At 61.0% G+C, this 49,966-nt stretch carries 42 protein-coding genes and 1 other RNA gene (1 of these 43 only partly in view); 22 read left to right on the top strand and 21 right to left on the bottom strand.

The genetic code is table 11. The features are described from left to right. Positions 1-160 precede the first annotated feature (160 nt). From AC3WN7_RS04895 to AC3WN7_RS04880, 4 genes are all read right to left on the bottom strand, one after another. Positions 161-739 (bottom strand): BON domain-containing protein, encoded by a 579-nt coding sequence (locus tag AC3WN7_RS04895; protein ID WP_095965539.1) that lies wholly within the window; start codon positions 737-739, stop codon positions 161-163. Next, on the bottom strand, positions 736-1,329 hold the full coding sequence (locus tag AC3WN7_RS04890) for a phosphoheptose isomerase (protein WP_007972584.1): 594 nt from the start codon (positions 1,327-1,329) through the stop codon (positions 736-738). The genes AC3WN7_RS04895 and AC3WN7_RS04890 overlap by 4 nt, the downstream gene beginning before the upstream one ends. A gap of 104 nt (positions 1,330-1,433) precedes the next feature. Beyond that, positions 1,434-1,796: a YraN family protein gene (locus AC3WN7_RS04885; protein ID WP_095965538.1), complete on the bottom strand. Its 363-nt coding sequence runs from the start codon at positions 1,794-1,796 to the stop codon at positions 1,434-1,436. Further along, positions 1,796-3,607 (bottom strand): penicillin-binding protein activator, encoded by a 1,812-nt coding sequence (locus AC3WN7_RS04880; protein WP_095965537.1) that lies wholly within the window; start codon positions 3,605-3,607, stop codon positions 1,796-1,798. Before AC3WN7_RS04880 ends, AC3WN7_RS04885 begins: the two co-directional genes overlap by 1 nt. 177 nt (positions 3,608-3,784) lie before the next feature. Here AC3WN7_RS04880 and rsmI point away from each other — a divergent pair, with 177 nt between their 5' ends. The 18 genes from rsmI to lpxC all read left to right on the top strand — a co-directional run bounded on the left by rsmI (position 3,785) and on the right by lpxC (position 23,401). Further along, positions 3,785-4,690, top strand: coding sequence for a 16S rRNA (cytidine(1402)-2'-O)-methyltransferase (gene rsmI, locus AC3WN7_RS04875; protein WP_173862045.1), 906 nt, complete (start codon positions 3,785-3,787; stop codon positions 4,688-4,690). Positions 4,691-4,765: 75 nt separating this feature from the next. Then, an RNA gene (rnpB, locus tag AC3WN7_RS04870) (RNase P RNA component class A) lies at positions 4,766-5,119 on the top strand. Between the two features lie 448 nt (positions 5,120-5,567). Next, positions 5,568-6,023, top strand: a complete 456-nt coding sequence (mraZ, locus tag AC3WN7_RS04865; protein ID WP_007917012.1) for a division/cell wall cluster transcriptional repressor MraZ — start codon at positions 5,568-5,570, stop codon at positions 6,021-6,023. Beyond that, complete coding sequence (gene rsmH / locus AC3WN7_RS04860; RefSeq protein WP_007972589.1) at positions 6,020-6,967, top strand: 16S rRNA (cytosine(1402)-N(4))-methyltransferase RsmH; 948 nt, start codon at positions 6,020-6,022, stop codon at positions 6,965-6,967. The genes mraZ and rsmH overlap by 4 nt, the downstream gene beginning before the upstream one ends. Continuing rightward, a complete protein-coding gene (gene ftsL, locus AC3WN7_RS04855) occupies positions 6,964-7,257 on the top strand; it encodes a cell division protein FtsL (RefSeq protein WP_007998257.1) in 294 nt (97 codons plus the stop codon). Before rsmH ends, ftsL begins: the two co-directional genes overlap by 4 nt. After that, positions 7,257-8,996 (top strand): peptidoglycan D,D-transpeptidase FtsI family protein, encoded by a 1,740-nt coding sequence (locus AC3WN7_RS04850; RefSeq protein ID WP_172435711.1) that lies wholly within the window; start codon positions 7,257-7,259, stop codon positions 8,994-8,996. Before ftsL ends, AC3WN7_RS04850 begins: the two co-directional genes overlap by 1 nt. Continuing rightward, positions 8,996-10,459: a UDP-N-acetylmuramoyl-L-alanyl-D-glutamate--2,6-diaminopimelate ligase gene (locus AC3WN7_RS04845; protein ID WP_095965535.1), complete on the top strand. Its 1,464-nt coding sequence runs from the start codon at positions 8,996-8,998 to the stop codon at positions 10,457-10,459. Before AC3WN7_RS04850 ends, AC3WN7_RS04845 begins: the two co-directional genes overlap by 1 nt. After that, positions 10,452-11,819 (top strand): UDP-N-acetylmuramoyl-tripeptide--D-alanyl-D-alanine ligase, encoded by a 1,368-nt coding sequence (locus AC3WN7_RS04840; RefSeq protein ID WP_102673398.1) that lies wholly within the window; start codon positions 10,452-10,454, stop codon positions 11,817-11,819. Before AC3WN7_RS04845 ends, AC3WN7_RS04840 begins: the two co-directional genes overlap by 8 nt. Next, positions 11,819-12,901, top strand: coding sequence for a phospho-N-acetylmuramoyl-pentapeptide-transferase (gene mraY, locus AC3WN7_RS04835; RefSeq protein ID WP_015096766.1), 1,083 nt, complete (start codon positions 11,819-11,821; stop codon positions 12,899-12,901). Before AC3WN7_RS04840 ends, mraY begins: the two co-directional genes overlap by 1 nt. A gap of 6 nt (positions 12,902-12,907) precedes the next feature. Further along, positions 12,908-14,254: a UDP-N-acetylmuramoyl-L-alanine--D-glutamate ligase gene (gene murD, locus AC3WN7_RS04830; protein ID WP_102673397.1), complete on the top strand. Its 1,347-nt coding sequence runs from the start codon at positions 12,908-12,910 to the stop codon at positions 14,252-14,254. Continuing rightward, a complete protein-coding gene (gene ftsW / locus AC3WN7_RS04825) occupies positions 14,251-15,468 on the top strand; it encodes a putative lipid II flippase FtsW (protein ID WP_095965532.1) in 1,218 nt (405 codons plus the stop codon). The genes murD and ftsW overlap by 4 nt, the downstream gene beginning before the upstream one ends. After that, entirely contained in the window at positions 15,458-16,528 is a 1,071-nt protein-coding gene (murG, locus tag AC3WN7_RS04820; RefSeq protein WP_095965531.1) for an undecaprenyldiphospho-muramoylpentapeptide beta-N-acetylglucosaminyltransferase, read from the top strand. The genes ftsW and murG overlap by 11 nt, the downstream gene beginning before the upstream one ends. After that, positions 16,521-17,981 (top strand): UDP-N-acetylmuramate--L-alanine ligase, encoded by a 1,461-nt coding sequence (murC, locus tag AC3WN7_RS04815; protein ID WP_007989894.1) that lies wholly within the window; start codon positions 16,521-16,523, stop codon positions 17,979-17,981. The genes murG and murC overlap by 8 nt, the downstream gene beginning before the upstream one ends. Beyond that, positions 17,978-18,961 carry a D-alanine--D-alanine ligase gene (locus tag AC3WN7_RS04810; RefSeq protein ID WP_095965530.1) on the top strand — a complete coding sequence of 328 codons (984 nt, stop codon included), beginning with the start codon at positions 17,978-17,980 and terminating at the stop codon, positions 18,959-18,961. Before murC ends, AC3WN7_RS04810 begins: the two co-directional genes overlap by 4 nt. 4 nt (positions 18,962-18,965) lie before the next feature. After that, on the top strand, positions 18,966-19,835 hold the full coding sequence (locus AC3WN7_RS04805; RefSeq protein WP_095965529.1) for a cell division protein FtsQ/DivIB: 870 nt from the start codon (positions 18,966-18,968) through the stop codon (positions 19,833-19,835). Between the two features lie 15 nt (positions 19,836-19,850). After that, positions 19,851-21,110: a cell division protein FtsA gene (gene ftsA / locus AC3WN7_RS04800; protein WP_007972611.1), complete on the top strand. Its 1,260-nt coding sequence runs from the start codon at positions 19,851-19,853 to the stop codon at positions 21,108-21,110. Between the two features lie 73 nt (positions 21,111-21,183). Further along, positions 21,184-22,377 carry a cell division protein FtsZ gene (ftsZ, locus tag AC3WN7_RS04795; protein ID WP_007972612.1) on the top strand — a complete coding sequence of 398 codons (1,194 nt, stop codon included), beginning with the start codon at positions 21,184-21,186 and terminating at the stop codon, positions 22,375-22,377. Positions 22,378-22,489: 112 nt separating this feature from the next. Continuing rightward, positions 22,490-23,401, top strand: a complete 912-nt coding sequence (gene lpxC, locus AC3WN7_RS04790) for a UDP-3-O-acyl-N-acetylglucosamine deacetylase (RefSeq protein WP_007939852.1) — start codon at positions 22,490-22,492, stop codon at positions 23,399-23,401. Between the two features lie 173 nt (positions 23,402-23,574). Here the strand turns inward: lpxC and AC3WN7_RS04785 are convergent, their stop codons facing one another. From AC3WN7_RS04785 to AC3WN7_RS04755, 7 genes are all read right to left on the bottom strand, one after another. Then, complete coding sequence (locus tag AC3WN7_RS04785) at positions 23,575-25,077, bottom strand: sensor domain-containing diguanylate cyclase (RefSeq protein WP_102673396.1); 1,503 nt, start codon at positions 25,075-25,077, stop codon at positions 23,575-23,577. A 247-nt stretch (positions 25,078-25,324) separates the two neighbouring features. Next, on the bottom strand, positions 25,325-25,549 hold the full coding sequence (locus tag AC3WN7_RS04780) for a hypothetical protein (RefSeq protein ID WP_102673395.1): 225 nt from the start codon (positions 25,547-25,549) through the stop codon (positions 25,325-25,327). A gap of 280 nt (positions 25,550-25,829) precedes the next feature. Continuing rightward, positions 25,830-27,194, bottom strand: coding sequence for a heavy metal sensor histidine kinase (locus AC3WN7_RS04775; RefSeq protein ID WP_095965527.1), 1,365 nt, complete (start codon positions 27,192-27,194; stop codon positions 25,830-25,832). After that, positions 27,184-27,861 (bottom strand): heavy metal response regulator transcription factor, encoded by a 678-nt coding sequence (locus AC3WN7_RS04770; RefSeq protein ID WP_095965526.1) that lies wholly within the window; start codon positions 27,859-27,861, stop codon positions 27,184-27,186. The genes AC3WN7_RS04775 and AC3WN7_RS04770 overlap by 11 nt, the downstream gene beginning before the upstream one ends. Positions 27,862-27,870: 9 nt before the next feature. After that, positions 27,871-30,972, bottom strand: a complete 3,102-nt coding sequence (locus AC3WN7_RS04765) for a multidrug efflux RND transporter permease subunit (RefSeq protein ID WP_095965525.1) — start codon at positions 30,970-30,972, stop codon at positions 27,871-27,873. After that, positions 30,969-32,129, bottom strand: coding sequence for an efflux RND transporter periplasmic adaptor subunit (locus tag AC3WN7_RS04760; RefSeq protein WP_102673393.1), 1,161 nt, complete (start codon positions 32,127-32,129; stop codon positions 30,969-30,971). Before AC3WN7_RS04760 ends, AC3WN7_RS04765 begins: the two co-directional genes overlap by 4 nt. Positions 32,130-32,703: 574 nt before the next feature. Then, positions 32,704-33,672 (bottom strand): LysR family transcriptional regulator, encoded by a 969-nt coding sequence (locus AC3WN7_RS04755; RefSeq protein WP_095965523.1) that lies wholly within the window; start codon positions 33,670-33,672, stop codon positions 32,704-32,706. Positions 33,673-34,013: 341 nt separating this feature from the next. Between AC3WN7_RS04755 and AC3WN7_RS04750 the strand changes: the two genes are divergently transcribed. The 4 genes from AC3WN7_RS04750 (at position 34,014) to AC3WN7_RS04735 (ending at position 38,935) form a co-directional block, all read left to right on the top strand. Next, positions 34,014-35,513 carry an efflux transporter outer membrane subunit gene (locus AC3WN7_RS04750; protein ID WP_102673392.1) on the top strand — a complete coding sequence of 500 codons (1,500 nt, stop codon included), beginning with the start codon at positions 34,014-34,016 and terminating at the stop codon, positions 35,511-35,513. 139 nt (positions 35,514-35,652) lie between these two features. Continuing rightward, positions 35,653-37,857, top strand: coding sequence for an FUSC family protein (locus AC3WN7_RS04745; protein ID WP_102673391.1), 2,205 nt, complete (start codon positions 35,653-35,655; stop codon positions 37,855-37,857). Continuing rightward, entirely contained in the window at positions 37,847-38,047 is a 201-nt protein-coding gene (locus AC3WN7_RS04740) for a DUF1656 domain-containing protein (RefSeq protein WP_015096751.1), read from the top strand. The genes AC3WN7_RS04745 and AC3WN7_RS04740 overlap by 11 nt, the downstream gene beginning before the upstream one ends. A 24-nt stretch (positions 38,048-38,071) precedes the next feature. Continuing rightward, positions 38,072-38,935 carry an efflux RND transporter periplasmic adaptor subunit gene (locus AC3WN7_RS04735; RefSeq protein WP_007989922.1) on the top strand — a complete coding sequence of 288 codons (864 nt, stop codon included), beginning with the start codon at positions 38,072-38,074 and terminating at the stop codon, positions 38,933-38,935. Between the two features lie 195 nt (positions 38,936-39,130). Here the strand turns inward: AC3WN7_RS04735 and AC3WN7_RS04730 are convergent, their stop codons facing one another. From AC3WN7_RS04730 to algG, 10 genes are all read right to left on the bottom strand, one after another. Next, positions 39,131-39,520, bottom strand: a complete 390-nt coding sequence (locus AC3WN7_RS04730; RefSeq protein ID WP_102673390.1) for a DUF4440 domain-containing protein — start codon at positions 39,518-39,520, stop codon at positions 39,131-39,133. Positions 39,521-39,657: 137 nt separating this feature from the next. Continuing rightward, positions 39,658-40,482: an SDR family oxidoreductase gene (locus tag AC3WN7_RS04725; protein WP_095965518.1), complete on the bottom strand. Its 825-nt coding sequence runs from the start codon at positions 40,480-40,482 to the stop codon at positions 39,658-39,660. A 33-nt stretch (positions 40,483-40,515) separates the two neighbouring features. Next, positions 40,516-40,980: a multidrug transporter gene (locus AC3WN7_RS04720; RefSeq protein ID WP_102673389.1), complete on the bottom strand. Its 465-nt coding sequence runs from the start codon at positions 40,978-40,980 to the stop codon at positions 40,516-40,518. 293 nt (positions 40,981-41,273) lie between these two features. Continuing rightward, the gene (locus AC3WN7_RS04715) at positions 41,274-42,725 is read right to left on the bottom strand and encodes a mannose-1-phosphate guanylyltransferase/mannose-6-phosphate isomerase (RefSeq protein ID WP_102673388.1); all 1,452 of its coding nucleotides are present in this window, start codon (positions 42,723-42,725) and stop codon (positions 41,274-41,276) included. 213 nt (positions 42,726-42,938) lie between these two features. Beyond that, the gene (locus AC3WN7_RS04710) at positions 42,939-43,595 is read right to left on the bottom strand and encodes an alginate O-acetyltransferase AlgF (protein WP_095965515.1); all 657 of its coding nucleotides are present in this window, start codon (positions 43,593-43,595) and stop codon (positions 42,939-42,941) included. Between the two features lie 14 nt (positions 43,596-43,609). Beyond that, positions 43,610-44,785, bottom strand: a complete 1,176-nt coding sequence (locus AC3WN7_RS04705) for an alginate O-acetyltransferase (protein ID WP_095965514.1) — start codon at positions 44,783-44,785, stop codon at positions 43,610-43,612. A gap of 11 nt (positions 44,786-44,796) precedes the next feature. Then, complete coding sequence (locus tag AC3WN7_RS04700; protein ID WP_015096743.1) at positions 44,797-46,362, bottom strand: MBOAT family O-acyltransferase; 1,566 nt, start codon at positions 46,360-46,362, stop codon at positions 44,797-44,799. A gap of 213 nt (positions 46,363-46,575) precedes the next feature. Beyond that, on the bottom strand, positions 46,576-47,697 hold the full coding sequence (locus tag AC3WN7_RS04695) for a mannuronate-specific alginate lyase (protein ID WP_102673386.1): 1,122 nt from the start codon (positions 47,695-47,697) through the stop codon (positions 46,576-46,578). An 8-nt stretch (positions 47,698-47,705) separates the two neighbouring features. After that, complete coding sequence (locus AC3WN7_RS04690) at positions 47,706-49,154, bottom strand: alginate O-acetyltransferase (protein WP_102673385.1); 1,449 nt, start codon at positions 49,152-49,154, stop codon at positions 47,706-47,708. A 10-nt stretch (positions 49,155-49,164) separates the two neighbouring features. Then, positions 49,165-49,966, bottom strand: the 3' portion of a protein-coding gene (gene algG, locus AC3WN7_RS04685) for a mannuronan 5-epimerase AlgG (protein WP_095965605.1). It continues 776 nt past the right edge of the window; 802 of the gene's 1,578 nt are visible here — the last part of the coding sequence; the start codon falls outside the window, past its right edge — the gene reads right to left on this strand; the stop codon is at positions 49,165-49,167.

Below are 49,966 nucleotides of genomic sequence, written 5' to 3'. Positions count from 1 at the left end.
AGGCGATCCGGATGGATCGCCTTTTTTATTACTTCACCACCTTCAAACGATGTAGGGGGCGAGCCTGCTCGCGATGGGCGTGAACGATGACGCGGGCTGTCTGAATGAGCGCATTCACCGGACGTTTTTCGCGAGCAAGCTCGCTCCTACAAGATGTGGATCAGTCGATGTACTCGAACAGCTTCACAATCTTCTGCACGCCGGAGACGCCTTGCACCAGGTTGGTCGCCTGCGCAGCTTCCTGTTTGGTCAGCAGGCCCAGCAAGTAGACGATGCCGTTTTCAGTGACGACCTTGATGCGCGAACCAGGGATGTTCGCGTCAGCGAGCATCTGGGTCTTGATCTTGGTGGTCAGCCAGGTGTCATTCTGGCGCGCCAGCAGCGAGGAAGGGGGCATGACTTGCAGCTCGTTGTGCACCTGCTTCACGCGCTGGACCGCGGCGGCAGCCTGTTCAGCCTTGGCCTTGAGGTCTGCGCGTGGCGTTTGCCCGGCGAGCAGCACGACACCATTGTAGCTGGTGACGACGATGTGCGAGTCCTTGTCCAGGGCCGGGTCGGCCTTGGCGATGTTCACGCCAACTTTGGTGTCGATCAGGGAGTCGTCGATCTTGCTGCCCAGTGTGCGAGTGCCGCGGTCATCTTCAATGGGTGCTTCACGGCTGGCAGTCACCACCGAGGTGCAACCGCTGATGCCGAGGCACAGAGTCAAGGCCAGTAGGCCAAGGCGATTAGGGGTCATTCTTCACTCCCGAACAATTGGCTGTCGATCAAGTCGCAAAGGCAATGGATCGCCAGCAGGTGGACTTCTTGAATACGAGCGGTGACGTTGGCCGGTACGCGAATCTCCACGTCCTCGGGCAACAGCAGCGACGCCATGCCGCCGCCATCACGTCCCGTCAATGCTACGACAATCATTTCGCGATCATGTGCGGCCTGGATCGCTTGAATTATGTTGGCCGAGTTGCCGCTGGTGGAGATAGCCAGCAACACATCGCCCGGTTGGCCCAGTGCGCGGATCTGTTTGGAGAAGATTTCGTTGTAGCTGTAGTCGTTGGCGATCGAGGTGATCGTCGAGCTGTCAGTCGTCAAGGCGATGGCCGGCAGGCTCGGGCGCTCGCGCTCAAAGCGATTGAGCAGCTCGGACGAAAAGTGCTGGGCGTCGCCGGCTGAGCCACCGTTGCCACAGGAAAGCATTTTGCCTTCGTTGAGCAGGGCGTTGACCATGACCTGGCTGGCTTGCTCGATGTGCGGTGCAAGAACTTCCATCGCCTGTTGCTTGGTGTCGATACTGGCCTGAAAAAGCTGGCGAATTCGGGATTGCATGTCCATCTGTGTGACCTTAATTAGCGCGGCTGTTCGGCACGTGAATGTGCAGCCCGCAAAGCAAAGAGCAAAAGTGTTGGGTGATAGTGTCCGGTTCGTGATGCCGGTGATCAGCCATCGAAGGCATTCTGTAGCCAGTTCAGCTGATCGAGATGGCTGTCGATGGCAATCACGTCGAAGCGGCAAGGGGAATTGGCCCAGCGCGACTCGCGCTGAAGAAAATATTGCGCGGCGAAAATCAGCTTTTGCCGTTTGCGCTCATCGATGCTATCGAGCGCGCCACCCCATTGAGTGTCTTTTCGGTAGCGGACTTCAACGAATACTACTGTATCGCCATCTAGCATGACCAGATCAAGCTCGCCGCGTTTGCACAACCAGTTCTGCGCCAGCAGGCGCAGACCCTGTTGTTGAAGATGCTCGAGCGCGTGGCGCTCGGCATCCATACCGCTTTGCTGGCGTGACCTGTCAGGCATCAGCGGGCGGTGTCCGGCAGGCGCTGGATCTGACCATTGGCGAACTGGGCCCATGGCAACTGGCGCACGACCCGCTGGCTCTGAGTCATGCCGAGGCTGCCCGACTCACCGTCGATGCGGCTGTCCGGCAGAGACTTCAGCTGGCCCAGGCGCGGCGCCAGTCGATAGGCGTCCACGCCCATGGCGTACAGACGCCCCAGGCTACCGGCGGCTTGTGGCCACTGGGCGGTGACCTGGCGGCGCAGTGGATCATTGGCGTCCAGCAGCCAGGGTGTTTCGCAGAAACGAATGCCGTTCATGTCGTTGTACTGGTTGACGTCGCCGCTGGCGCTGAACACGTGAGAGGTGGCGTAGACCGGTACATCGCCCGCGTACTGGAAGTTCAGGGTCGGCTTGATCTGTTGGGCCTGTTGCGGCGTGGCGGCGAGGAAGATGAATTCGATGTCCTGGCGGCGCGACGGCTGGGCTGCCACTTGCGAGCCAACAGTGCTTTGCAGGCTCTTGGCGCGACCTTCGCTCTGGCGCAGCTGGAACATGTCGGCAATCTGCTGGGCCAACTGGACCGGTTGGTCGACGCGTTCGGTGGCAACGATGGTACCGCCATTGGCTTGCCAATCCTGGCTGAACGCCTTGAGCACGCGGTCGCCCCATTCGCCTTTCGGCACCATGATGGCTGCGCGATGCAGGCCGTCGGCGCGAGCGCGGCGCGACACTTCACGGGCTTCGTCTTCAGCGGCAAGACCGAACTGGAACAACTGCGCCGGGCCCTGATCGCCTTCGCTGTAGTTCAGTGCCAGGGTGGTGATCGGGAGTTGTGGGCGAGTGCTCAGCTGTTTGACCAGCGGCTTCTCCAGCGGGCCGACGACCAGTTGCACGCCATCGGCCTGGGCCTTGCGGTAGAACTCGTCCATGGATGTCAGGCGCGAGCTGTCATAAAACTCGATGGCAGGTGGTTTCTGCCCGGCCTGTTGTGCCTGGTAGTGGGCAGCCATGAAACCGTCGCGCAATGCTTTGCCAACCGAGGCCAACTGGCCTTCCTGAGGCAGCAGCAGGGCAATCTTGCTCAGGGGCTGGCTGGCCAGTTCCTTGAGTTGGGTCAGTGGCTGCGGCAATTGAAGGGCGGCCGGGTGTTTCGGATTCTGCGCGCGCCAGTTGTCGATGGCGGCCTGTTGCTGCTCCAGGGTGCCGGCGGATTTCACGGCCAGGGCCAGGGCCATCCAGCCACCGAGATCGTCGCTGGCGTTCGGCTGCAACTGCTCGGTCGGCAGCGAGGCGATCAGGGTCCAGATCGCTTCATGGTTTTTGCTCGCGGCTTCACCTTCAAGCATCGGGGCAATGGAAATGCGCTCGCGAGCGGCGGCGAGGGTCTGGCCATCGGCCTCCAGGGCGCGGGCGTGAACAGTGCCGGTGCGGACCTGTTGTTCCTCGGGCAGTTCGCTCAAGTATTGCATGCTTGGGTGGCTCAAGGCGGCCAGTGCGGCCTTGGGCTGATTGCGGGTCATGGCCAGTTCAGCCGCCAGGGTGTTGGCGAAAATCTGCGGGCCCGGCTTGAGCTGCTCGACCGGGACCTGTTGCAGGATTTGCGCGGACTGGCCGGCATTGCCCTGGCGATAGGCCAGGTCGGCAGCGCTCAAGCGCAGAAGGGCGGCATCTTCCGCAGATTTGCTTTGGGCGGCCTTCTCAAGCAGTTGCTCGATACTGGCGTCCGGTGTCCGTGGTAGTTCGCCAAGGCTGGACGAGGGCGAGCTGGCGCAAGCTGCCAGCAAGGCAGCGAGGCAGAGGGCAGATAACAGCCGCAGGCAAGCGATCATGTAAGCGTTCCTGATACTCGATCAAATTAGCGTGGAATTGTACCCAAGCACTGGCCGGGGCGCGATGTTACTGGCGTGAATCGATCAATTTAGCTGGTGTAAATGTTGCGCCAGCGCACAAACGCTCGCCGATGGCGCGATTGCATGCGCGTAGCATGAGCGTCGCTACGCGCTACAATGGCGACTTTTACCGATCATGAGGTGTGCGCTTTGACTGCTCCAGGTGCTTTGAATTCCGCTGCTGGCTCGCTTTATGTGGTGGCGACGCCCATCGGCAACCTGGATGACATCAGTGCGCGGGCGCTGAAGATTCTGCGTGAAGTGGCCTTGATCGCCGCGGAAGACACCCGTCATTCGCAGCGCTTGATGCAACACTTCGGCATTTCGACGCCATTGGCCGCCTGTCATGAACACAACGAGCGGGATGAAGGTAGTCGCTTTATCACGCGTCTGCTTGCCGGTGACAACGTGGCATTGATCTCTGACGCCGGAACGCCGCTGATTTCCGATCCGGGGTATCACCTGGTGCGGCAGGCCCGGGCTGCGGGGATCAATGTGGTGCCGGTTCCGGGTGCCTGCGCCCTGATTGCGGCGTTGTCGGCGGCGGGGCTGCCTTCCGACCGTTTCATTTTCGAAGGTTTTCTGCCGGCCAAGGCTGTGGGCCGGCGAGCGCGCCTCGAACAGGTAAAGGAAGAGCCTCGCACATTGATCTTCTATGAGGCCCCGCATCGCATACTCGAATGCCTGCAAGATATGGAACTGGTGTTCGGCCCTGAGCGCCCGGCACTGCTTGCCCGTGAGCTGACCAAGACGTTTGAAACCCTCAAGGGGCTGCCTTTGGCCGAGCTGCGCGAGTTTGTCGAGTCGGACGGCAATCAGCAGCGCGGCGAGTGCGTAGTGTTGGTGGCGGGCTGGTCTGCCCCCGAGGAGGAGGGCGCTGTCAGCAGCGAGGCGATGCGTATCCTCAATTTGTTGCTCGAAGAAATGCCGCTCAAGCGTGCGGCGGCTTTGGCGGCGCAAATCACCGGTGAACGAAAGAATGTGCTGTACCAGATCGCGCTGGATAAGCAGAAGGGCGAGTAAAACCCGACGCGCAGGCGTGCGCACCGGCGCTTAACGCTTGTTCTTCGGGCGCTCTGCCGGTAACCTTCGCGGCGGAGAGTCGATCGGACAGTCGCTGCCCTCTATGAAAATTAGGGGGGGGAGGAAAGTCCGGGCTCCATAGGGCGAAGTGCCAGGTAATGCCTGGGAGGCGTGAGCCTACGGAAAGTGCCACAGAAAATAACCGCCTAAGCGCTTCGGCGCCGGTAAGGGTGAAAAGGTGCGGTAAGAGCGCACCGCACGTCTGGCAACAGTTCGTGGCTAGGTAAACCCCACTTGGAGCAAGACCAAATAGGGTCCCAAGGCGTGGCCCGCGCTGGGACCGGGTAGGTTGCTAAAGATGTCCAGTGATGGCCATCGTAGACGAATGACTGTTCAAGACAGAACCCGGCTTACAGATCGACTCTCCACCTTTTTCTCCCTCCTGCTTAAATCATTGAGCAAGGGGAATGGTGATAGCAATTTCCCTCCTTGCACAAGCGTCGGGAGAAGCGGTTTTGTGATATCGATTAGCCCGCGCTTGTAGGAATCGCATAAACTCCACGCAGCACCGGTTTCTCTCCTTACACATTCATCCGCAGAACCTCTTTTGTAATACCAAAAAAATCTTACTCTTAATAAAATACTTTAACTTCCGAACGCAGCCTCCTGCGCTGATTCAAGTTATCGGGCAGTTTCATGTGCCGGATTCTCGCTACCCCTCCGCTAATGATCCTAAATCTCAGTTCTGTAAGGGTTTTCCTTTAATCCGCGCCTTGACGGTGTGGTGGGCGCATTCCTATAGTGTGCGCAAGTGGCGGAAAGTGGCATGAAGTGGGTTTTTTGAACTCAAAACGCTAGAATTTGGAGAAACGCTGACGTGTTTCGCGGAGCCAACGCTATCAGTCTCGATGCAAAGGGCCGTCTCGCAATGCCGAGCCGGTACCGTGACGAGCTTGATTCGCGTAGTTCCGGTCAATTGATCGTGACAATTGATGCCGTTGATCCTTGTTTGTGTGTATACCCCCTCGATGAGTGGGAAATTATTGAAACCAAATTGCGCGCACTGCCTTCGCTTCGCGAAGAGAACCGCCGCCTGCAACGTTTACTGATTGGTAATGCCGTCGATCTCGAGCTCGATGGCAGTGGTCGTTTTCTGGTTCCGCCGCGTCTTCGTGAATATGCCAAGTTGGATAAGCGCGCGATGTTGGTAGGCCAACTGAACAAGTTCCAATTGTGGGACGAGGATGCCTGGAACGCGGTTTCTGCCGCTGACCTGGCTGCTATTCAACAACCGGGCGCGATGCCTGATGAACTGCGTGATTTGATCCTGTGACTATTGATAGCGGCTTTAACCACATCACCGTACTGCTTGACGAAGCCGTCGAGGCTCTCGCCGTACGTCCTGATGGCTGCTATCTGGACGGTACGTTCGGGCGCGGCGGGCACAGCCGGTTGATCCTCAGCCAGCTCGGTCCCGATGGTCGCTTGCTCGGATTCGATAAAGATCCACAAGCGATTGCCACCGGGCAGACGCTAGCGGCCGAAGACGGCCGCTTTGTCGTTGTGCAGCGCAGCTTTGCCGAGCTCGGTTCGGAAGTCGCCGAACGCGGTCTGGCCGGCAAGGTCAGCGGTGTTCTGCTGGATCTGGGCGTGTCTTCGCCACAGCTCGACGACCCTGAGCGCGGTTTCAGCTTCCTCAACGACGGCCCGCTGGACATGCGCATGGATCCGTCCCGTGGCATCAGCGCCGCCGAATTCGTCAACACCGCACCTGTGGAAGAAATCGCCCGGGTGTTCAAGGAATACGGCGAAGAGCGTTTCTCCGGCCGCATGGCCCGTGCCGTGGCCGAGCGCCGCGACATCAAGCCATTCGAACGCACCGGTGACCTGGCAGAAGTCCTGAAGGTCGCCAACCCGGCATGGGAAAAGGGCAAGAACCCCGCAACCCGCGCGTTCCAGGGCCTGCGCATTCACGTCAACAACGAACTGGGTGATCTGGAAACCGGTCTCGAAGCCGCGCTGGAGTGCCTGGAAGTGGGCGGTCGCCTGGTGGTGATCAGCTTCCATTCGCTGGAAGACCGTATCGTCAAACTGTTCATGCGCAAGCTGGTGAAAGGCGAAGCCGACAACCTGCCGCGCAACCTGCCGGTTCGGCATGTCGCCTTCGAACCGAAAATCAAAGTCCATGGCAAAGCGCAGACGGCCTCTGACGCCGAACTCAAAGCCAACCCACGTTCGCGAAGCGCAGTCATGCGTGTGGCGGAGAAGCTGCGGTGAGCAAGCTTTTCGCCAAGCCATTGCCCGGCGGAAGCTTCTTCATGCTGCTGCTGTTTGTCGGCGTGCTCGTTTCGGCCATCGGCGTGTCCTACAGCGCGCACTGGAACCGTCAACTATTGAATTCGCTGTACAACGAATTGAGCGTGCGCGACAAGGCGCAGGCGGAGTGGGGGCGGTTGATTCTGGAGCAGAGCACCTGGACCGCCCACAGCCGTATCGAAGTGCTGGCCACCGAACAATTGAAAATGCACATCCCCGGTGCCGCTGACGTGAAGATGGTGGCGCCATGATGAAACTCGAAGGTGCACTCTTTCCTTGGCGGTTCCGCCTGGTGCTGGGCTTGCTCGGCATCATGGTGGCCGCGATTGCCTGGCGCATCATCGATTTGCAAGTGGTCGACCGTGCCTTCCTTAAAGGTCAGGGCGATGCCCGTAGTGTTCGTCATATTCCGATTCCGGCTCACCGTGGCCTGATCACCGACCGTAACGGCGAGCCTTTGGCCGTGAGTACTCCGGTCACCACCCTTTGGGCCAATGCCAAGGAAATGCAAACGGCCAAAGAGAAGTGGCCGGCACTGGCGGCTGCCTTGGGGCAGGACCCTAAAGCCCTGGCCGAACGACTCGAAGCCCAGGCCAACAAAGAATTCATTTATCTGGTGCGCGGGCTGACCCCGGAGCAGGGCCAGGCTGTGCTCGATCTGAAAGTGCCGGGTGTTTATGGCATCGAAGAGTTCCGGCGCTTTTATCCTGCCGGCGAAGTCACCGCCCATATGGTCGGGTTTACCGACATCGACGATCATGGTCGTGAAGGCGTCGAACTGGCCTACGACGAATGGCTGGCCGGGGTTCCCGGCAAGCGTCAGGTGATCAAGGACCGGCGCGGCCGGCTGATCAAGGATGTCCAGGTCACCAAAAACGCCAAGGCCGGCAAGCCCTTGGCGTTGTCCATTGACCTGCGCCTGCAATACCTGGCCAACCGCGAATTGCGTAACGCGATCATCGAGAACGGCGCCAAGGCCGGCAGCCTGGTGATCATGGACGTGAAGACCGGCGAGATTCTCGCGATGGTCAACCAGCCGACCTACAACCCGAACAACCGTCGCAGCCTGCAGCCGGCGATGATGCGTAACCGCGCGATGATCGACGTGTTCGAGCCGGGTTCGACCATGAAAGCGATCTCGATGAGCGCCGCCATCGAAACCGGTCGCTGGAAACCGAGCGACACCGTCGAGGTGTATCCGGGCTCCTTGCAGATTGGCAAGTACACCATCAAGGACGTTTCCAAGACCGAAGGCCCGGTGCTCGACCTGACCGGCATCCTGATCAACTCCAGTAACGTCGGGATGAGCAAGGTCGCGTTCGATATCGGCGGCGAAACCATTTTCCGTCTGGCGCAGAAACTCGGCCTCGGCCAGGACACCGGCCTGGGCTTCCCGGGTGAACGCGTTGGCAACCTGCCGAATTATCGCGAATGGCGTAAGGCGGAAACCGCCACGCTGTCCTATGGCTACGGTATTTCCGTGACCGCGATCCAGTTGGTCCACGCCTTCTCGGCCCTGGCCAACAACGGCCGCCTCGCGCCGCTGACCCTGATCAAGACCGACAAGGCACCGCAAACCACGCAGGTATTGCCAGAAGCTGTCGCGAAAACCATGCAAACCATGCTGCAACAAGTGATCGAAGCCCCGCGCGGTGTGTTCCGTGCGCAGGTGCCGGCGTATCACGTGGGTGGCAAGTCGGGTACTGCGCGTAAAACCTCGGTTGGCACCAAGGGTTACGCCGAGAACTCCTACCGTTCGCTGTTCGCCGGTTTCGGCCCGATGAGCGATCCACGCTACGCCATCGTGGTCGTAATCGATGAACCGACCAAAGCCGGCTACTTCGGTGGCCTGGTCTCCGCGCCGGTGTTCAGCCGCGTGATGTCGGGCACCCTGCGCCTGATGAACATCACGCCGGACAACCTGCCACCTACTCAACAAGCGAACGCAACACCGGTCGTTCCGCTGAAAGCCAATGGAGGGCGCGGCTGATGTCTCTGAGCCTGAACAAGATTTTCCCTCACGCCGGCCACGATCTACTGATTCGCGAGCTCGCCCTGGATAGCCGCAACGTGCGAGCGGGCGATCTGTTCCTCGCCGTGCCGGGCGGGAAATTCGATGGGCGTGCGCACATTGCCGACGCCTTGCAACGCGGCGCGGCTGCGGTGGCCTATGAGGTGGAGGGCGCCACTGTGCTGCCAATCACCGAGGTTCCCTTGATTCCGGTCAAAGGGCTGGCCGCTCAGTTGTCGGACATCGCCGGACGTTTTTATGGCGAGCCAAGCCATCATCTGAACCTGATCGGCGTGACCGGCACCAACGGCAAAACCAGTGTCACTCAACTGGTTGCCCAGGCGCTGGATCTGCTTGGTCAGCACTGCGGCATCGTCGGCACCCTCGGTTGCGGTTTCTACGGTGCATTGGAAAGCGGCCTGCACACCACGCCGAACCCGATTGCCATGCAGGCGACGCTGGGCGACCTGAAAAAGGCCGGTGCCAAAGCCGTGGCGATGGAAGTTTCTTCCCATGGTCTGGACCAGGGCCGCGTGACGGCACTGGCCTTCGACGTGGCGGTGATGACCAACCTGTCTCGCGATCATCTGGATTACCACGGCACCATGCAGGCCTACGGTGAAGCCAAGGCCAGGCTGTTCGCCTGGGACGATCTGAAATGCCGGGTGGTTAACCTCGACGACGACTTCGGGCGGCAACTGGCTGCTGAAAAACGTGAATCGCGGTTGATCACCTACAGCCTGCTCGACAGCAGTGCCTACCTCTATTGCCGTGAAGCGCAGTTCGACGACGAAGGCGTGCGCGCCACGCTGGTCACGCCGCAGGGTGAACACCATCTACGCAGTACCTTGCTCGGCCGTTTCAACCTGAGCAACGTGCTTGCAGCGGTTGGCGCCTTGCTTGGCCTGGATTACGCACTGGACGAAATTCTCAAGGTGCTGCCGAAGCTCGAAGGCCCGGCCGGTCGCATGCAGCGCCTCGGCGGCGGCACTCAACCCCTGGTGGTAGTCGATTACGCTCACACCCCGGATGCCCTGGAAAAAGTCCTGACGGCCCTGCGTCCACACGCCAAGGGTCGGTTGCTGTGCCTGTTCGGCTGTGGCGGTGACCGCGATCGCGGCAAGCGTCCGTTGATGGCCGAAGTTGTCGAGCGCCTGGCCGATGGCGTGCTGGTGACCGATGACAACCCGCGCACTGAAGATCCATCGGTGATTTTCGATGACATCCGCGCCGGTTTCACGGCTGTGGATAAAGTGGAGTTCGTTGCCGGTCGTGGTCAGGCGATTGCCCGGCTGATCGCCAGTGCCTCGGTGGACGACGTGATTGTCCTGGCCGGCAAAGGTCACGAGGACTATCAGGAAATCAACGGCGAGCGTCATGCCTTTTCCGATCTGGTCGAGGCCGATCATGCCTTGACCGCATGGGAGGTGGCCCATGCTTAAGGCCTTGCAACTGAGCGAGCTGACCGGCGCGCTGAATGCTCGCCTGGTGTCGACCGATGCCAGTTTCGACGGCGTCAGCATCGACAGCCGCGCCATCAAGCCGGGTCAGCTGTTTATTGCCCTGACCGGTCCGCGCTTCGATGGTCATGATTATCTGAATGAAGTCGCTGCCCTGGGCGCCGTGGCCGCGCTGGTCGAGCGCGAAGTCGCCGACAGCACACTGCCGCAGTTACTGGTCAGCGATACTCGTCAGGCACTCGGGCAGTTGGGTGCGCTCAATCGCGCCGCCTACACCCATCCGGTCGCGGCTGTCACCGGTTCGAGCGGCAAGACCACGGTGAAGGAAATGCTGGCGAGCATCCTGCGCACCCGTGGCCCGGTACTGGCGACCCGTGGCAACCTGAACAACGACCTCGGTGTGCCGCTGACCCTGCTCGAACTGGCGCCGGAGCATACGGCGGCAGTGATCGAACTCGGTGCATCGCGCCTCGGTGAAATTGCCTACACCGTTGGCCTGACCAAACCACACGTGGCCATTCTCAACAATGCCGGGACCGCCCACGTCGGCGAGTTCGGTGGCCCGGAAAAAATCGTCGAAGCCAAGGGTGAGATCATCGAAGGGCTGGAGGCCGATGGCGTCGCAGTGCTCAATCTCGACGACAAGGCATTCGGTATCTGGAAGACGCGTGCCGGTGCTCGCAAGGTGCTGACGTTTGCATTGAGCAACACCAGTGCCGATTTCTACGCCAGTGACCTGGCCACCGATGCCCGTGGCTGCCCGGCATTCAATCTGCACAGCCCTGAAGGTGTAGAGCGCGTTCAACTGAACCTGCTCGGCACCCATAACGTCGCCAATGCCATGGCCGCCGCCGCTGCCGCCCATGCCCTGGGTGTGTCGCTGTTCGGTATCGCCACCGGTCTTGGTGCGGTGCAACCGGTCAAGGGTCGCACTGTCGCGCAATTGGCCAGCAATGGCATGCGCGTGATCGATGACACTTACAACGCCAACCCCACCTCCATGTGCGCTGCCGTTGATATACTGGCCGGCTTTTCCGGTCGCACCGTCCTGGTGCTCGGGGATATCGGCGAGTTGGGCGAATGGGCGGAGCAGGGGCACCGCGACGTGGGCGAGTACGCCCGTGGCAAGGTTTGCGCGCTGTACGCCGTCGGGCCAATGATGGCTCACGCCGTGAAGGCATTCGGTCCAGAGGCTTTTCACTTCAGCACGCAGGCTGAACTGATCAATGCCCTGGGCGCCGAGCAAGACACAAACACCACCATTTTGATCAAGGGGTCGCGCAGCGCTGCGATGGAAAACGTCGTCGCCGCCTTGTGCGGGTCCAGCCTGGAGAAACATTAATGCTGCTGCTGCTAGCGGAGTATCTGCAACAGTTCTACAAAGGCTTCGCGGTCTTCCAGTACCTGACCCTGCGCGGGATTCTCGGTGTACTGACCGCGCTGGTCTTGTCGCTGTGCTACGGCCCGTGGATGATCCGCACTTTGCAGAACCGTCAGATCGGTCAATCCGTTCGCAATGACGGCCCGCAGTCGCACCTGTCCAAGTCGGGCACACCGACCATGGGCGGTGCGCTGATCCTGTCGTCCATCGGCGTCAGTACCCTGCTTTGGGCTGACCTGAGCAACCGTTACGTCTGGGTCGTACTGCTGGTGACCTTGCTGTTCGGCGCCATCGGCTGGGTCGACGACTACCGCAAGGTGATCGAGAAAAACTCCCGTGGCTTGCCAAGCCGCTGGAAGTATTTCTGGCAATCGGTGTTCGGCCTGGGCGCGGCGATCTTCCTTTACATGACTGCCGCCACGCCGGTGGAAACCACGCTGATCCTGCCGATGCTCAAGGACTACAGCATTCCACTGGGCGCAGGCTTCATCGTCCTCACCTATTTCGTGATTGTCGGTTCGAGCAACGCGGTCAACCTGACCGACGGCCTCGACGGCCTGGCGATCATGCCGACGGTGATGGTGGGCGGCGGCCTGGGCATTTTCTGCTACCTGTCGGGTAACGTGAAGTTCGCCGAATACCTGCTGATTCCCTATGTACCGGGCGCGGGCGAACTGATCGTGTTCTGCGGCGCACTGATTGGCGCCGGTCTGGGCTTCCTGTGGTTCAACACCTATCCGGCACAAGTCTTCATGGGTGACGTCGGCGCACTGGCGCTGGGCGCGGCCCTGGGCACCATCGCGGTGATCGTCCGTCAGGAAATCGTCCTGTTTATCATGGGCGGCGTGTTCGTGATGGAAACCCTGTCAGTGGTCATTCAGGTCGCCTCTTTTAAACTGACCGGTCGCCGCGTATTCCGCATGGCGCCCATTCACCACCACTTTGAACTCAAGGGTTGGCCTGAGCCACGAGTGATCGTCCGTTTCTGGATCATCACCGTGATTCTCGTGCTGATCGGCCTTGCCACCCTGAAGCTGAGGTAGAAACTCGTGTCTCTGATCGCTTCTGACCACTTCCGCATCGTTGTCGGCCTCGGCAAGAGCGGCATGTCCCTGGTTCGCTTCCTGGCGAACCGGGGCGTGGCGTTTGCTGTGGCCGATACGCGGGAAAATCCACCGGAACTGGCCACGCTCAAGCGTGACTATCCGCACGTGGAAGTGCGTTGTGGCGAGCTGGACGTCGAATTCCTGTGCCGCGCCGACGAGCTCTACGTGAGCCCCGGCCTGGCGCTGGCGACCCCGGCCCTGCAGGCCGCCGCCGCCCGTGGCGTGAAATTGTCCGGTGACATCGAGCTGTTCGCGCGTAACGCGAAGGCGCCGATCGTGGCCATCAGCGGTTCCAACGCGAAAAGCACCGTCACCACCCTGGTCGGCGAAATGGCAGCGGCGGCGGGCAAGCGCGTTGCCGTCGGTGGCAACCTCGGTACACCGGCCCTGGATCTGCTGCGCGACGACGTCGAGCTGTACGTGATGGAGTTGTCGAGTTTCCAGCTGGAGACCACCGATCAACTCAACGCCGAAGTGGCGACCGTGCTCAATGTCAGCGAAGACCACATGGACCGTTACAGCGGTCTGCCGGCCTATCACCTGGCCAAGCACCGGATCTTCCGTGGTGCCAGACAGTTTGTGGTCAATCGCCAGGATGCCCTGAGCCGTCCGTTGATGGGTGAGGGCCAACCGTGCTGGACCTTCGGCCTGAGCAAACCGGACTTCAAAGCCTTCGGCATCCGTGAAGAAGACGGCGAGAAATACCTGGCCTTCGAATTCCAGAACCTGATGCCGGTGCGTGAGTTGAAGATTCGTGGCGCCCACAACCAGTCCAACGCCTTGGCGGCCCTGGCCTTGGGCCATGCGGTCGGCCTGCCGTTCGATGCCATGCTGTCGAGCCTGCGCACCTTCGCCGGTCTCGAGCATCGCTGCCAATGGGTCCGCGACCTTGATGGCGTGGGTTACTACAACGACTCCAAGGCCACCAACGTCGGTGCCGCGTTGGCCGCCATCGAAGGCCTGGGCGCGGACATCGACGGCAAGGTCGTGCTGATCGCCGGTGGTGATGGCAAGGGTGCCGAGTTCAAGGACCTGCGCGATCCGGTAGCGGCCAACTGCCGCGCCGTGGTGTTGATGGGCCGCGACTCGGACAAGATCGGCGACGCCATTGGCGACGCCGTTCCGCTGATCCGCGTCGCTTCCCTGGTCGAAGCCGTCGAACAATGCCGCGCCGCCGCCCAGCCGGGCGACGTGGTGCTGCTGTCACCAGCCTGCGCCAGCTTCGACATGTTCAAGAACTACGAAGACCGTGGTCACCAGTTCGTCCAAGCCGTGGAGGATCTGGCATGAGCCTCAAAGGCATCATCAAGCCGTATCCATCGCCGCTCATCACCGGGCGCGGTATCGACCTCGACTTCCCGATGCTCGCCGGTTGCCTGACGCTGCTCGGCCTGGGACTGATCATGATTGCCTCGGCATCGACCGAAGTGGCGGCCGTGCAGTCGGGCAGCGCGCTGTATTACATGATCCGCCACCTTATTTACGTGGTGCTGGGCCTGGGTGCCTGCATCGTCACCATGATGATCCCGATCGCCACCTGGCAGCGCCTGGGCTGGCTGATGTTGCTGGGTGCTTTCGGCTTGCTGATCATGGTGATCATTCCGGGGATCGGCCGTGAGGTTAACGGCTCGATGCGCTGGATCGGCTTCAGTTTCTTCAACGTCCAGCCTTCCGAGATCGCCAAGGTGTTCGTGGTGATCTACCTCGCCGGTTATCTGGTGCGTCGCCAGAAAGAAGTGCGTGAAAGCTGGATGGGCTTCTTCAAGCCGTTCATCGTGCTGTTGCCGATGGCGGGTCTGCTGCTGATGGAGCCGGACTTCGGTGCCACCGTCGTGATGATGGGGGCGGCGGCGGCAATGCTGTTCCTTGGCGGCGTCGGGCTGTTCCGTTTCTCCCTGATGGTGGTGCTGGCCGTCGGCGCGGTGGTGCTGTTGATTCAAATGCAGCCGTATCGGATGGCGCGCCTGACCAACTTCGCCGACCCGTGGGCCGACCAGTTCGGTGCCGGTTATCAGTTGTCCCAGGCATTGATCGCTTTCGGTCGCGGCGAATGGCTGGGCGTTGGCCTGGGCAACAGCGTGCAGAAACAGTTCTACCTGCCTGAGGCCCACACTGACTTCGTGTTCTCGGTCCTGGCCGAAGAGCTGGGCGCGGTGGGTTCGTTGTGCACCGTGGCACTGTTTGTCTTCGTGTGTATTCGTGGCATGTACATCGGACTGTGGGCCGAGAAGGCCAAGCAGTTCTTCGCCGCCTATGTTGCCTACGGCCTGTCGTTCCTGTGGATCGGCCAGTTCCTGATCAACATCGGCGTGAACGTCGGCCTGTTGCCGACCAAGGGGCTGACCCTGCCGTTCCTCAGTTACGGCGGCAGTTCGTTGGTGATCTGCTGTGCCTGTCTCGGCTTGTTGCTGCGCATCGAGTGGGAAAGTCGAACCCACCTGGGCAGCGAGGAGATGGAGTTCCATGAGAGCGACTTCGCCGAGGAGCCGCACCATGGGCGCTAACGTGATGATCATGGCCGGCGGCACCGGGGGCCACGTGTTCCCGGCGCTGGCCTGTGCCCGCGAATTCCAGGCGCGCGGCTATACCGTGCACTGGCTCGGTACCCCGCGTGGCATCGAGAACGATCTGGTGCCGGCAGCCGGCATCGAACTGCACCGGATCAACGCCAGCGGTCTGCGGGGCAAGGGCAAATTGTCCCTGCTCAAGGCACCGTTCATGTTGTTCAAGTCGGTCTGGCAGGCACGGACGATCATTCGCCGTCTGCAACCGGTCTGCGTCGTGGGCTTTGGTGGCTTTGTGACCGGCCCTGGCGGTGTCGCAGCCAAACTGGCCGGTGTGCCGGTGATCGTTCATGAACAGAACGCCGTGGCCGGTACCGCCAATCGGTTGCTGGTGCCGTTGGCCGCCCGAGTCTGTGAAGCGTTCCCCGACACCTTTACCCTGTCGGACAGCCGCCGGACCACCGGTAACCCGGTGCGCACCGAGCTGTTCCTCGAGACATCGCGACCTGCCCTGGCCGGTCGCAAGGCGCGTTTGCTGATCCTGGGCGGAAGCCTGGGCGCAGAGCCGTTGAACAAGTTGCTGCCTGAAGCCCTGTCGCAAGTCGCTGCCGATTTGCGTCCGGAAGTGTTCCATCAGGCCGGCAAAAACCACGATGAAGTGACTGCAGAGCGCTATCGCGCGGCTGGCGTCGAGGCGCAGGTGCAGCCCTTCATCAAAGACATGGCCCAAGCCTACAGCTGGGCCGACCTGGTGGTCTGTCGCGCAGGTGCGCTGACCATCAGTGAACTGGCCGCCGCCGGTCTGCCCTCGATGCTGGTGCCTTTGCCCCATGCCATCGACGATCACCAGACCCGCAACGCCGAATATTTGGCCCGTGAAGGCGCAGCCTTCCTGATGCCACAAAGAACGACTGGTGCAGCGGATCTTGCCGCTCGCCTGACAGAGGTCCTGATGCAACCACAACGACTCAACGAAATGGCTACCGCGGCACGCCGCCTGGCCAAACCCGATGCCACCCGTAACGTCGTCGATAGCTGCCTGGAGGTGGCCCATGGTTGAGAGTCAGAAAGCCATGCCTCAACCGGAAATGCGCCGCATCCGTCGCATCCACTTCGTCGGTATCGGCGGTGTGGGCATGTGCGGGATCGCCGAAGTGCTGCTGAACCTGGGTTATGCCGTGTCCGGCTCCGACCTGAAGGCGTCCCCGGTCACCGAGCGCCTGGAATCCTTCGGGGCGCAGATCTTCATCGGCCACCGCGCCGAGAACGCCGCCGCCGCTGACGTACTGGTGGTGTCGAGCGCCGTGAACACGTCCAACCCGGAAGTCGCTACTGCGCTGGAACGCCGCATTCCGGTGGTACCGCGTGCAGAGATGCTGGCTGAGCTGATGCGTTATCGCCACGGTATCGCCGTTGCCGGTACCCACGGCAAAACCACCACCACCAGCCTGATCGCCTCGGTGTTCGCCGCCGGTGGCCTGGACCCGACGTTCGTCATCGGTGGCCGCCTGAATGCCGCGGGCACCAATGCCCAGCTTGGCACCAGCCGCTACCTGATTGCCGAAGCCGACGAAAGCGACGCCAGCTTCCTGCACTTGCAGCCGCTGGTGGCCGTGGTCACCAACATCGACGCCGACCACATGGCGACCTACGACGGTGACTTCAACAAGCTGAAGAAAACCTTCGTCGAGTTCCTGCACAACCTGCCGTTCTATGGTCTGGCAGTGGTGTGCCTGGACGATCCGGTGGTGCGTGAAATCCTCCCGCAGGTCAAGCGTCCGACCGTCACCTACGGCTTCGGCGAAGACTGCGACGTGCGCGCCATCAACGTGCGCCAGCAAGGCATGCAGACCTTCTTCACCGTGCTGCGCCCTGACCGCGAGCCGCTGGACGTGTCGGTGAACATGCCGGGCAACCACAACGTCTTGAACGCACTGGCAACCATCTGCATCGCCACCGACGAAGGCGTCAGCGATGAAGCCATCGTCCAGGGCCTGTCCGGCTTCCAGGGTGTCGGCCGACGCTTCCAGGTCTACGGCGAACTGCCGGTGGACGGCGGCAACGTGATGCTGGTCGATGACTACGGCCACCACCCGACCGAAGTCGCGGCTGTGATCAAGGCCGTGCGCGGTGGCTGGCCGGAGCGCCGCCTGGTGATGGTCTACCAGCCACACCGTTACAGCCGCACCCGCGACCTCTACGACGATTTCGTCAATGTGCTGGCCGACGCCAACGTACTGCTGCTGATGGAGGTCTATCCGGCCGGCGAAGAGCCGATTCCGGGTGCCGACAGCCGCAAACTGTGCAACAGCATCCGTCAGCGTGGTCAGCTCGACCCGATCTACATCGAGCGTGGTGTCGACCTCGCGCCTGTGGTCAAGCCGCTGCTGCGTGCCGGCGACATCCTGCTGTGCCAGGGCGCCGGTGATATCGGCGGTCTCGCACCAAAACTATTGAAAAGTGAGTTGTTCGCCGGTGCCGTTGCCGCACCGGAGAAGGGGAAGTTGAAATGACTGCTGCCTACGCCAACCTGGTCTCCACGATCGCGCCGAAAGACTTCGGCCGCGTCGCCGTGCTGTTCGGCGGCAAGAGTGCCGAGCGCGAGGTGTCCCTGAAGTCGGGCAACGCGGTTCTCGACGCGCTGCTAAGTGCCGGTGTCGACGCGTTCGGCCTCGACGTGGGCGATGACCTGCTGCAGCGTCTGCAGAGCGAAAAGATCGACCGCGCCTTCATCATCCTCCACGGTCGTGGCGGTGAAGACGGCAGCATGCAGGGCCTGCTCGAATGCCTGGGCATTCCGTACACCGGCAGCGGCATCCTGGCGTCGGCCCTGGCGATGGACAAACTGCGCACCAAGCAGGTCTGGCACAGCCTGGGCATTCCGACGCCACGTCACGCAGTACTTTGCAGCGAGGCCGATTGTATTTCGGCAGCGACGGAACTGGGCTTCCCTTTGATCGTCAAACCGGCCCATGAAGGTTCAAGTATCGGTATGGCCAAAGTGAGTTCCGCGTCCGAATTGATCGACGCATGGAAAGCGGCCAGTACCTACGATTCGCAAGTGTTGGTCGAGCAATGGATTCACGGTCCGGAGTTCACCATCGCCACCCTGCGTGACCAGGTGTTGCCTCCGATTGCCCTGGGCACGACGCACAGCTTCTACGACTACGACGCCAAGTACATCGCCAACGATACCCAGTACCGCATTCCATGCGGTCTGGACAGCGCCAAGGAACAGGAACTCATGGAACTCACGGCGAAAGCCTGTGAAGCGCTGGGTATCGCCGGTTGGGGCAGGGCAGACGTGATGCAAGACGCCGAAGGGCAGTTCTGGTTCCTGGAAGTCAACACCGCACCGGGCATGACCGATCACAGCCTGGTGCCGATGGCGGCCCGTGCCGCCGGTCTGGATTTCCAGCAACTGGTCCTGGCCATTCTGGCCGAGAGCGTTGCCGGCAATGCTGCCGGTCACCAAGAGTCGACGAGAGGTTAAGGCCATGCAAGGCGCCCAGCTCAGACATCAGCCTACCGCACCGACCGGCCGCAAGCCGGTACCGCGGGGTGCCAGCCGAATGGTGGCCAAAGAGCCGATGTCCGCGCGCCTGCCGAAAGCCAACTTCGGTTTTCTCAAAGCGTTGTTCTGGCCGGTACTGCTGGTGGCGTTGGGGTTCGGTACTTACGAAGGCGCGACACGCTTGTTGCCGTATGCCGACCGGCCGATCACCAAAATCAACGTGCAGGGCGACCTGAGTTACATCAGCCAGCAAGCGGTGCAGCAGCGGATCGCCCCGTACGTGGCGTCGAGTTTCTTCACCATCGACCTGGCGAGCATGCGTACCGAGCTTGAAACGATGCCATGGATTGCCCACGCCGAAGTGCGCAGGGTGTGGCCGGATCAAGTGGTGATCCGCCTGGAAGAACAACTGCCGGTGGCCCGTTGGGGTGACGAATCGCTGTTGAACAACCAGGGCCAGGCCTTCACCCCGCGCGAGCTGGCGAACTACGAACATTTGCCCCAGCTGTTCGGCCCGCAGCGGGCCCAGCAGCAGGTGATGCAGCAGTACCAGGTGTTGAGTCAGATGCTCCGGCCTCTGGGCTTCTCGATTGCACGCCTGGAATTGCGTGAACGCGGCAGCTGGTTCCTGACCACCGGACCCGGCAGTGCCGGCCCGGGGATCGAACTGCTGCTCGGACGCGGCAACCAGGTGGAAAAGATGCGCCGCTTCATCGCCATCTATGACAAGACGCTCAAAGAACAGATTACGAACATTGCGCGCATCGATCTGCGCTACGCCAACGGCCTCGCCGTTGGCTGGCGGGAACCTGTAGCGCCCACGGCAGCCCAACCCGCTGTCGCGAAGAATTAAGAAGAGGCAGGACCCATGGCAAACGTGCAAAGCGGCAAAATGATCGTCGGTCTCGATATCGGCACCTCCAAGGTGGTGGCGCTGGTAGGCGAGGTCGCGGACGACGGCACGCTGGAAATCGTCGGGATCGGTACCCATCCATCCCGTGGCCTGAAAAAAGGCGTGGTGGTGAATATCGAATCCACCGTGCAATCGATCCAGCGCGCCATCGAAGAAGCGCAGTTGATGGCCGGTTGCCGCATTCACTCGGCATTCGTCGGCGTGGCCGGCAATCACATCCGCAGCCTGAACTCCCACGGCATCGTGGCGATTCGTGATCGCGAAGTCAGCTCGGCCGACCTCGAGCGCGTGCTCGACGCTGCCCAGGCCGTGGCGATCCCGGCTGACCAGCGCGTGCTGCACACCTTGCCGCAAGACTACGTGATCGATAACCAGGAAGGCGTCCGCGAGCCGCTGGGCATGTCCGGCGTGCGTCTGGAAGCCAAGGTCCACGTGGTCACCTGCGCCGTCAATGCCGCGCAGAACATTGAAAAATGCGTGCGTCGCTGCGGCCTGGAAATCGACGACATCATTCTCGAGCAGCTGGCTTCCGCCTACTCGGTGCTGACCGATGACGAGAAAGAGCTGGGCGTGTGCCTGGTGGACATCGGTGGCGGTACCACCGACATCGCGATCTTCACCGAAGGTGCGATCCGTCACACCGCGGTCATCCCGATTGCCGGTGACCAGGTGACCAACGACATCGCCATGGCGTTGCGCACTCCGACCCAGTACGCCGAAGAAATCAAGATTCGCTACGCCTGCGCCCTGGCCAAACTGGCCGGTGCCGGTGAAACCATCAAGGTGCCAAGTGTTGGCGACCGTCCGCCCCGCGAACTGTCCCGCCAGGCCCTGGCCGAAGTGGTCGAGCCGCGCTACGACGAACTGTTCACGCTGATCCAGGCCGAACTGCGCCGCAGCGGCTACGAAGACCTGATCCCGGCCGGCATCGTGCTGACCGGCGGTACCGCGAAGATGGAAGGCGCTACCGAGCTGGCCGAGGAAATCTTCCACATGCCAGTGCGCCTGGGTGTACCGCATGGTGTGAAAGGTCTGGATGACGTGGTCCGCAACCCGATCTATTCCACCGGCGTCGGCCTGTTGATGTACGGCCTGCAGAAGCAGTCCGACGGCATCTCGTTCTCGGGCATCGGCAGCCGCGACAGCTACAGCAACGAAGAGCCACAGGCTCCGCTGCTGGACCGCCTGAAGAAGTGGGTCCAGGGCAATTTCTGAAGATTTACCGCAACACCGTTACACCGAAGCACGCAGTAGGCGAAAAAACTAGAGAATGTAAAGGAGAGGGAAAATGTTCGAACTCGTAGACAACATCCCCGCAAGCCCGGTAATCAAAGTTATCGGTGTCGGCGGTGGCGGCGGCAACGCTGTCAACCACATGGTCAAGAGCAACATCGAAGGCGTCGAGTTCATCTGCGCCAACACCGATGCTCAAGCGCTGAAAAACATCGGCGCGCGTACCATCCTGCAACTGGGCACCGGCGTGACCAAGGGCCTGGGCGCTGGCGCCAACCCTGAAGTCGGCCGTCAAGCCGCTCTGGAAGACCGTGAGCGCATTGCCGAAGTCCTGCAGGGCACCAACATGGTGTTCATCACCACTGGCATGGGCGGCGGTACCGGTACCGGTGCTGCGCCGATCATCGCCGAAGTGGCCAAGGAAATGGGCATCCTCACCGTTGCGGTGGTGACCCGTCCGTTCCCGTTCGAAGGCCGCAAGCGTATGCAGATCGCCGACGAAGGCATCCGCATGCTCTCCGAAAGCGTCGACTCGTTGATCACCATTCCCAACGAGAAGCTGCTGACCATCCTCGGTAAAGACGCCAGCCTGCTGTCGGCTTTCGCCAAGGCTGACGATGTACTGGCCGGAGCCGTTCGCGGTATCTCCGACATCATCAAGCGTCCGGGCATGATCAACGTCGACTTCGCCGACGTGCGTACCGTGATGAGCGAAATGGGCATGGCGATGATGGGCACTGGCTGCGCCAGCGGTCCGAACCGTGCACGAGAGGCCACCGAAGCGGCCATTCGCAACCCGCTGCTGGAAGACGTGAACCTGCAAGGCGCTCGCGGCATCCTGGTAAACATCACCGCCGGTCCGGATCTGTCCCTGGGCGAATACTCCGACGTGGGCAGCATCATCGAGGCATTCGCTTCGGAACACGCGATGGTCAAGGTCGGTACCGTTATCGATCCGGACATGCGCGACGAGCTGCACGTGACTGTCGTTGCAACCGGTCTGGGCGCTAAAATCGAGAAGCCTGTGAAGGTCATCGACAATACCGTTCACACTTCGATGGCTGCACAGCCACAACAACAGGCCCCTGTTCGTCAGGAAGCTCCAGCGGTGAACTACCGTGACCTGGACCGTCCGACCGTCATGCGCAACCAGGCCCAGGCCGGTGCTGCGACTGCCGCGAAGATGAATCCGCAAGATGACCTGGACTACCTGGACATCCCGGCTTTCCTGCGTCGTCAGGCCGATTGATGAAATGTATCAGGGCTATGAAGGTGATTGGTGTTCAGCAAAGGCGTGGTCTGCTATCATCGCCAGCCTTTGTTGATACCAGTTCGCAATTTGCGCTGAAGCGGCCCATGCCATGATTAAACAACGCACCCTGAAGAATATTATCCGTGCCACAGGTGTCGGCCTGCACTCCGGGGAGAAGGTCTATCTGACCCTCAAGCCAGCGCCTGTCGACACTGGCATTGTGTTTTGTCGCGCCGACCTCGATCCCGTGGTGCAGATTCCTGCCCGCGCGGAAAACGTTGGTGAAACCACTATGTCGACCACGCTCGTTAACGGTGACGTCAAAGTGGACACGGTAGAGCACTTGCTCTCGGCCATGGCAGGCCTGGGCATCGATAACGCCTACGTCGAGCTCTCCGCGTCCGAAGTCCCGATCATGGATGGTAGCGCCGGACCTTTCGTATTCCTGATTCAATCGGCTGGCCTGGAAGAACAGGACGCCGCCAAGAAGTTCATCCGCATCCTGCGTGAAGTGACAGTGGAAGATGGCGACAAGCGCGCTACTTTCGTCCCTTTCGAAGGGTTCAAAGTGAGCTTCGAGATCGATTTCGATCACCCGGTTTTCCGTGACCGCACCCAAAGTGCAAGCGTGGATTTTTCCAGCACTTCGTTCGTAAAAGAAGTCAGCCGCGCCCGTACCTTTGGTTTCATGAGTGACATCGAGTACCTGCGCAAGCACAACCTCGCACTCGGCGGCAGTGTTGAAAACGCTATTGTGGTCGACGCCGATGGCGTACTGAACGAAGACGGCCTTCGCTATGAAGACGAATTCGTGAAGCACAAGATTCTCGATGCAATTGGTGACCTCTACCTGCTGGGCAATAGCCTGATTGGTGAGTTCAAGGGCTTCAAGTCCGGCCACGCACTGAACAACCAGCTGCTGCGCAAGTTGATTGAGCAGACAGATGCCTGGGAAGTCGTGACGTTCGAAGACGCCAGCACTGCACCGATCTCTTACATGCGCCCGGTTGCGGCCGTGTAAGCAAAAAACCTCTCTAGTTTTTTAAAGGCTACCTTCGGGTGGCCTTTTTTTATGTCCGAAGTTTGTAGTGCCTGGGCTGGCCTCATCGCGAGCAAGCTCGCTCCCACAGTTGATTGCATTCCCCTGTGGGAGCGAGCTTGCTCGCGATGGCGTCCTCCCATCCAATGAAAATCCTATTCGGCACAAACCACCCGGTTACGCCCCCTCTCCTTGGCCTGATACAGCGCCTTGTCCGCATTGAATAGCAACTGTTCCAGGGTGATATCGCTGGTCGCTGTCCAGGTGGCAATACCGATACTCACGCTCATCGGTCGCTCACCGGCGTCGACCAGTGGCAGTTTTTGTACAGCCTCACGAATATGTTCGGCAATCTGCCGTGCACCGTCACCGCTTGTTTCGGCCAGGATCACCGAAAACTCTTCGCCCCCGTAGCGCGCCACCAGATCTGTGGGGCGGTGGACATTGGCACTGATGACCTCGGCCAATGCCCGTAACGCTTCGTCGCCGGCCTGATGCCCGTGCCGGTCATTGAAGGCCTTGAAGTGATCGGCATCGATCATCAGCAACGACAACGGCTTGCCACTGCGCTGCGCGCGAAACCATTCATGGCGCAGAGTCTGATCAAGGGATCGGCGGTTGGCCACGCCGGTCAAGGCATCGGTGGCCGCCAGTTGCGACAATTCCTGCTCGGCACTCTGGCGCAGGCGCAGTTCGCGGCAGAGCAGCCAGGTCAACCACAGCAAACCTATGCACAAAACCCCGGTAGCACCGCTGATCACATAGGCCGTACGGTTCCAGGTGGCGAACACCTCATCCACAGAAAGGGCCACGATGACAGTCAGTGGCAGGTTGCCGACCCGGGTAAAGGTGTACAAGCGCCGTTGATGGTCGACACTCGACACACTCTCAAAGGTGCCATTGCGCTCCTGCAGCATGCGTACGACGTTGGGGCGGCTGGAGAAGCTTTTGCCGATGGAGTGCGGTTCCCGGTACGGCTTCTGCGCCAGGAGGATCCCGTCATTGTTGATGATGCCCAGCGTACTGCCGGTGCCGATGTCGAGGCTGTTGAACAACTGATCGAAGTAGCTCATGCGCATCGAGGCTACCGCGACTCCCAGAAACTCACCCGTGGGCGAGGAAATGCGCCGGCTGAAACTGATGCGCCATTGGTCGTTGTCATCGCAGTCGCAGCGCGGCTTGAACGGTCGGCTGATAAACATGCCGGTATCACGATTGAAGACATGGGCCAGGAAATAATCGCGGTCAGCGAAGTTACCCGGTTTCGGTTCGATCAACGATGAGTCGGCCAGCACGTCGCCGTGCTTGTCCAGCAGCAGGATGTCGCCCTTGTAGCGCGCGGTGGTGGAGCGGTCGAACAGCGCCAGATGACGAATCTGCGGCGAAACCTGTTTCAGGTCGTCCCGTTGGGCAGCGGCGATCAGGCCCTGCAAGGTCAGGTCATAGAGCTCGACCGTACGCAGGACATCGGCATCGATCAGTTGCGCAATGGTGGTCGCGCTGCGTGTGGCGATCTGCTGGGCGTAGGCGTGTTCGCGGATCAGCAGAAAAGTGACGATGCACAGGATCGAGATGACCGTCAGGGTGCTGCCGAAGATCACCATGATCTCGGGTCGCCCGGACGGGCCTTGAAAATGTGGGGTGCGGCTTGCGGTCATAGGGCTGACGTCTGCTAAAGGGACGTTGTAAGCGTAGTTGCATTAACGTAGCAGCCGGGTGAATCGTGCCTGTTGCTCTAACGACTGATCAATGGCGTGGGCATCAGCGCTTGTCGTTGCGAAAATTGCAATGAAAGTTGAATCGCCATTGTAAAAAAAGCCGCTGAAAACAGCGGCTTTGCAGACAACTTTTCAAAGGGAAGAGCCGATGAACAGTGTCGTGGGAAGCGGGAGTGAACGGTGCGGATCAGCTGTCCTTCTCGACCTGTGGCCGGGCCTGAGTGGTCGAGGCTTGCGGGGCTTGGGCGTCTTGCGCAGCCTTGGCCGTCATCTCGATCTGATGCTCTTCGAGCGCTGCAGCGCGTGCGGCGTTATGTGCGACGAAAGTCTGCGATTCTTCCGCCATCGCCAGTGGCGACAGGAACAAAGAGGACAAAACGAAAGCGCTGGCAATACCCATACGGTTGGACATCTTTAAAACCTTCTTGCTTGGCAAGTGCTGTTTGGTGCGGGCAAAGATAAGGATCTTGAGCGAGGGGAAAAAGAGCGGATTCATGAAAGGACTGTTGCGACTTGAGCAACAGTTGGTGGTGTCGAGCTCTTTTGTGGCGAGGGAGCTTGCTCCCGCTCGGCTGCGCAGCAGTCGCAGGTCCGAGGAACATGGACTGTCTGAAAGAACGCGCGCTCAGGTTTTTAGGGCTGCTTCGCAGCCCAGCGCGAGCAAGCTCGCTCGCCACAGTAGTTTGTGTTTTTCAGACAGGAAGATGAATCCCGAACGTATTCATCCCATGGTCACTGCGCACGAACACATCGCCGCCATGCATCAATGCAATCGCCTTGACGATGGCCAGCCCAAGGCCATGATTGTGGCCGCTGTTGCTGCGCGAGGCATCGACCCGGTAGAAGCGTTCGAACAGCCGTGGCAGGTGTTCGCGGGCAATCGGTGAGCCGGGGTTGGCGACGCCGATGCTGACCTGATGTTCGGCGGCTTCAATGTGCACTTCAATCACCTGGCCGGGCGCAGTGTGCTGCACCGCGTTGTTCAGCAGATTGATCAACGCCCGGCGCAGATGGGCGATCTCGATGCTCACTTGCGCGTCACCACTGACCTCTACCTGGACCTGAGCGTCCTCGAGAATGAAGTCCAGATACTCCAGGGTCGTGGCCACTTCATCGGCCAGCGACGTGGACGTCAGTTTGGTCGCCTTGCTGCCCTGATCGGCACTGGCCAGGAACAGCATGTCGTTGATGATCGAACGCAGCCGCTCAAGCTCTTCGAGGTTCGATTGCAGCACTTCAAAGTAATGCTCGGCGGAGCGTCCGCGGGTCAATGCAACCTGGGTCTGGCCGATCAGGTTGGTCAGTGGCGAGCGCAGTTCGTGGGCGACGTCGGCATTGAACGATTCAAGGCGTGAGTAAGCCTGCTCGACCCGTTCCAGGGTCGAGTTGAACGAGCTGACGAACTGATCGAGTTCCGGCGGCAACGGTGACAATCGCAAGCGCCCCGAGCGCAACGGCGGGGCCAGACGCCGGGCTTCCTGGGACAGTTTGATCAGCGGCTTCAGCCCGATCCGCGCCACCCAATAACCCAGTGCCGAGGCCAGTAGCACGCCGACAATCGCCAGGCTGATCAGCGCAATCAACAGTTGATGCTGGGTATGGAAAAACGTCTCGGTGTCGATGGCGATCATGAAGCGCAGCGGTGGGCGCTGGTCCTTGGCCGGGAATTCGCTGACCAACACTTTCAGCGGATAGGGGTGATCCGGCAGATGCATGTCGCGCATGCCCAGTGGCCCTTGGGCAAAGGTGCGGACCTGCGGGGTCAGGTTGCCGTATTCGTAATGCGGATCGCCGCTGATGATCCAGAAGCTGATGCGCTTGTCTTCTTCGCTCAGCAGGTTGAGCTTGTTGTTGATCTTCACCCAATGCTCAGGCGTGCCGTAACGGCCGACCGTGGATTCGAGCACGCTGTAGCGCGCATCCAGCTCGGCTTCGGGCAACAGGCCCAGGCCTTTGTCGACCTGCTGGTACAAGGCCCAGCCGATCAACAGGAACACAAGCAGCGCCACTAGCGTGAACATCCCGCTCAGGCGCAAGGCGATACTGTTACTGGACACCACGGCTCTCCAGCACATAACCCATGCCGCGAATGGTGTGCAGCAATTTCTCTTCGAACGGCCCGTCGAGCTTGGCCCGCAGGCGTTTGATCGCGACTTCGACGACGTTGGCGTCGCTGTCGAAATTGATGTCCCAGACCATCTCGGCAATGGCGGTTTTCGAGAGAATTTCACCCTGGCGGCGCGCCAATACGCTGAGCAGCGAGAACTCCTTGGCGGTCAGGTCCAGTCGTGTGCCAGCGCGGGTCGCCTTGCGGCTGATCAAATCTATCCACAGGTCGGCAATGCTCACTTGCACCGCTTCATGACCGCCGCTGCGCCGGGTCAGTGCTTGCAGGCGTGCCACCAGCTCAAGGAAGGAAAACGGTTTGCCCAGGTAATCATCGGCGCCGTCACGCAGGCCCCTGATGCGATCTTCCACACGCTCGCGGGCGGTGAGCATGATCACCGGGGTCTGCTTGCGCGCACGCAAGGCGCGCAACACGCCGAAGCCGTCGAGGCCCGGCAACATCACGTCGAGGACGATCACCGCGTAGTCGCTCTCCAGCGCCAGATGCAGGCCTTCGACCCCATCCCGCGCCAGGTCCACGGTGTAACCCTGTTCCGTCAGGCCGCGGTGCAGATAGTCCGCGGTTTTTTCTTCGTCTTCGATAATCAGGACGCGCATGACCCCGCCTCAGTCTGTGGTCGCCAGCGTCGGTACTGGCAAAGGTTTGGGCCTATGAAATAACCGCTCCAGCCACAAGTATATGACCGGCGTGGTGAACAGCGTCAGCGCCTGGCTCACCAGCAAGCCGCCGACTACCGCGATCCCCAGGGGTTGGCGCAACTCGGCGCCGGTGCCGTAGCCGAGCATCAGCGGCAGGGCGCCAAGCAGCGCGGCGAGGGTGGTCATGATGATCGGCCGGAACCGCGTGATGCAGGCCTTGAAGATCGCTTCTTCAGGCGACAGTCCGCCATTGCGCTGCGCTTCGAGGGCGAAGTCGATCATCAGGATGCCGTTTTTCTTGACGATACCGATCAACAGCACCAGGCCGATCAAGGCCATGATCGAAAAGTCCTGGCCGCAGATCCACAGCATGATCACTGCGCCGAGGCCCGCAGAAGGCAAGGTCGAAATGATCGTCAGCGGATGCACGAAGCTCTCGTAGAGTACGCCGAGAATGATGTACACCGCCAACAGTGCCGCCAGGATCAGCCACGGCTGGCTGGCCAGCGAACTCTGGAACGCCTGGGCCGCGCCCTGGAAATTACCGCTGATGGCGGTTGGCATGCCGATGTCGGCCTTGGCCTGGTTGAGCATGATCACCGCATCGCCCAAGGCCACGCCGGGCGCCAGGTTGAACGACAGGTTGGCGGCCGGGAACATGCCGTCATGGGCGATGGACAGTGGGCCGATGGTGGGTGCATCGAACCTGGCCAGGGCCGACAGCGGTACCATTTCCCCGCTCAGGGGTGAGCGCAGGTAGAAATAGTTGAGGCTTTCGGCTTTGCCGCGTTGCTGTGTGTCCAGCTCCAGGATCACGTTGTACTGGTTGACCTGGGTCTGGAATTCATTGATCTGGCGCTGGCCGAAGGCATCGTACAGGGCTTCGTCGACGTCGCTGGCGCTCAGCCCGAAACGCGCCGCGGCGCTGCGGTCGATACTGATGTGGGTGATGCTGCCGCCCAGTTGCAAATCGTTGGAAATATCGCGGAAGGCCGGGTTGGCGCGCAATTTTTCCGTCAGGCGCTGGGTCCAGGTGCTCAGGGTCGGGCCATCGTTGCTCTTGAGCACATATTGGTACTGGGCACGGCTCGGGCCTGAACTGAGGTTGATGTCCTGGCCGGCGCGCAGGTACAGGACGATGCCCGGTACTTTCATCAGTTGCGGACGAATCCGGTCGATGAACTGACTGGCCGAGACATCGCGGTCGCTGCGTTTTTTCAGGGTGATCCAGAAACGGCCGTTGGCGATGGTCTGGTTGCTGCCGGAGACTCCGACCGAGTGCGAGAACGTTTCCACGGCCGGGTCGGCGGCGACGATTTCCGCCATGGCGAGGTGTTTTTTCACCATGTCGCCGTACGAAATGTCAGCAGCGGCTTCGGTGGTGCCGAGGACGAAGCCGGTGTCCTGGATCGGGAAGAAGCCTTTAGGAATGAAGATGTAACCGGCGACGGCCAGACCCAGCGACAAAGCGAACACGCCGATCATCGTTTTCTGATGGGCGAGGGCGTGGCGCAGGCCTTTTTCGTACCAGGCCAACAGACGCTCACCAAAGCCCGGTTTGTCGTGGGCATGATGCACCGGCGCGCGCATGAACAGCGCGGCCAGGGTTGGCGCCAGGGTCAGCGACACCACCACCGAAATCAAGATGGTCGAGGTGGCGGTCAGGGCGAACTCCTTGAACAGTCGCCCGACCACGCCCCCCATGAACAGCAACGGAATGAACGCCGCCACCAGCGAAAAGCTGATCGACACCACGGTGAAACCAATCTCGCCCGCGCCCTTGATCGCCGCTTCGCGCATGCCGTCGCCGGCCTCCAGGTGCCGGTGAATGTTTTCCACCACCACGATCGCATCATCGACCACAAAGCCCACGGCCACCACGATCGCCACCAGCGTCAGGTTGTTCAGGCTGAAGCCCATGACGTACATCAGCGCAAAACTGGCGACCAGCGAAACCCCCAGCACCGCCGACACAATCAGGGTCGCCGACAACTGGCGCAGGAACAGCGCCATCACCGCCACCACCAGCATGATCGCGATCAGCAGGGTGATTTCCACTTCATGAAGGGAGGCGCGAATGGTCTGGGTCCGGTCGATCAGCACCTTGACCTGCACCGAGGCGGGGAGCATCGCTTCCAGCGCCGGCAAGGCGGCCTGGATGCGGTCCACGGTTTCGACGATGTTGGCGCCTGGTTGGCGGAAGATCACCAGGTTCACCCCCGGTTGTGAGCCCGCCCAGGCCTGGACGTAGGCATCTTCCGATCCGTTGACGACTTTGGCGACATCGCGCAGATGAACCGGCGCGCCGTCCTTGTAGGAAACAATCAGCTGGCTGTAGTCCTCCGGGTGGAACAACTGGTCGTTGGTGGACAGGGTCGAGATGCTCGACTCCCCGTACAGCGCACCCTTGGCCAGGTTGAGGCTGGTCTGCTGGATCGCCAGGCGGATGTCGGCAAGGGTCAGGCCGATGGCGGCGAGTTTGTCCGCCGAAACCTGGACGCGGATCGCCGGACGCTGCTGACCGGTGATGGCGACCTGGCCTACACCGTCGACCTGACTGAGCTGACGGGACAACAGGGTTTCCGTCAGGTCGCTGAGCTCCGGACCGGGCATCAGCGAGGAGTTGACGCTGAGGATCAGCACCGGGCTGTCGGCCGGGTTGACCTTGCGCCAGGTCGGCAGGTTCGGCATGTCCTTGGGCAGCTTGCCCGCGGCCGTATTGATCGCCGCCTGCACTTCCTGGGCGGCGGTGTCGATGCTCTTGTCGAGGGTGAATTGCAGGGTCAGGATGGTTGAGCCCAGTGCACTGCTCGAGGTCATCTGGGTCACGCCGGGAATGGCACTGAATTGCACCTCAAGGGGCGTGGCCACCGAGGACGCCATGGTTTCCGGGCTGGCGCCGGGCAATTGCGCGGCCACCTGGATGGTCGGGAATTCTGCCTCCGGCAACGGCGCTACCGGCAAGCGTGGAAAGGCGATGACGCCCAGCAGCACCAGGGCGAACGTCAGCAGGACCGTGGCCACCGGGTGGTCGATGCACCAGGCGGATATCGAACCGTGGCCCTTCATTGTGCCGCCTCCGATTGCACCACTTGCGGCGGCTCGGTCATCACCTGCACCGTCGACCCCGGTTTGAGCCGCGACTGACCATCGCTGACCAGTACATCACCCGGTTTCACGCCCTTGATGATGTCCTGGCCGCTGCCTTGATAGACCATTTGCACCTGAACGGCTTCGACCTTGTCGCCATTGACCCGGTACACGAAGTGCTGGTCGAGGCCGCGTTGTACGACCGTCGGCGGCACCACCAGCGCATCTTTATCCAGGGCTGTCTGAATCTTTACCGTCACCAGCAGACCCGGCCACAGCTTCTGCCCCGGATTGTCGAACTCGGCCTTGGCGCGAATGGTGCCAGTGTTGGCATTGATCTGGTTGTCGATCAGGGTCAGGTGACCTTCGCCGAGCAGGTTGCCGGTTTCGCCGTCGGTGTCAGCTCCGATGTAGGCCTTGACCCGGGCGTGCTGTGGGTCGTTGATCAGGCCCTGCAAGGTCGGCAGCATTTGTTGCGGCAGGGAGAACTCCACGGCGATCGGGTCGATCTGGGTCACGGTGAACAGGCCTTGGGTGTCGGTCATGCGCAGGAAGTTGCCTTCATCCACGGTGCGAATGCCGACGCGACCGGTCACTGGGGAGCGAATCTGTGTGTAGGAAAGTTGTACCTGGGCTGCGTCGATTGATGCCTGATTGCCTTGGGCGGTGGCTTTGAGTTGGTTCACCAGCGCCTGTTGCTGGTCGTAGGTCTGCTTGGAAACGCCGTCGTCAACGCTCAGCAGTTTGTAGCGTTTAAGGTTGACCAGCGCCACTTGCAGCTGCGCCTGGCTTTCGCCCAGCTGTGCCCGGGCCTGGTCGAGGCTGGCGCGGATCGAGCGGTCGTCGATGGTGGCCAGCAGGTCGTCTTTTTTCACCAGTTGGCCTTCCTTGACCATGATTTTGGTGAGGATTCCGTCGATTTGCGGGCGGACCACGACGCTGTGCAGGGACAGCACCGAACCGATGCCACTGACGTAGCGTGGCACGTCTTTTTCGACGACGGCGACCACGCGCACCGGGATGGCGGTGGGGGGGGCGAGTTTGGTCTTGACCGGTTGGGTGGCGTACCACAGGCCCAGCGCTGCCAGGACGATCAGAAGGGCGACGAGCAGGGCGGGTTTTTTCTGGGTTCGCATGCGAGTGGGGCGCCGGGGCTGGTTTTTTGGTCGAAGGGTATTCTCCTTTATAAACCCGTTTGGCGGTCAGGAGGGTGACGGCTAACTGACGGCGCTGTCAGTTTTTGTGTCTTGGCGGCCTTTGGGCCGACCAGGCTTTGGGGTGATGGAGTACATATCCGTTTTTTGGGTAACGGCGGCTTATGGTTTCGCCCTTACGGCGACTCCCTTTTTTACAAGCGCCTAAAAAAGGAAGCAAAAAACGCTCGCCCCGAACGTACGGCCCCTCGCCTAGGCTCGGGGTTCCTTCGCTCCGGCATTCATCCGGGGGCATCGCCTCCGGTCGGCTTCGCTTCGACCTCCTCTCGATGTGTTCGGCTTCGCCGAACGGCGCTGCGCGCCCACCCCCGGATGAACGCCTCCACTCAGCCTTCCGAGGGGGCGGGTGGATCAAGATCAAGAGCTGCATGCGAGCTAACGCTCGGCCTGTAGGAGCTGCCGAAGGCTGCGATCTTTTGATCTTGATCTTCCGCTCTTAAAAATAAAAATCAAAAGATCGCAGCCTGCGGCAGCTCCTACAGGGTCAGGATTTGGCTCAATTCGCCAGCCGAACTCCACCCAGACTCCCGCTCAATTCATATGCCGCCAATTCCGCCTGATGCGCCGCCAGCAACTCCGGCAACGATCCGCGCAAATACTCGACCCAAGTCTTGATCTTCGCGTCCAGGTACTGGCGCGAAGGGTAGATCGCATACAGGTTCAGTTCTTGTGAGCGGTACTTGGGCATCACCCTCACCAGCGTGCCGTTGCGCAGGCCTTCAATGGCGGCGTACAGCGGCAGGACGCCAACGCCCATGCCGCTGATGATCGCGGATTTCATCGCGTCGGCGGAGTTCACCAGAAACGGGGAGCTGTTGATGGTGACCATTTCCTGGCCATCAGGGCCGTCGAAGGCCCATTTTTCCAGCGGGATCACCGGGCTGACCAGGCGCAGGCAGGCGTGGTTGAGCAGGTCGCCGGGTTTTTGTGCGCAGCCGTTGGCTTTGACGTAAGCCGGCGAGGCGCAAACGATGCTGTAGGTGATGCCCAGGCGTTGGGAGACGAAACCCGAATCCGGCAGTTCGCGGGCGAGGACGATGGACACGTCGTAACCCTCGTCGAGCAGGTCCGGCACGCGGTTGGCCATGGTCAGGTCGAAGGTTACGTCCGGGTGGGTCTTGCGGTAGCGGGCGATGGCGTCGATCACGAAGTGCTGGCCGATGCCGGTCATGGTGTGCACTTTCAGTTGCCCGGCCGGGCGGGCGTGGGCGTCGCTGGCCTCGGCTTCGGCTTCTTCGACGTAGGCCAGGATCTGTTCGCAGCGCAACAGGTAACGCTTGCCGGCTTCGGTCAGGGCGATGCGGCGGGTCGTTCGGTTGAGCAGGCGGGTTTGCAGGTGGGCTTCCAGGTTGGAGACCGCGCGCGAGACGTTGGCCGTGGTGGTGTCCAGTTGCACGGCGGCGGCGGTGAAGCTGCCGGCTTCGGCCACGTAACTGAAGGCGCGCATGTTTTGCAAAGTGTCCATGGGGTGCTCTCTCGTCGAATGACAAATTGTGACACGAAGTTTCTGTTTATTTACAGGCGACTAAAGATCGACTTACGGATTATCTCGTTAACGGTAACAAAGATTCACAGGAATCCCAGCTTATCGCCATTCAGGCCTCCCCATAGAATTGCGCAACTGGGCAACCGGGGCTCGACCCACCGCACAACCTGTGGGAGCGGGCTTGCTCGCGAAGAGGGCATCACATTCAACAGAGATGTTGACTGACAGACCGCTTTCGCGAGCAAGCCCGCTCCCACAAAAGCGGATCTCCGGTTTTCAGAAAATTTCGTGCCTCCCCCTATTTTCAGGAAATCGCAGCAGTGCCGCGTCGCATCAGCAGAGCGCTTGAGCCGCTCAGTGTTTTGGCTTTAACCCTGGCAATCAGCGGCTGCATCGGAACCGGAGGTATTGCCCCGCAGGGCAAGGCGCTGGAGGCCAATTCGCTGGCCACCGACGAAGCAATCCAGAGCGCCGCGCAAGATGCGAATTGGCCCACCGCGCAATGGTGGCAAGTCTATGGCGACCCGCAACTGAATCGCTGGATCGACCTCGCCCTGCAAGGCAGTCCGACCCTGGCCATCGCCGCCGCTCGGGTGCGTCAGGCCAGGTCCATGGCCGGCGTGGCCGAAGCGGCCGAGTCGCTGCAGATCAATGGCGATGCCACCCTCAAGCGCCACAACTGGCCCACCGACCCGTTCTACGGTCCGGGTGAGCTGGCCAACGCCACGACCTGGGACAACAACGCCGCACTGGGTTTCAGTTATGCCCTCGACCTCTGGGGCCGCGAAAGCAATGCCGCCGAGCGTGCGGTGGACATGGCACACATGACGGTCGCCGAAGCGCGACAGGCCCAGCTGGAATTGCAGGACAACATCGTGCGCGTCTACATCGAACTCTCGCTGCATTACGCGCAACGGGACATCGTTGATGCGACCTTGAAGCAGCAACAGCAGATCCTTGAGCTGGCGCAGAAGCGTTTGAAGGGCGGCATCGGCACCCATTTCGAAGTCAGCCAGGCCGAGACGCCGCTGCCGGAAACCCATCGCCAGCTCGATGCCCTCGACGAAGAAATCGCCCTGAGCCGCAACCAGCTCGCCGCCCTCGCCGGCAAGGGGCCGGGTGAGAGCGCGCAGCTGCAGCGGCCAACGCTGTCGCTGGGGGCACCACTGAAACTGCCGTCGTCGCTGCCGGCGCAATTGCTCGGCCAGCGCCCGGACGTGGTCGCCAGCCGCTGGCAGGTGGCAGCACAGGCGCGGGGTATTGATGTTGCCCATGCCGGTTTCTACCCGAACGTCGATCTGGTCGGCAGCCTCGGCTATATGGCTACTGGCGGCGGGGCCCTGGAGTTCCTGACCGGCAAGAAGCTCAACTACAGCGTGGGTCCGGCGATTTCGTTGCCGATTTTTGATGGTGGGCGTTTGCGTGCCGAGCTGGGCGAAGCCTCGGCCGGGTATGACATCGCCGTGGCCAAATACAACCAGACCCTGGTCAATGCCCTGAAAAACATCTCCGACCAGTTGATCCGCCGCGAGTCCATGGACAAGCAGCAGGCGTTCGCCGCCGAGTCGGTGGCCACCGCGCAGAAGACCTACGACATCGCGATGATTGCCTACCAGCGTGGCCTGACCGACTACCTCAACGTGCTCAACGCCCAGACCTTGCTGTTCAAGCAGCAGCAAGTGCAGCAGCAGGTCCAGGCGGCGCGTTTGAGCGCCCATGCCGAACTGGTGACGGCGTTGGGCGGTGGTCTCGGTGCCGGCAACGACGTGCCGAACGACAGCCAGACCCAGGCGCCGAAAACCCCGAGCCTTTTGCGTTGAACACAAAACCTGTGGGAGCGGGCTTGCTCGCGAAGGCGGTGTGTCTGATGACACTTTTGTTGCCTGACACACCGCTATCGCGAGCAAGCCCGCTCCCACAGGTTCCGGGTCTTCACTGAATTTTATTGAGCAGGATTAGATGACTCCCTTGCCCGCACCCTTGCGCTGGCTGTACTCCCTTGAATGGCGCCGGGGCTTCTTCGACTGGGCACGCAGCGATGGCGTGACCTGGGTCTACATTTTCAAGGTGTTGTTCGCGGCATTCCTGACGCTGTGGCTGGCCATGCGCCTGGAACTGCCGCAACCGCGCACGGCGATGATCACCGTGTTCATTGTCATGCAACCGCAAAGCGGTCAGGTGTTCGCCAAGAGTTTCTATCGCTTTCTCGGCACCTTGGCCGGGTCGGCGGTGATGGTCGCGCTGATCGCCCTGTTTGCGCAGAACACTGAGCTGTTCCTCGGTTCGCTGGCGATCTGGGTCGGCATCTGTACGGCCGGTGCCGCGCGCTGCCGCAACTTTCGCGCCTATGGATTTGTCCTCGCCGGATACACCGCCGCGATGGTCGGTCTACCCGCGCTGGCCCATCCGGATGGCGCGTTCATGGCGGCGGTCTGGCGGGTGCTGGAGATCTCGTTGGGCATTCTCTGTTCGACCCTGGTCAGTGCGGCGATCCTGCCGCAATCGGCCAGCGCGGCGATGCGCAATGCCTTGTACCAGCGCTTCGGCGTGTTCGCCCTGTTCGTCACCGACGGCTTGCGCGGTCGCAGTCAGCGCGAGGCGTTCGAGGCCGGCAACGTGCGTTTCATCGCCGAAGCCGTGGGTCTGGAAGGCTTGCGCAGCATCACTGTTTTCGAAGACCCGCACATGCGTCGGCGCAATGGCCGGCTCAGTCGCCTGAACAGCGAATTCATGGGCATCACCACGCGCTTCAACGCCTTGCACCAGTTACTTGAACGCCTGCGCAGCAGCGCGGCAGACCAGGTGGTGGAGGCGATCAAACCCGGCTTGCAGGACCTCGCCGAGCTGCTCGACGGCTTCAGCGGTCGTGCCCTGACCAGCGCCGATGCAGCGCGCCTGGTTACAGTGCTGAGCGCCTACAAGGAAGGTTTGCCAGCGCGGGTGCGCTGTCTGCGGGCGACGTTCCAGCAGAGCAATCCGAGCGAGGCCGGGCAACTGGATTTCCACACCGCCTACGAACTGCTCTATCGCTTTGTCGACGACTTGCACAGTTATGCACAGACCCACGCGTCCCTGGCCGATCACAGTCACGAACGGGAGCGCTGGGACGAGCCGTTCACCCCGCAAACCAACTGGCTGGCAGCGGCAGCATCGGGGATACGCGCGGCGTTCATTCTGGTGGTGTTGGGCAGCTACTGGGTGGCAACCGCCTGGCCGAGCGGTGCGACCATGACCCTGATTGCCGCCGCGACCGTGGGCCTGTCCGCCGCCACCCCGAACCCCAAGCGCATGGCCTTTCAGATGGCGTGCGGGACATTGCTCGGGGCGCTGATCGGCTTCGTCGAGATGTTTTTCATTTTCCCCTGGATCGATGGGTTTCCGTTGCTGTGCGTGATGCTCGCACCGGTGATCGTACTTGGCTCGTTCCTGACCTCGCGGCCGCAATACGTGGGCGTCGGCCTGGGCTTGCTGATCTTCTTCAGCACAGGTTCAGTGCCGGACAACCTCACGGTCTACAACCCCTACACCTTCATCAACGACTACATCGCCATGGTGCTGGGCATGCTGGTGTGCGCAGCGGCCGGGGCGATCATTCTGCCGCCCAACAGCCGCTGGTTGTGGCGTCGCCTGGAGCAGGACCTGCGTGGTCAGGTGGTGTACGCCATCAGCGGCAAGCTCAAGGGCCTGGCGTCGAGTTTCGAGAGCCGCACCCGTGACCTGGTGCATCAGGCCTACGGCTTCGCGGCGGGCCAACCGCAGGTGCAGCGGGACTTGTTGCGCTGGATGTTCGTGGTGCTGGAAGTCGGCCACGCGATCATCGAATTGCGCAAGGAGCAGGCGATTCTGCCGGTGCATCCGGCCTATGCCGAATCCCAGCCGTGGCGCCAGGCGATCCGGGTGATGGGGCGTGCGCTGGTGCGGCTGTTCCTGCAACCAAACAGCAGCAACCTTGAACGCGCGCTGATCGCCGTCGATCACGCGATCAGCCGTGTGCAGTCCACCGACGAGCCCTTCGCCCCGCACTTCGATACCTCGGCGTTGCGCCGGGTGAAGAGCTACCTGCACTTCATCCGCACCTCGCTGCTCGATCCGCAATCACCGCTCGCCGGCTACATGAATGCCAGTGCCAGCGCCAAGCCACAAGGACTTGAACATGCCTCGTGAAATCGCTTTCCACGGCGTGTACATGCCGACCATGACCCTGATGTTTTTCATCGCAGCGGCGTTGGCCTGGGCGCTGGACCGGTTTCTGTCCGGGTTCGACCTGTACCGTTTTTTCTGGCACCCGGCGTTGCTGCGCCTGAGTCTGTTTACCTGCTTGTTCGGTGCCATGGCGCTGACTGTCTACCGTTGACTCTCTATCACTGAGAATGCCCTGATGAAAAAGTTTTTCAGCCTGCTCGCGACCCTGCTGGTGCTGGCCCTCGCGCTGTGGATCGGCCGCTCCCTGTGGGAGCACTACATGAACACGCCGTGGACCCGCGACGGCCGCGTGCGCGCCGACATCATCAACGTCGCCGCCGACGTCACCGGCGAAGTGGTGGACGTGCCGGTGCGTGACAACCAGCTGGTGAAAAAAGGCGATTTGCTGATGCAGATCGACCCCGAGCACTACCGCCTGGCGGTCAAGCAAGCGCAGAGTCTGGTGGCATCGCGCAAGGCGACCTGGGAGATGCGCAAGGTCAACGCCCATCGTCGCGCCGATATGGACAACCTGGTGATCTCCCGGGAAAACCGCGACGACGCCAGTAACCTCGCCGACTCGGCCCTGGCTGATTACCAGCAGGCCCAGGCGCAACTGGAAGCCGCAGAACTCAACCTCAAACGCACTGAAGTACGCGCCGCGGTAGACGGCTACGTGACCAACCTCAACGTGCATCGCGGTGACTATGCGCGCATCGGCGAGGCGAAAATGGCTGTGGTCGACATGAACTCGTTCTGGGTCTATGGCTTCTTCGAAGAAACCAAGCTGCCCCACGTACGTGTCGGTGATAAGGCCGACATGCAACTGATGAGCGGCGAAGTGCTCAAGGGCCATGTGGAAAGCATCTCGCGCGGCATCTACGACCGCGACAACCCGGAGAGTCGCGAACTGATCGCCGACGTCAACCCGACCTTCAACTGGGTACGCCTGGCGCAGCGAGTACCGGTGCGCATTCACATCGATGAAGTGCCGGAGGGTGTGGTGTTGGCGGCGGGGATTACCTGTACGGTGGTGGTGAAGCAGGAGGGTGGGGCATAGCCGGTAGACCGAGTCGCCTGCTTCGCGAGCAAGTCGGATCGCCGCACCGCCGCTCCCACAATTTGGAATGCAACCCCCTGTAGGAGCGAGCTTGCTCGCGATGAACCAGACCGCGCCGCGTGTATTCAGAATGCACGCGTTATCGTTGACGTCCATCGCGAGCGAGCTCGCTCCTACAGTTGATCACCCTCGGTTTCAGCAGAAAGTTTCCTGCAAATGCCGCCAAAGAATCCTGTCATCTACCTTCTCGAACACAACCGTGGAACGACGATCCGAGTGCAGCCCGGTCGCATCGGTCTGTTGCTCGCGGTAACTCACGGTGGCGCCGCCGTCGTACAACGCAATCCCACGCAGCTCGCTGAGCTCAATGCGGAACCCGAGTTTCTTGCCACCCGCCAGCGTGAACAGTTCGTTCAGCGCGTCTAAGTCCAGCACCCGGCCGAGCGGGGAGACCATGGAGAACTGCGGCGAAAAACGCGTCAGCAGTTTTTCCAGCTCGGACGCGTCACGCTCCTCGGCCAACCATTGTTCGATGGCCACGTGGGCCTGGATCACTTCGTCGAAGTATTCGGTGTAGTCGGTCATTGTGCTGTTACCTGAAGTTTTGTAGAGACTGTGCGGGCCTCTTCGCGAGCAAGCCCGCTCCCACTGGATTAGCGCTATTTCAAAATCTGCGCATGACCTGTGGGAGCGGGCTTGCTCGCGAAGGGAGCGACGCAGTCTCAGAGTTGCCCACGCAACCCGAACCGCTTCATCAGCCCGGATTCGAGCAAGCCCTTGGGCAGCAAACTGGCCATCAGCGGCAACGCGCGGCTGCCATTGCCCAGGCGGATCAGCCGTGGCGGTTTGGCTTGCTGCACGGCCTTGAGCAATCCGGCGGCAAACTCACTGGCCGGCGTCGGCCTGTCCTGGGAAGCCCTGGCCCGTGCGCGTATGCCTTCACGCAGCGGAAACCACGGCGATTGTTCACTGATCAGTTGCTCGGCTTGGTGTCCGGCATTCTTGGCGAAGCTGGAAGCGATGGCCCCCGGCTGGACCTCCATGACCCGCACGCCGAAGGGCGCCAGTTCCATGCGCAAGGCATCGCTCAAGGCATGCACGGCGGCTTTCGAGGCGCAATAGGCGCCGGCGAATGGCGTGACCAGTACGCCGGACACGCTACCGATATTCACCACCAGCCCCTTGGCCCGACGCAGCACCGGGAACAAGGCGCGGGTGACGCCGACGATGGCGAACACATTGGTTTCGAACTGGCGCTGCATGGCCGGTACGCCGCCATCGAGCAATGGCCCCATGGCGCCATAACCCGCGTTGTTGATCAGCACATCGAGGCCGCCGGTTTGCTGGTTGATTCGCTCGCTCAAGGCTTCGAGTGCCACGGCGTCGTTGACATCCAGTTGCACGGCGGTGAAACCCGCAGCGGTGAGTGCCGCGACATCTTCGGCCTTGCGGGCACTGGCCCAGACTTCATAACCGGCGACCTTGAACGCATCGGCAAGGGCACGGCCAATGCCGCTGGAGCAACCGGTAATCAACGCAACGGGCATGGCGCATTCCTTGTGCAAAAAATGGGGGAGGGATCAGTCGGAAAAACTACCCTGCAATCGCTCGGCGCGAAACTCCAGGGTTTCCGGTCGGTAGCCAGGGCGCAACGGCGGCAGTGGCAAGCAATCTTCCCAGTTGCCACCGGCCTGCAATTCGCCGGGGCCGCGATAGCGCGGGGCGGTGTATTGGTTGTCGGCCAGGTTCACCGTATCGCCCGGCGCATAGGCCGCAACCCGCCAGCGCAGTTCCGTCAGCGGCACGTCATTGCCATTGTTCATCGTCAGTTTCAGCGGTCGGTCGGCCGGGCAGTGCCCGGGCGCATAGCTGATGCGCAACTCCAGGCGTTGCAGTTGCTTGAGTTCGCGGTGGTCCATCCAGATGACCCAGGTCGCGACGATGCCCAACCCCACGGCGGCGGCCACGGATACGGGCAAAGCCTTGGCCGGGTAGCGCAGCAACAGGACCAGCCAGGTGATGACCAGCAGGACGCCGATGAACATGACGCGCAAACCTCGGGAGCAGAGAAGTGCATCCTACCTAAGCGTAGGTGCGATTGGCGATGGGAGAGATTTCGCGGTGACTGTGGGGGCCCCTTCGCGGGCAAGCCCGCTCCCACAGGTTTTTTGGTTGTTCACGAATGTTGTGTTCCACCCGGTCCACTGTGGGAGCGGGCTTGCCCGCGAAGAGGCCAGTCGAGGCACTACAAAAAACCAGTACAAAAAAAGCCCCCGAACCACCCGCTGCGGATAGGGAACGCAGCAGGCTGGACGAGGGCTTCTTGTTTTACTGAGCGTTACTGCGCGATCGTCTTCACCGCAACCCCACGCTCAACCGGCGTCGAGCGCCCGTAGATATCTTCAAACCGCTCGATATCGTCCTCACCCAGATAGCTCCCGGATTGCACTTCGATGATCTCCAACGGGATCTTCCCCGGGTTACGCAGGCGATGCACCGAAGCAATCGGAATGTAGGTCGACTGGTTCTCGGTCAGCAGGAACACGTTCTCGTCACAGGTCACCTCGGCGGTGCCACTGACCACGATCCAGTGTTCAGCGCGGTGGTGGTGCATTTGCAGCGACAGGCAGGCGCCCGGTTTGACCGAGATGTGCTTGACCTGGAAGCGGCCGCCCATGTCCACCGAGTCGTAGGAGCCCCACGGACGGTAGACTTCGCAGTGGTTCTGGGTTTCGCTGCGGCCCTGTTCGTTGAGGGTGTTGACCATCTGTTTCACGCCTTGGACCTTGTCCTTGTGGGCGATCATCATGGCGTCCTTGGTTTCGACCACGACGATGTTTTCCAGGCCGATCACCGACACCAGTTTGCCGTTGCCGTGGATCATGCAGTTTTTGCTGTCCTGGATCACCACGTCGCCCTTGGTGACGTTGCCGTTGGCGTCTTTTGCATTGACTTCCCACAGCGACGACCAGCAGCCGACATCGCTCCAGCCGGCGGTCAGCGGCACGACGCAGGCGCGTTGGGTTTTTTCCATCACCGAGTAGTCGATGGAATTGTCCGGGCAGCAGGCGAAGGTGGCTTCGTCGAGGGTGATGGTGTCGGCGTCCTGGTGGCTGCGTTCCAGAGTCAGCAGGCAGGTGTCATAGATGTCCGGATCGTGCTTTTTCAACTCTTCGAGGAAGCGGCTGGCGCGGAACAGGAACATGCCGCTGTTCCAGAAGTAACCGCCGGACTGGACGAACTCGGTGGCGCGCTTCACGTCAGGTTTTTCGACGAAGTGCGAGACGCGGCTGACGCCTTCGGGCAGCAGCGAATCGTTGGTCGACTTGATGTAGCCATAACCGGTTTCCGGCTTGGTCGCCGGCACGCCGAACAGCACCATTTCACCGTTTTCGGCAGCGACTGTGGCCAAGGCCAGGGCGCGTTGCAGAGCTTTCTGGTCTTCCAGCACGTGGTCGGCCGGCAGTACCAGCATCAGATCGTCGCGACCTTCATTGACCAGCATCATCGCGGTCAGGGCCACGGCCGGCGCAGTGTTGCGCCCGAACGGCTCCATCAGGATGCGCTGGGATTCCAGTTTGCGCGCCGCTAACTGCTCATTGACGATGAAGCGGTGCTCCTTGTTGCAGACCACGATGGGCGTGTCCATGCCTTCGAACACCAGGCGTTCCAGGGTTTGCTGGAACAGGGTGTGTTCGCCGGTCAGGGCCAGGAACTGTTTAGGGAATTGTTTGCGGGAAAGCGGCCAAAGACGTGAGCCACTACCACCTGACAAGATCACCGGAATCATATTGTTACTCCTTGAATATCGATTGGTTAGAGCTACTGCGTTCTGTCGTTTCACTCTTGTTTTTGTTCCGTGTCCGGGCTGGCCTTTGTAGGAGCGAGCTTGCTCGCGATGGACGTTAACGAAAACGCGCGCTATCTGAGTAAACGCGTTGCCCTTACGTTTTTCGCGAGCAAGCTCGCTCCTACAGGGGACATGGGGCAGTCCGGAAATTTGTTAGCGCGTCGATACCGGGCGTTTTACCCAGACCGGCGACAGGCTGCTGCCGCTGCCGGTGACGTACAGCACCGCGGCTTCACCGCGTTCCAGGGCGACCGGTTTCACGTCGCCGACTTTGGTGGTGCCGTCATAGAGCGCCAGGCTGACCTTCACCGGGTTGATTTCACGCTCGCCACGACCCTTGGGCGCAACGTTTGGGACCACGTCGGTCTTGCCATCGGCGGTTTTCAGGGTCAGCGCCTTGTCGCTGAGGTTTTGCACGCGGACCAGGGACTTCTGCTTGTTCTTGAACGGCGGCTCTTCGATCAGTTGCGGCGCGCCGCTGGCGTTGTTGACCAGGGTGTAATAGTGGTCGCCGGCCAGTTTCACCGGCAGGCTCTGGCTACCGACCTTGGCGCTGTAGTCGCCGCCCGGCATGAAGCTGAAGTCAGTGCTCGACAGTGGCGCGACATCGCTCAGGTTGGTGCTGCCAACGGTGGCGCTGACTTCGGCGTTGCTGGCGTTGTAGATGCGCACGAAGGTCGAGCCTTTCGGTGCGGTCGGGCCGTACAGGGCGGCGTCGCCTGCGGCGAAAGCCTGTACCGACAGCACGCTGAGGCCGGCAACCAGGGCAAGGCGTTTGGCGAGACGACGAGGAGTAGTAGTGAAAGTCATGGTGTACCTCTCTTTCAGTTTTGCGCCCGGTCGGGCGTCTCGGATTTGTTGTTGATGGCTACGTTTTGTTGGCGGGCGCCGGCTTGTTTAAGCTCTGCGACCCACTGCGGGTCGGCGTCGCCGATTTCGTTGTTCACAGGCAGATATCGTTCAGGGAACTCCCAGATCAGCACCTGTGGCGGGCTGTTCTTGAAGGCATCGCTTTTCAGGTAGCTGAGCATCGGCAGAATCGGGCCGTGACCGTCTTCGGCGTAATTGACCACGTCGCTGTTCAGCGCTTGCTTGAGCGCACCGACGAAGTTCCAGTTCGGGTTGGCGCTGTAGCTGGTGCCGATCAGGGCCACCGGCACTTCGGTGTTGGCGAACAGCGCGTCGTCACCGGCGGGCTGGTCTTCAGCCGCGACCGTATTGCGCTTTTGCAATTGCTCTTGTTTAGGCATCAGGTTTTCGAACAGCGGGTCCAGCGGCAGGAACAGACGCAGGTCGCCCTTGTGGGTGATGGTCTCGGCAGGTTCGGTGACGAAGCGTTGCGGCTCGCCGCTCAGCGGGTACTTGTCGGCGATGGTCCTGGCCAGACGGTTGGCGGCGATCTCGGCGCCTTGCGGCGTCCAGTGGGTGTCGGTGCGCAGGAACACTTGCTGGCCATTCTGCTTGGCCTGTTGCAGCGGGCCGAGCAGGTCAGGGGCCGGAATCCGGTCGGCGGCCAGGCGCTGGTGGAAGTCCTTGTAGAGGTTGGCGTGGATGCTCGCCGGTTTCACTTCACCGAGGTGTTCCGGGTACAGGCGCGCCTTGGCCGGCACCACTGCCATCACCAGTTGCACGCCTTTTTCCTTCAAGGTCTGGCGCACGCCTTCGACCAGCGCGTAGTTGCCTTGCAGGTTCAGCTCTTCGTTGACCACCGGGTGGAACTCTTCATCGCTGTACAACCACTGGTCGCGACCGAGCACCACGCCCGGACGACCTTCGTTGAACAGTTTGAAATCCAGCGCAGCCCAGAGGTTGGTGCCCAGGCGCTTGATCGGGAACTCGTCGTCGTAGTGCGTTTCCACGGCTTTGCTCCAGCGGCCGTTGAGCACCGTCGCATCCGCGTTGGTGCTGAAGCCGAAGAAGCTGCGCACCGACCACAGACCGAGCACCAGCAGGGTCACCAGGAACAGCGCGATGTAGAAGATGCGTAATGAGCGGGTCATGGTCAGATCCCTCAGAACTGGAAGTAAAGGAACGGCGAGAAGCTTTGCGCCGAGAGTTTGAGAATCGAGGCGATGAACAGCAGCAGCACCAGCGCACGCATCACGTAGCGCGACCAGTCAGCGGTCCAGTAGGCCGGTTGCACCTGGGCTTCGACGCCGACGGTGTAGCCAGGCTGGTGGATGCTCGCCGGGTTATCCCCAGGCACGGCCTTGATCGTTCCCGGTGTCGCAGCGGCAGGGCCGTCGGCGTCGACGTTCACTGCAGGCCTGGTCTTGACCGGAGGCTGATTGCTGTAGAAATCCCGCAGGCCGAAGAACGCCAGGGTCACGTAGGCCACGATCAGGGTTGCCACTTGCAGGCCGGTGAGGCTGGCCTGGTTGAGTTCCGACAGCGACCAGTCACTGAAGCTGAACATCGCGCCGTACATGCGCCCGGCCACGTGCAGGTTTTCCGCACGGAAGATCACCCAGCCCATCACCACCAGCAGGAAGGTCAGTGCCCAGCGGATCGGGTTGATGCTGCGTGGCGAGGTGTTCAGGCCGATGGCTTTTTCAATCGCCAGCCACATGCCGTGCCATGCACCCCAGACGATGTAGGTGATGTTCGCGCCGTGCCACAGACCACCGAGCAGCATGGTCAGGAACAGGTTGCGATAGGTCATCAACGTGCCTTTGCGGTTGCCGCCCAGGGTGATGTACAGATAGTCACGCAGCCAGGTCGACAGGCTGATGTGCCAGCGCCGCCAGAACTCGGTGATCGACTGGCTGATATACGGCTGCTTGAAGTTTTCCATGAAACGGAAACCCATCATCAAGCCCAGGCCGATGGCCATGTCGCTGTAGCCGGAGAAGTCGAAATACAGCTGCGCGGTGTACGCCAGGGCGCCGAGCCAGGCATCGCCCGTGGTCGGGTTTTGCAGGGCGAAGCAGTGGTCGGCCACCACCGCGAGGGTGTCGGCGATGAAGACTTTCTTGATGAAACCCTGCATGAACCGCGTGCAGCCCTCGGAGAACTTGTCGAGGGTATGGGTGCGGTTGTTGAACTGGTCGGCCAGGTCGCGAAAGCGCAACACAGGGCCGGCGATCAAGTGCGGGAAGATCGCCACGAACGCCGCGAAGTCGATCAGGTTGCGGGTCGCCGGGGTGTCGCCACGGTAGACGTCGATGATGTAGCTGATGGACTCGAAGACGTAGAACGAGATCCCGATCGGCAGCAGCACGTGAGTCAGGATGAAAGGCGAAAGACCCACCGATGTCATCATCGCGTTGATGCTGTCGACGCCGAAGTTGGCGTACTTGAAGTAGCCGAGGATGCACAGGTCGACGGCCACGCCGAGCAGCAGCCAGCGCTGCGCCGGTTTGGTCCTGACCCCGGCGGCACCGACTTTCAGGCCGATCCAGTAGTTCCACAGCGTGACGCCGGCGAACAGTGCGAGGAAGTCCACACGCCACCAGGCGTAGAACACGTAACTGGCAATCAGCAGCAGCAGATTGCGATAGCGTTGCCCGCTCAGGTAGTACAAGCCGAGGAAGATCGGCAAGAACAGAAACAGGAACACGTTGGATGAAAATACCATCCCGATCTCTCCATGTTTAACCAACAGTCAAGGGCCAACGGCCCCCCCAAACCCCCCACCGAAAACCGAGGGAATATCACTCAACTCAAGTCTTGCACTGACCCCTTGTGGGAGCGGGCTTGCTCGCGAAAGCGGTGTATCAGTCGACATCATTGGTGAATGTCAGACCGCATTCGCGAGCAAGCCCGCTCCCACAGGAGTTTTGTGGTGGTGCTAAGAACCTTTGCCCTTTTCATTGGCCGGGTCGTAGACCTTGGTCAGGTCACCGCCGAGGCGGAAGGTCTTGAACGGTTGCATCTTGTGTTTCTTGGCCAGCACCTCGGGCGAGCAGGTGTAGAGCGTGCAGAACGGTTCGAGCCAGGCAAACTTCGAGTCGACCTTCAGGTCGGTCATGTCCTGTTCCTTGCCGTTCTTTTCCTCGAACTCATCCGGGTCTTTCACCCCGGCGAGCACGCGATCACCGAGGCGTTTCAATGCACCGTTGTTTTCCTGACGCAAGTCCACACCGTTGACCTGGGCGAAACTGGCGATCATCGCCAGCGGCGGCAGGGCATAGTTGTGGTACGCCAGCGCCCGTTGTTCACGCTTGAGTTCGTTGGGCAGATAACCGCTGGCGTCGACCTGGTTGGCGCCGACCTTGAATTCCTTCACGGCCCAGTCGAACAGGTCGCGGCGGTTGGTGGCGACGGAAGTGGCCATCACCGACCAGGCGGCCCAGTACGAGTGGTTGTTGGTCTGCTCGAGCGGCAGGTTGTCCCAGTCGCTGACCACCTGGTCGGCCATCTTGCTGAACCAGGCTTCGATCAACTGCGACTCTTGCTGATGGTTGGCCAGCGGACGGGAGTCGGAAAACTTCAGGCGAATGTATGAAGACGCCATGCTGCCCAACGCCCATTTACGCATCGACTTGCCGGTGTGGTTGAAGTCCTTGGACATCAAGGCATCGGCCTTGGCCCACGCGGTCAACCAATTGAGCGTGCATTCCAGTTGTTCCGGGCGACCGTCACGCATGAACTGCATCACTCGCTTGCTGGTGCCGCGCTCGATCTTGGTGATGTCGGCAGTACTTTCACGGAAGGCTTTTTCCGACTGCACGTTCAGGGTCGAGCGGGCCTTGTCCGAACCTTCGTACTTGCTGCGAAATTGCAACGAGCCGGTGTAGGGCGTCGGCATCGCATCGCAGCCTTCGCTCTTGTCGCCGGTTTTGACCTTTTCTATCGGTGCGAAGTAACCCTGTGGCGGACGCAATGGCGCCGCCGCTTGTGTGGCGCCAGCAAACATCGCCAGGCTCAACAGCGTCGGTACCAACAGATGCTTCAGTTTCGGATTTCGCATAGCAGACCTCATTGCCCGACCGAAGCAGTACGCTGCTCGGCGCTCGGGAATACGTTGCGTTTGCAGATTTTCGCTTCGACTTTCTGAGGCGCGGCACCGGCTTCGGGGCCCTGGACTTCAACGGCCAGCAGGTTTTGCGAGGCCCAGTCTTCGTCCGTGCGCAACTCGAAAGCGAAACGCCCGTCAGTCTCGGAAGTTTCCGGTTTGTCGATCTTGATGTCCTCGTGGCGACCGTTCATGTACCAGAGGGTGGCTTGCAGGGTTTTCACCGACGTATCGGCGAAGCGGATGTCGACCTGGTGGCTGCTGTTGCGCAGGTCCATGTTCTTGCTGTTGACCATCAACTCGTTTTTGCCCGGCTTGAGCGTGGCGCTGCCGGACATCTGCGCATCCTTGCCTTCGCAACCGTTGTCCAGCAGCGCCATCATCTGGCGGTAGATGGTTTCCTGGTCGAGGCGGTACAGCGGCGAGAATTCCCAGATGAGAATCTTCGGCGGGTTCTTCTGGAACTCGTCGCTGCCCAGGTACTGCAGCATCGAACCTTCCAGGCCGCCGCCGGGGAACGCCACGTTGAGAATGTCGGCGCCGATGGCCTCTTCGAGGAAACCGGCGAAGTTGTAGTTCTTGCCACTGTGGGAGGTACCCACGAGGGTGATTTGCGGGTTGCCGGAATCGCCGAACAGATCGCCATCGCCCGCTTCGCCCTTCGGCTCGGTGGTGAACTGATCCATGTACTGGATCGCGTAGCTGGTGCCACAGAGTTGACCGGCCATGTTGTGCAATGTTCCGGTCTTGCCCATGCGACCTGACTTTTTGGTCTCGAATTCGCGCTTGGGAATGTCGGCGAATTCAGGCAATTGCTTGACCTTCTCGGCGACGATTTTCGCCGTGCGCTGGGCACCGTACGGGGTCCAGTGCTGGTCGCCACGGAAGTAGAAGTCGTGGGCGGGCAGGGTCTCGGGCAGCGACTCGTCGGTCAGCGGCGACAGGTCCGGAACGACATAGCCCATCTGCGCGAAACGGCCCAGCATGGTCTTGTAGTTCCTCAGCGCCTTGTCGAAGTCGAAGCTGGCTTTCTCCGCCGGGTTGAGCTTGTTGCGGTTCACCAGGCCACGGGTCGGCTGGTACACGACAACCAGTTCCACGCCCTTGCTCTTGAACGCATCGTGCAGTTGTTTCATGCGTTTGTAGCCGGCGGGCGTGGTGTCGAATTCGGTGCGCAAGTCTTCCTGCGTACGGAACAGCCAGTCGCCCTGGGCCTGTACAAGCGTGGTGAAGTTCTGCTGATAGCGGGTGGTGTAGTTCTTCGCATCGTGCGCCGCCGGGCACAGGCTGCAGCACGGTTCGGCGCTGAACTTGGGCGCTTGAACTTCATCGGCACGCGCGCCAGTGCTGGCCGCGAGAATGCCGGCGGTCAGGGCCGACAGGCTGAGTAATTTGATCAAGTGTGGGTGCATAAGATTATCCTCAGTCCCGCATTTCGGTCTGGCGTTCGACGGGGTCGATCAGCACGGCTTTCTGCTGGCGCACCAGCAGGTCGAGAATTTCATCCTGGCGCTCGCCAAGGATGCCGGTGAAGCTGATGCCGCTGGATTTGGTCGGTGCGAGCATGGACACGCGATACAACTCGACACTCAGCGGCGAGTCGATGGACAGCGGGCCGCTGCCGTTGGCCGCCAGCTCACCGCCGACCACGATCAGCGACACCTGGGCGTCGAACGGGTCGAGCTTGATGTCACGGTCGGTGTTGCTCAGGTCCTTGATGTGGCCGTAGACGCCGGTCAGACCGTTGGCCATGGCGACGTTTTCGTACAGGCGAATGTTCACGCTGTTACGAATGCGGATGCCGTGGCGCCTGTTGCTCAACACGCGGTTGCCCCACAACAGGTTGTCGGCACTCTCGTAGAGGGTGATGCCGTCGGTGTGGTTCTGGTAGATCTCGTTGTGGGCAATCAGGTTGTTCACGCTGTTACGGTCGATCACCAGGCCCGACAACTTGTTGTCGTAGCTGCGGTTGTTGAAGATGAAGCTGTCGTTGACCTCACGGGAAATAATGATCCCGTGCTTCTTCTTGGTCCCGTACACCGTGTTGTCGGCAATGATCAGGCCGTGGGAACGGTCGTGTGGGTCGATGCCGTAGACGATGTTGTCTTTGTAGGTGTTGCCCTTGACCACGAAGTCGCGGGTTTCGTAGCAGTAGAAGCCGTACCACATGTCCGAGAACTCGGAGCCGACGATCCAGCCGGTCGGCTCAGGGCGCTTGAGCACC

The organism is Pseudomonas sp. FW305-70, from assembly GCF_058783925.1.
This window is presented reverse-complemented; position numbering and strand designations above follow the sequence as displayed.

What these genes read in the sequence shown, in the direction of transcription:
- AC3WN7_RS04765 (WP_095965525.1), bottom strand. Translation starts at nt 30,972, where the DNA reads ATGAAGGGCCACGGTTCGATATCCGCCTGGTGCATCGACCACCCGGTG.
- AC3WN7_RS04885 (WP_095965538.1), bottom strand. Translation starts at nt 1,796, where the DNA reads ATGCCTGACAGGTCACGCCAGCAAAGCGGTATGGATGCCGAGCGCCAC.
- AC3WN7_RS04695 (WP_102673386.1), bottom strand. Translation starts at nt 47,697, where the DNA reads ATGCGAAATCCGAAACTGAAGCATCTGTTGGTACCGACGCTGTTGAGC.
- AC3WN7_RS04810 (WP_095965530.1), top strand. Translation starts at nt 17,978, where the DNA reads ATGACTGCTGCCTACGCCAACCTGGTCTCCACGATCGCGCCGAAAGAC.
- AC3WN7_RS04880 (WP_095965537.1), bottom strand. Translation starts at nt 3,607, where the DNA reads ATGATCGCTTGCCTGCGGCTGTTATCTGCCCTCTGCCTCGCTGCCTTG.
- AC3WN7_RS04755 (WP_095965523.1), bottom strand. Translation starts at nt 33,672, where the DNA reads ATGGACACTTTGCAAAACATGCGCGCCTTCAGTTACGTGGCCGAAGCC.
- AC3WN7_RS04705 (WP_095965514.1), bottom strand. Translation starts at nt 44,785, where the DNA reads ATGACCCGCTCATTACGCATCTTCTACATCGCGCTGTTCCTGGTGACC.
- AC3WN7_RS04720 (WP_102673389.1), bottom strand. Translation starts at nt 40,980, where the DNA reads ATGTTCATCGGCGTCCTGCTGGTCATCACCTGGCTGGTCCTGTTGCTG.
- AC3WN7_RS04725 (WP_095965518.1), bottom strand. Translation starts at nt 40,482, where the DNA reads ATGCCCGTTGCGTTGATTACCGGTTGCTCCAGCGGCATTGGCCGTGCC.
- AC3WN7_RS04805 (WP_095965529.1), top strand. Translation starts at nt 18,966, where the DNA reads ATGCAAGGCGCCCAGCTCAGACATCAGCCTACCGCACCGACCGGCCGC.
- AC3WN7_RS04760 (WP_102673393.1), bottom strand. Translation starts at nt 32,129, where the DNA reads ATGCGAACCCAGAAAAAACCCGCCCTGCTCGTCGCCCTTCTGATCGTC.
- AC3WN7_RS04845 (WP_095965535.1), top strand. Translation starts at nt 8,996, where the DNA reads ATGTCTCTGAGCCTGAACAAGATTTTCCCTCACGCCGGCCACGATCTA.
- AC3WN7_RS04735 (WP_007989922.1), top strand. Translation starts at nt 38,072, where the DNA reads ATGAAAAAGTTTTTCAGCCTGCTCGCGACCCTGCTGGTGCTGGCCCTC.
- ftsZ (WP_007972612.1), top strand. Translation starts at nt 21,184, where the DNA reads ATGTTCGAACTCGTAGACAACATCCCCGCAAGCCCGGTAATCAAAGTT.
- ftsW (WP_095965532.1), top strand. Translation starts at nt 14,251, where the DNA reads ATGAGCCTCAAAGGCATCATCAAGCCGTATCCATCGCCGCTCATCACC.
- AC3WN7_RS04770 (WP_095965526.1), bottom strand. Translation starts at nt 27,861, where the DNA reads ATGCGCGTCCTGATTATCGAAGACGAAGAAAAAACCGCGGACTATCTG.
- AC3WN7_RS04745 (WP_102673391.1), top strand. Translation starts at nt 35,653, where the DNA reads ATGACTCCCTTGCCCGCACCCTTGCGCTGGCTGTACTCCCTTGAATGG.
- AC3WN7_RS04780 (WP_102673395.1), bottom strand. Translation starts at nt 25,549, where the DNA reads ATGTCCAACCGTATGGGTATTGCCAGCGCTTTCGTTTTGTCCTCTTTG.
- murG (WP_095965531.1), top strand. Translation starts at nt 15,458, where the DNA reads ATGGGCGCTAACGTGATGATCATGGCCGGCGGCACCGGGGGCCACGTG.
- AC3WN7_RS04700 (WP_015096743.1), bottom strand. Translation starts at nt 46,362, where the DNA reads ATGGTATTTTCATCCAACGTGTTCCTGTTTCTGTTCTTGCCGATCTTC.
- AC3WN7_RS04840 (WP_102673398.1), top strand. Translation starts at nt 10,452, where the DNA reads ATGCTTAAGGCCTTGCAACTGAGCGAGCTGACCGGCGCGCTGAATGCT.
- AC3WN7_RS04890 (WP_007972584.1), bottom strand. Translation starts at nt 1,329, where the DNA reads ATGGACATGCAATCCCGAATTCGCCAGCTTTTTCAGGCCAGTATCGAC.
- AC3WN7_RS04740 (WP_015096751.1), top strand. Translation starts at nt 37,847, where the DNA reads ATGCCTCGTGAAATCGCTTTCCACGGCGTGTACATGCCGACCATGACC.
- AC3WN7_RS04710 (WP_095965515.1), bottom strand. Translation starts at nt 43,595, where the DNA reads ATGACTTTCACTACTACTCCTCGTCGTCTCGCCAAACGCCTTGCCCTG.
- AC3WN7_RS04785 (WP_102673396.1), bottom strand. Translation starts at nt 25,077, where the DNA reads ATGACCGCAAGCCGCACCCCACATTTTCAAGGCCCGTCCGGGCGACCC.
- AC3WN7_RS04895 (WP_095965539.1), bottom strand. Translation starts at nt 739, where the DNA reads ATGACCCCTAATCGCCTTGGCCTACTGGCCTTGACTCTGTGCCTCGGC.
- murC (WP_007989894.1), top strand. Translation starts at nt 16,521, where the DNA reads ATGGTTGAGAGTCAGAAAGCCATGCCTCAACCGGAAATGCGCCGCATC.
- mraY (WP_015096766.1), top strand. Translation starts at nt 11,819, where the DNA reads ATGCTGCTGCTGCTAGCGGAGTATCTGCAACAGTTCTACAAAGGCTTC.
- rsmI (WP_173862045.1), top strand. Translation starts at nt 3,785, where the DNA reads ATGGCGACTTTTACCGATCATGAGGTGTGCGCTTTGACTGCTCCAGGT.
- AC3WN7_RS04715 (WP_102673388.1), bottom strand. Translation starts at nt 42,725, where the DNA reads ATGATTCCGGTGATCTTGTCAGGTGGTAGTGGCTCACGTCTTTGGCCG.
- AC3WN7_RS04850 (WP_172435711.1), top strand. Translation starts at nt 7,257, where the DNA reads ATGAAACTCGAAGGTGCACTCTTTCCTTGGCGGTTCCGCCTGGTGCTG.
- lpxC (WP_007939852.1), top strand. Translation starts at nt 22,490, where the DNA reads ATGATTAAACAACGCACCCTGAAGAATATTATCCGTGCCACAGGTGTC.
- AC3WN7_RS04690 (WP_102673385.1), bottom strand. Translation starts at nt 49,154, where the DNA reads ATGCACCCACACTTGATCAAATTACTCAGCCTGTCGGCCCTGACCGCC.
- AC3WN7_RS04730 (WP_102673390.1), bottom strand. Translation starts at nt 39,520, where the DNA reads ATGACCGACTACACCGAATACTTCGACGAAGTGATCCAGGCCCACGTG.
- ftsA (WP_007972611.1), top strand. Translation starts at nt 19,851, where the DNA reads ATGGCAAACGTGCAAAGCGGCAAAATGATCGTCGGTCTCGATATCGGC.